The organism is Halobacteriovorax sp. CON-3, assembly GCF_043196995.1.
GTDB lineage: Bacteria > Bdellovibrionota > Bacteriovoracia > Bacteriovoracales > Bacteriovoracaceae > Halobacteriovorax_A.
Window position 1 is genome coordinate 1,200,886 of the sequence record NZ_JBEBNA010000001.1, and the last position, 57,671, is coordinate 1,258,556.

At 37.3% G+C, this 57,671-nt stretch carries 57 protein-coding genes and 1 tRNA gene (2 of these 58 only partly in view); 27 read left to right on the forward strand and 31 right to left on the reverse strand.

What is annotated here, in order from left to right:
• Positions 1-43: the start of an alpha/beta fold hydrolase gene (locus ABMA72_RS05610; RefSeq protein ID WP_393056434.1), read on the reverse strand. It extends 809 nt beyond the left edge of the window; only the first 43 of its 852 coding nucleotides appear in the window; it begins with the start codon at positions 41-43; the stop codon falls past the left edge of the window.
• Positions 44-106: 63 nt separating this feature from the next.
• On the opposite strand from ABMA72_RS05610, the gene ABMA72_RS05615 reads away from it, so the two are divergent.
• Positions 107-475: a hypothetical protein gene (locus tag ABMA72_RS05615; RefSeq protein ID WP_392856903.1), complete on the forward strand. Its 369-nt coding sequence runs from the start codon at positions 107-109 to the stop codon at positions 473-475.
• Here the strand turns inward: ABMA72_RS05615 and ABMA72_RS05620 are convergent.
• From ABMA72_RS05620 to nth, 3 genes are read right to left on the reverse strand one after another with little or no spacing between them, the layout of a single operon-like run.
• Positions 452-1,231: a DUF2797 domain-containing protein gene (locus ABMA72_RS05620; protein WP_393056436.1), complete on the reverse strand. Its 780-nt coding sequence runs from the start codon at positions 1,229-1,231 to the stop codon at positions 452-454. The two genes, ABMA72_RS05615 and ABMA72_RS05620, sit on opposite strands and share 24 nt — an antisense overlap.
• A gap of 28 nt (positions 1,232-1,259) precedes the next feature.
• Positions 1,260-1,937: an alpha/beta hydrolase gene (locus ABMA72_RS05625; protein WP_392856906.1), complete on the reverse strand. Its 678-nt coding sequence runs from the start codon at positions 1,935-1,937 to the stop codon at positions 1,260-1,262.
• Positions 1,934-2,584, reverse strand: a complete 651-nt coding sequence (nth, locus tag ABMA72_RS05630; RefSeq protein WP_392856909.1) for an endonuclease III — start codon at positions 2,582-2,584, stop codon at positions 1,934-1,936. The genes ABMA72_RS05625 and nth overlap by 4 nt, the downstream gene beginning before the upstream one ends.
• A gap of 132 nt (positions 2,585-2,716) precedes the next feature.
• On the opposite strand from nth, the gene yidD reads away from it, so the two are divergent.
• Positions 2,717-2,956, forward strand: coding sequence for a membrane protein insertion efficiency factor YidD (yidD, locus tag ABMA72_RS05635; protein ID WP_392856910.1), 240 nt, complete (start codon positions 2,717-2,719; stop codon positions 2,954-2,956).
• The gene (locus ABMA72_RS05640; protein WP_392856912.1) at positions 2,953-4,299 is read left to right on the forward strand and encodes a D-alanyl-D-alanine carboxypeptidase; all 1,347 of its coding nucleotides are present in this window, start codon (positions 2,953-2,955) and stop codon (positions 4,297-4,299) included. Before yidD ends, ABMA72_RS05640 begins: the two co-directional genes overlap by 4 nt.
• Here the strand turns inward: ABMA72_RS05640 and ABMA72_RS05645 are convergent.
• The 4 genes from ABMA72_RS05645 to priA all read right to left on the reverse strand — a co-directional run bounded on the left by ABMA72_RS05645 (position 4,296) and on the right by priA (position 9,214).
• Positions 4,296-5,027: a substrate-binding periplasmic protein gene (locus ABMA72_RS05645; RefSeq protein ID WP_392856914.1), complete on the reverse strand. Its 732-nt coding sequence runs from the start codon at positions 5,025-5,027 to the stop codon at positions 4,296-4,298. The genes ABMA72_RS05640 and ABMA72_RS05645 overlap by 4 nt on opposite strands.
• Positions 5,011-6,477, reverse strand: a complete 1,467-nt coding sequence (locus tag ABMA72_RS05650) for a sensor histidine kinase (protein ID WP_393056438.1) — start codon at positions 6,475-6,477, stop codon at positions 5,011-5,013. Before ABMA72_RS05650 ends, ABMA72_RS05645 begins: the two co-directional genes overlap by 17 nt.
• 103 nt (positions 6,478-6,580) lie before the next feature.
• Positions 6,581-7,174 carry a LysE family translocator gene (locus ABMA72_RS05655; RefSeq protein ID WP_392856917.1) on the reverse strand — a complete coding sequence of 198 codons (594 nt, stop codon included), beginning with the start codon at positions 7,172-7,174 and terminating at the stop codon, positions 6,581-6,583.
• A gap of 3 nt (positions 7,175-7,177) precedes the next feature.
• Complete coding sequence (gene priA / locus ABMA72_RS05660; RefSeq protein WP_393056440.1) at positions 7,178-9,214, reverse strand: primosomal protein N'; 2,037 nt, start codon at positions 9,212-9,214, stop codon at positions 7,178-7,180.
• Between the two features lie 57 nt (positions 9,215-9,271).
• On the opposite strand from priA, the gene lgt reads away from it, so the two are divergent.
• Positions 9,272-10,051 (forward strand): prolipoprotein diacylglyceryl transferase, encoded by a 780-nt coding sequence (gene lgt / locus ABMA72_RS05665; RefSeq protein WP_392856921.1) that lies wholly within the window; start codon positions 9,272-9,274, stop codon positions 10,049-10,051.
• Here lgt and ABMA72_RS05670 read toward each other — a convergent pair.
• From ABMA72_RS05670 to cysS, 3 genes are all read right to left on the reverse strand, one after another.
• The gene (locus tag ABMA72_RS05670) at positions 10,041-12,161 is read right to left on the reverse strand and encodes a patatin-like phospholipase family protein (RefSeq protein ID WP_393056442.1); all 2,121 of its coding nucleotides are present in this window, start codon (positions 12,159-12,161) and stop codon (positions 10,041-10,043) included. The two genes, lgt and ABMA72_RS05670, sit on opposite strands and share 11 nt — an antisense overlap.
• Before the next feature lie 48 nt (positions 12,162-12,209).
• Entirely contained in the window at positions 12,210-12,710 is a 501-nt protein-coding gene (locus tag ABMA72_RS05675; protein ID WP_392856925.1) for a hypothetical protein, read from the reverse strand.
• A gap of 99 nt (positions 12,711-12,809) precedes the next feature.
• The gene (gene cysS, locus ABMA72_RS05680) at positions 12,810-14,270 is read right to left on the reverse strand and encodes a cysteine--tRNA ligase (protein WP_392856927.1); all 1,461 of its coding nucleotides are present in this window, start codon (positions 14,268-14,270) and stop codon (positions 12,810-12,812) included.
• A gap of 56 nt (positions 14,271-14,326) precedes the next feature.
• Between cysS and ABMA72_RS05685 the strand changes: the two genes are divergently transcribed.
• The 6 genes from ABMA72_RS05685 to arsH all read left to right on the forward strand — a co-directional run bounded on the left by ABMA72_RS05685 (position 14,327) and on the right by arsH (position 19,119).
• Positions 14,327-15,652 carry a dihydroorotase gene (locus ABMA72_RS05685; protein ID WP_393056444.1) on the forward strand — a complete coding sequence of 442 codons (1,326 nt, stop codon included), beginning with the start codon at positions 14,327-14,329 and terminating at the stop codon, positions 15,650-15,652.
• Between the two features lies 1 nt (position 15,653).
• Positions 15,654-16,073: a PH domain-containing protein gene (locus ABMA72_RS05690; protein WP_393056446.1), complete on the forward strand. Its 420-nt coding sequence runs from the start codon at positions 15,654-15,656 to the stop codon at positions 16,071-16,073.
• A 557-nt stretch (positions 16,074-16,630) separates the two neighbouring features.
• Positions 16,631-17,047, forward strand: a complete 417-nt coding sequence (locus ABMA72_RS05695) for a MerR family DNA-binding protein (RefSeq protein ID WP_393056448.1) — start codon at positions 16,631-16,633, stop codon at positions 17,045-17,047.
• Positions 17,044-17,460, forward strand: a complete 417-nt coding sequence (locus tag ABMA72_RS05700) for an arsenate reductase ArsC (RefSeq protein WP_393056450.1) — start codon at positions 17,044-17,046, stop codon at positions 17,458-17,460. The genes ABMA72_RS05695 and ABMA72_RS05700 overlap by 4 nt, the downstream gene beginning before the upstream one ends.
• Position 17,461: 1 nt before the next feature.
• Positions 17,462-18,472, forward strand: coding sequence for an ACR3 family arsenite efflux transporter (gene arsB / locus ABMA72_RS05705; protein ID WP_393056452.1), 1,011 nt, complete (start codon positions 17,462-17,464; stop codon positions 18,470-18,472).
• On the forward strand, positions 18,472-19,119 hold the full coding sequence (arsH, locus tag ABMA72_RS05710; RefSeq protein ID WP_393056454.1) for an arsenical resistance protein ArsH: 648 nt from the start codon (positions 18,472-18,474) through the stop codon (positions 19,117-19,119). The genes arsB and arsH overlap by 1 nt, the downstream gene beginning before the upstream one ends.
• 340 nt (positions 19,120-19,459) lie before the next feature.
• Here the strand turns inward: arsH and ABMA72_RS05715 are convergent, their stop codons facing one another.
• From ABMA72_RS05715 to ABMA72_RS05725, 3 genes are read right to left on the reverse strand one after another with little or no spacing between them, the layout of a single operon-like run.
• Positions 19,460-20,020 carry an AAA family ATPase gene (locus tag ABMA72_RS05715; RefSeq protein ID WP_393056456.1) on the reverse strand — a complete coding sequence of 187 codons (561 nt, stop codon included), beginning with the start codon at positions 20,018-20,020 and terminating at the stop codon, positions 19,460-19,462.
• Position 20,021: 1 nt separating this feature from the next.
• A complete protein-coding gene (locus tag ABMA72_RS05720) occupies positions 20,022-20,858 on the reverse strand; it encodes a hypothetical protein (protein WP_393056458.1) in 837 nt (278 codons plus the stop codon).
• Positions 20,859-20,877: 19 nt separating this feature from the next.
• The gene (locus tag ABMA72_RS05725) at positions 20,878-21,087 is read right to left on the reverse strand and encodes a hypothetical protein (RefSeq protein WP_021266029.1); all 210 of its coding nucleotides are present in this window, start codon (positions 21,085-21,087) and stop codon (positions 20,878-20,880) included.
• Between the two features lie 240 nt (positions 21,088-21,327).
• Here ABMA72_RS05725 and folE2 point away from each other — a divergent pair, with 240 nt between their 5' ends.
• From folE2 to ABMA72_RS05770, 9 genes are all read left to right on the forward strand, one after another.
• Positions 21,328-22,266 (forward strand): GTP cyclohydrolase FolE2, encoded by a 939-nt coding sequence (gene folE2, locus ABMA72_RS05730; RefSeq protein WP_021265930.1) that lies wholly within the window; start codon positions 21,328-21,330, stop codon positions 22,264-22,266.
• A gap of 118 nt (positions 22,267-22,384) precedes the next feature.
• A tRNA-Val gene (locus tag ABMA72_RS05735) sits at positions 22,385-22,460 on the forward strand.
• 356 nt (positions 22,461-22,816) lie between these two features.
• On the forward strand, positions 22,817-23,311 hold the full coding sequence (locus tag ABMA72_RS05740; protein WP_393056460.1) for a hypothetical protein: 495 nt from the start codon (positions 22,817-22,819) through the stop codon (positions 23,309-23,311).
• A gap of 241 nt (positions 23,312-23,552) precedes the next feature.
• The gene (locus ABMA72_RS05745; protein ID WP_393056462.1) at positions 23,553-24,053 is read left to right on the forward strand and encodes a hypothetical protein; all 501 of its coding nucleotides are present in this window, start codon (positions 23,553-23,555) and stop codon (positions 24,051-24,053) included.
• 97 nt (positions 24,054-24,150) lie between these two features.
• Positions 24,151-24,936: a helix-turn-helix domain-containing protein gene (locus tag ABMA72_RS05750; RefSeq protein WP_392856953.1), complete on the forward strand. Its 786-nt coding sequence runs from the start codon at positions 24,151-24,153 to the stop codon at positions 24,934-24,936.
• Between the two features lies 1 nt (position 24,937).
• Positions 24,938-25,498 (forward strand): hypothetical protein, encoded by a 561-nt coding sequence (locus tag ABMA72_RS05755; RefSeq protein WP_392856955.1) that lies wholly within the window; start codon positions 24,938-24,940, stop codon positions 25,496-25,498.
• Positions 25,499-25,753: 255 nt separating this feature from the next.
• Positions 25,754-26,248 carry a hypothetical protein gene (locus tag ABMA72_RS05760; protein ID WP_392856956.1) on the forward strand — a complete coding sequence of 165 codons (495 nt, stop codon included), beginning with the start codon at positions 25,754-25,756 and terminating at the stop codon, positions 26,246-26,248.
• Between the two features lie 153 nt (positions 26,249-26,401).
• The gene (locus ABMA72_RS05765) at positions 26,402-27,205 is read left to right on the forward strand and encodes a hypothetical protein (protein ID WP_392856958.1); all 804 of its coding nucleotides are present in this window, start codon (positions 26,402-26,404) and stop codon (positions 27,203-27,205) included.
• A gap of 9 nt (positions 27,206-27,214) precedes the next feature.
• Positions 27,215-27,796, forward strand: a complete 582-nt coding sequence (locus ABMA72_RS05770) for a hypothetical protein (RefSeq protein WP_392856960.1) — start codon at positions 27,215-27,217, stop codon at positions 27,794-27,796.
• A gap of 12 nt (positions 27,797-27,808) precedes the next feature.
• On the opposite strand, the gene ABMA72_RS05775 is transcribed toward ABMA72_RS05770, so the two are convergent.
• Positions 27,809-31,330, reverse strand: coding sequence for a hypothetical protein (locus ABMA72_RS05775; RefSeq protein ID WP_393056464.1), 3,522 nt, complete (start codon positions 31,328-31,330; stop codon positions 27,809-27,811).
• Positions 31,331-31,463: 133 nt separating this feature from the next.
• On the opposite strand from ABMA72_RS05775, the gene ABMA72_RS05780 reads away from it, so the two are divergent.
• A complete protein-coding gene (locus tag ABMA72_RS05780; protein WP_392856964.1) occupies positions 31,464-32,258 on the forward strand; it encodes a sulfite exporter TauE/SafE family protein in 795 nt (264 codons plus the stop codon).
• Here the strand turns inward: ABMA72_RS05780 and ABMA72_RS05785 are convergent.
• Positions 32,255-32,716: an Lrp/AsnC ligand binding domain-containing protein gene (locus ABMA72_RS05785; protein ID WP_393056466.1), complete on the reverse strand. Its 462-nt coding sequence runs from the start codon at positions 32,714-32,716 to the stop codon at positions 32,255-32,257. The genes ABMA72_RS05780 and ABMA72_RS05785 overlap by 4 nt on opposite strands.
• A gap of 128 nt (positions 32,717-32,844) precedes the next feature.
• Here ABMA72_RS05785 and asnB point away from each other — a divergent pair, with 128 nt between their 5' ends.
• Positions 32,845-34,425 (forward strand): asparagine synthase B, encoded by a 1,581-nt coding sequence (gene asnB / locus ABMA72_RS05790; protein WP_393056468.1) that lies wholly within the window; start codon positions 32,845-32,847, stop codon positions 34,423-34,425.
• Between the two features lie 24 nt (positions 34,426-34,449).
• Here the strand turns inward: asnB and ABMA72_RS05795 are convergent, their stop codons facing one another.
• The 4 genes from ABMA72_RS05795 to ABMA72_RS05810 form a co-directional block, all read right to left on the reverse strand.
• Positions 34,450-34,674 carry a hypothetical protein gene (locus tag ABMA72_RS05795; RefSeq protein WP_393056470.1) on the reverse strand — a complete coding sequence of 75 codons (225 nt, stop codon included), beginning with the start codon at positions 34,672-34,674 and terminating at the stop codon, positions 34,450-34,452.
• A gap of 128 nt (positions 34,675-34,802) precedes the next feature.
• Positions 34,803-37,211 (reverse strand): endopeptidase La, encoded by a 2,409-nt coding sequence (lon, locus tag ABMA72_RS05800; RefSeq protein ID WP_392856972.1) that lies wholly within the window; start codon positions 37,209-37,211, stop codon positions 34,803-34,805.
• Between the two features lie 337 nt (positions 37,212-37,548).
• Positions 37,549-38,859, reverse strand: a complete 1,311-nt coding sequence (gene clpX / locus ABMA72_RS05805) for an ATP-dependent Clp protease ATP-binding subunit ClpX (RefSeq protein WP_392856974.1) — start codon at positions 38,857-38,859, stop codon at positions 37,549-37,551.
• Between the two features lie 40 nt (positions 38,860-38,899).
• The gene (locus tag ABMA72_RS05810; RefSeq protein WP_021266245.1) at positions 38,900-39,511 is read right to left on the reverse strand and encodes an ATP-dependent Clp protease proteolytic subunit; all 612 of its coding nucleotides are present in this window, start codon (positions 39,509-39,511) and stop codon (positions 38,900-38,902) included.
• A gap of 286 nt (positions 39,512-39,797) precedes the next feature.
• On the opposite strand from ABMA72_RS05810, the gene ABMA72_RS05815 reads away from it, so the two are divergent.
• Positions 39,798-40,400 (forward strand): peroxiredoxin, encoded by a 603-nt coding sequence (locus ABMA72_RS05815; RefSeq protein ID WP_021266305.1) that lies wholly within the window; start codon positions 39,798-39,800, stop codon positions 40,398-40,400.
• Between the two features lie 40 nt (positions 40,401-40,440).
• On the opposite strand, the gene ABMA72_RS05820 is transcribed toward ABMA72_RS05815, so the two are convergent.
• Positions 40,441-41,181: a hypothetical protein gene (locus ABMA72_RS05820; RefSeq protein WP_392856978.1), complete on the reverse strand. Its 741-nt coding sequence runs from the start codon at positions 41,179-41,181 to the stop codon at positions 40,441-40,443.
• A gap of 126 nt (positions 41,182-41,307) precedes the next feature.
• Here ABMA72_RS05820 and ABMA72_RS05825 point away from each other — a divergent pair, with 126 nt between their 5' ends.
• Both ABMA72_RS05825 and ABMA72_RS05830 read left to right on the forward strand, forming a co-directional pair.
• Complete coding sequence (locus ABMA72_RS05825; RefSeq protein WP_392856980.1) at positions 41,308-41,919, forward strand: DedA family protein; 612 nt, start codon at positions 41,308-41,310, stop codon at positions 41,917-41,919.
• Positions 41,920-42,054: 135 nt separating this feature from the next.
• The gene (locus ABMA72_RS05830) at positions 42,055-42,366 is read left to right on the forward strand and encodes a hypothetical protein (RefSeq protein ID WP_392856983.1); all 312 of its coding nucleotides are present in this window, start codon (positions 42,055-42,057) and stop codon (positions 42,364-42,366) included.
• 109 nt (positions 42,367-42,475) lie between these two features.
• Here the strand turns inward: ABMA72_RS05830 and ABMA72_RS05835 are convergent, their stop codons facing one another.
• The 9 genes from ABMA72_RS05835 to ABMA72_RS05875 form a co-directional block, all read right to left on the reverse strand.
• A complete protein-coding gene (locus ABMA72_RS05835) occupies positions 42,476-43,102 on the reverse strand; it encodes a transposase (protein WP_393056472.1) in 627 nt (208 codons plus the stop codon).
• Between the two features lie 133 nt (positions 43,103-43,235).
• Entirely contained in the window at positions 43,236-43,799 is a 564-nt protein-coding gene (locus ABMA72_RS05840; RefSeq protein WP_392856988.1) for a PilZ domain-containing protein, read from the reverse strand.
• Between the two features lie 14 nt (positions 43,800-43,813).
• The gene (locus ABMA72_RS05845) at positions 43,814-45,139 is read right to left on the reverse strand and encodes a PhoH family protein (protein ID WP_392856989.1); all 1,326 of its coding nucleotides are present in this window, start codon (positions 45,137-45,139) and stop codon (positions 43,814-43,816) included.
• Between the two features lie 115 nt (positions 45,140-45,254).
• Positions 45,255-46,388: a hypothetical protein gene (locus ABMA72_RS05850; protein ID WP_393056474.1), complete on the reverse strand. Its 1,134-nt coding sequence runs from the start codon at positions 46,386-46,388 to the stop codon at positions 45,255-45,257.
• A 3-nt stretch (positions 46,389-46,391) separates the two neighbouring features.
• Positions 46,392-47,393, reverse strand: a complete 1,002-nt coding sequence (locus ABMA72_RS05855) for a hypothetical protein (RefSeq protein ID WP_393056476.1) — start codon at positions 47,391-47,393, stop codon at positions 46,392-46,394.
• Between the two features lie 64 nt (positions 47,394-47,457).
• Positions 47,458-48,684: a pyridoxal phosphate-dependent aminotransferase gene (locus tag ABMA72_RS05860; RefSeq protein WP_392856994.1), complete on the reverse strand. Its 1,227-nt coding sequence runs from the start codon at positions 48,682-48,684 to the stop codon at positions 47,458-47,460.
• Positions 48,684-49,163 (reverse strand): pantetheine-phosphate adenylyltransferase, encoded by a 480-nt coding sequence (gene coaD / locus ABMA72_RS05865; protein WP_103216480.1) that lies wholly within the window; start codon positions 49,161-49,163, stop codon positions 48,684-48,686. The genes ABMA72_RS05860 and coaD overlap by 1 nt, the downstream gene beginning before the upstream one ends.
• A gap of 51 nt (positions 49,164-49,214) precedes the next feature.
• Complete coding sequence (locus ABMA72_RS05870; RefSeq protein WP_393056478.1) at positions 49,215-49,796, reverse strand: RsmD family RNA methyltransferase; 582 nt, start codon at positions 49,794-49,796, stop codon at positions 49,215-49,217.
• A gap of 28 nt (positions 49,797-49,824) precedes the next feature.
• Complete coding sequence (locus ABMA72_RS05875; protein ID WP_393056480.1) at positions 49,825-50,814, reverse strand: hypothetical protein; 990 nt, start codon at positions 50,812-50,814, stop codon at positions 49,825-49,827.
• Positions 50,815-51,035: 221 nt separating this feature from the next.
• Here ABMA72_RS05875 and ABMA72_RS05880 point away from each other — a divergent pair, with 221 nt between their 5' ends.
• Positions 51,036-53,864: a hypothetical protein gene (locus ABMA72_RS05880; RefSeq protein WP_392857002.1), complete on the forward strand. Its 2,829-nt coding sequence runs from the start codon at positions 51,036-51,038 to the stop codon at positions 53,862-53,864.
• A 15-nt stretch (positions 53,865-53,879) separates the two neighbouring features.
• Positions 53,880-55,508 carry a ChaN family lipoprotein gene (locus ABMA72_RS05885; RefSeq protein WP_392857003.1) on the forward strand — a complete coding sequence of 543 codons (1,629 nt, stop codon included), beginning with the start codon at positions 53,880-53,882 and terminating at the stop codon, positions 55,506-55,508.
• Here ABMA72_RS05885 and ABMA72_RS05890 read toward each other — a convergent pair whose 3' ends face one another.
• Positions 55,509-56,960 carry a hypothetical protein gene (locus ABMA72_RS05890; protein WP_393056482.1) on the reverse strand — a complete coding sequence of 484 codons (1,452 nt, stop codon included), beginning with the start codon at positions 56,958-56,960 and terminating at the stop codon, positions 55,509-55,511. It lies immediately after the preceding gene.
• A 179-nt stretch (positions 56,961-57,139) separates the two neighbouring features.
• Between ABMA72_RS05890 and ABMA72_RS05895 the strand changes: the two genes are divergently transcribed.
• Positions 57,140-57,671: the 5' portion of a hypothetical protein gene (locus ABMA72_RS05895; protein WP_392857007.1), read on the forward strand. The gene runs 266 nt beyond the window's last position; only the first 532 of its 798 coding nucleotides appear in the window; it begins with the start codon at positions 57,140-57,142; its stop codon lies off the right edge, out of view.

Genomic DNA, 57,671 nt, shown 5'->3' on the forward strand with positions numbered 1-57,671 from the left:
TTACACCATCGCGCATAGGAATCGCTCTCTTAATTGGCTCCATATTTTACCCTTTGATTAATTTTTATTTAGCTTTTATAATTATACTTAAATTTAAGGAAAAGTAATGTTTTGTCCAAAATGTTTAAGTAATAGTCTACATCTAAAAGAAAAAGGCGTCATTCATATATTAGTAAATGGACGCCAAAAAGATACAGGTCGCTTCCTATTCAATTTAGAAAGACGTCCTGAGATCACTCAAAATATTTCCAATAAGATTCTTGAACATTTTAAGTGGATCGCAAGTTTCCAAAATACGAAACCAGTTGAGCACGTGAATATCATCACTGCTGATGCAAAATGCGATAATGGTTGTGCACTTCCTTTAGCTCAAAAATTCTCACTACTCGACCATCTTGTTTCAACGAGAGAAGTGAAGAATATGGTTCAAATACATGCAAAAGAGTGTGGACTAGACGTCGAACTCGACATTTAAAAAGTAACCACCATGCTTTCTCATATTCACGCATCCCGTATCTAAAATTAAATACTGACCTTTAATCCCCATTAAAGTCCCCTCAATAACAGGGCTCTTATCAAAACCAATTGACTTAACTTTTGTTGGGTATTCGATCACCGGATATTCAATATGAGTAACTTCCTCTTCAATATCATCGAGGCCAAAGCTATCGATAATGTCCGCAAAGTCATCATAAATTTGATCACGAAGCATTTCGAGATCTTCATCTGCGACTTCATTCATGAGCATCTTGCGCCAATTAGTTTTATCAGAAAATGCCTTAGCAATCTCAACTTCAATCTCACCAGAAGTCTTACGATCGGGAACTTCTAAAATTGGTAGCGCATATGATGCGCCCTGATCGATCCAACGAGTAGGAATTTGAGTGTGTCTTGTAATTCCCACTTTCACATGACTAGAAACCGCAAGGTACACATAGTGAGGAATCATACAATTCTCTTCTCCCCACTTCGGTTCGCGACAAGTTCCTTTGTGATAGTGGCAAAGCTCTGGCTTAACAATACAAGTATCACATTGAGCAAGAGTGATCATTTCCTTATAAGAGTAGCCTTGAGAATAAGACTTCTTAATTAACTCTCCAGAATAAACTGAGTTAATCTGACCATCAAAGCTTAGCTTGATTTTCTTTCCTAAAAGATCATTCATATAAAGTAGCTCATCACCTAAAGGTAAGTGATAATGAGCTAAACCATCTTCAAGAGATGTTTTCATTTTGCGTATATTTCCGCTTAACATAATTCTATTTCTCCAAGAATGTTTTTAATTTTTGAATCACAGGCATTGGAATCTCATGCCCACCTTGAAATGGATGAAACTCATATTCATCAACTTTTTCAAGATAAGTCTTAAGCTTCTCACTCAAGAAAAACGGAAGAATTGGATCTGCACTTCCATGGGATTGAAAAATAGGAATATGCCTAAGATGCTTCGTGTTCTCCGCGATATGCCCTTCATCAAATAGAGTTGATGATAATAGGAATAAGCGCTTAATCAATTCTGGTTCTTTATAAGCAATCGCAAGACTCATCATAGACCCTTGAGAAAATCCTCCAAGATACACTTCATCACTATTCTTTTTAATTTCCTTAATGAGGTGAATAAGTCTATCACGCATATCTTCAATGCCATCAGGGACACTTTGTGAGAAGAAATCTTCAATTCGACCTTCCATCGATGCCTGCTGGAGCCCTACCATATCAATCGGAAACCATGCACTCCCCTTCATTCCCATACCAATATCAACTTTCATTGGGCCATCAACAAAGTACCAATTAAATTCATCCTTAGGATCTAAATACTGATATAGAGGAGCTAAATCTTGAAAGCTCGCTCCATAGCCATGAAGAACAATAATCGATTTCTTAGTGCTCCCCTCTTGAAATAAAATATCGAAGTCATTAATTCGTGTTACTCTCATTTCTTTGTCTCAACTTTTGATTTACGGTTTGGATAAACATGGCGACAAATTGGACACTCAAGCCCAAAACATGATCTCGCCTTACAATACTCGCGCCCATAGAAGATGATTTGCAAATGAAGTTTATTCCAAAGATCTCTTGGAAATAACTTCTTACAATCAGCTTCAGTCTGGTCAACATTCTTACCTTTAGTTAGGCCCCAACGCTGGGCAAGTCTGTGAATATGAGTATCGACTGGAAACGCTGGAACATCAAAGGCCTGGGCCATAACAACTGAAGCTGTTTTGTGACCAACCCCAGGAAGCTTCTCAAGCTCCTCAAAGCTTGCAGGAACTTCTCCCTCATGTTCATTAACGAGAATGCGAGAAAGGTCATAAATGGCCTTCGACTTTCTAGGAGAAAGCCCACAAGGCTTAATAATCTCCTTGATCTCTTCTTGTGTTAATTTCATCATGTCACGTGCATTGTCGGCCTTTGTAAAAAGGGCCGGAGTTACTTGGTTAACTCGTTCATCAGTACACTGTGCTGACAAAAGAACTGCAATTAGTAATGTGAACTCATTCGTATGATCTAGCGGCGTAGGAGTTTCTGGATAAAGCTCCTCAAGCGCCTCAACAATATAGTCTGCTCTTTCTTGTTTTAACATCTTCTTTCCTTTATGGGTTCCAGCAGACTTTTACGTAAGCGTTGCGTTGTAAAATAATGCTATGTTTACGTAAAAGTCTGCTGGAACCTAAAAAATAGCAAATTATCCATGAAAATGCTAAAATAACGCGTAATGAGATACGTTTTCATCAAATTAATCCGCTTTTACCAACTGGCAATCTCTCCCTTTCTTGGGTCTAATTGTCGCTATACGCCAACATGCTCGCAATATGGTATCGAGGCCTTTAGCAAATTGCCTTTTCATATCGCCTTTTGGAAAACGACAAAGCGCGTTCTAAGCTGTCACCCATGGGCCAAGGGCGGATATGATCCCGTAACTCCAGACTGTTGTCATAAGGATGGACATAAATGAAGTACTTGGTTTTATTTTTATTTTCACTAGCAACTCTTGCTACAACTTCAATTGATAAATTAAAGAAAGAATTTTTAGATAAAGGTGACGAATTAAGCTATTTTTTAGAATGGGATAGCGGCAAATCAAGATCACTTGATACAAAGAATACATTCATTCCCGCTTCTATTTTCAAGATTTTTTCGGCCTACTATATCCTCGATAAACTAGGAACGGACTACCGATTTAAAACGACCATTGCCTCACGTGGACATATTTCAAATGGCATTCTCAAAGGAGATCTAATCCTAAGTACTTCAGGTGATCCATACTTTCTTACGGCCCAAGCATTTGATCTTGTGGATGCCGTAAAAGCCGCCGGAATAAAAAAGATTGAAGGGAAACTCGTTATTATCAACAACTTTGTCAACTTAAGCCGCATTGGTAACGTGGGCCTTGATGACCAGCCTTATAATCAAAGTATCTCGGGCCTTAATATTAACTTTAACCGCTTCAAGTCTATTGGCCGCGAGAATAAAGAAATTTTTCCTATTCACGATGGTTTCAAAGTAAACAAAGCAACTAAGAAACTAGGGCCAGGAGAAGGCTTTCGTCATCAGAGTAATAGTAAAAAAGAAGAATGGATCTATTCAAAAACAGATAACTACTTCCTAGAGGTTCCTTTAAGAAACTCACTACTTTTTAATGCCCACTACTTTAACAACCACCTAAAAACGGCAGGAATTGAAACTAGCGGTATTGCTTTTGAAAAGAAATTTACCAAGTCAAAAATTTTAAATTCAATTTACTCTGTTTCATCACTAGACATGGTGAAGTTATCTCTTGAGTACTCAAATAACCTCTTTATCGAAACCTTAGTTTTAAAGGCAACAAAGAAAGATAACCTGAAAGATGCTGCCCAGAAAATGGTTAAGGATTTAAAACTACCTGTGAAAGGTAACGTCACAAATAGCTCTGGCCTAAGCGTTGACATCGAAATGCTAGCACAGGACATCGTAAATTTTATCAACAAAAATGCTTATAAGAAATTTGGCAATCACTACTTTGTAAACCTACTTTCAATCACTGGTCACAGTGGCTCTCTTCACCGTAAGTACTTAACGAAAGCAGGGTTTGAGAAGTATCGTTACAAAACGGGGAGTCTTGATTACGTCTACAATATTTGCGGAAGAAGCTTTGAAGCAGACCCTGTAACATTTTGTATTATGATCAATAACCCTAAAAAACGTCAATTGCTGATGAGAGAGAACTCCCTAAAGAATGAGAAACTTCGTCAAGATGCTAAAGCATGGAGACGCTCTAAGGAGCGCTTTAGTGAGTTGTTAATGTATGAGTTAAATTAAAACTTGAATACTTTACGACAACAAGGCATATCTTTTATTTTTATTAAAAGACTCATCATCATATCTTTTGAAATATGTGAGGTCTTCGTCATAATTACCCGGTGATCGTATTCTTGGTCATAATGTTCTGAAATAATAAGCTTATCTTTAAATTGGCTATTATTATCAAAGAAGAGATTTAAATAGGACTCAGTAACAATGGCAATATCACCCCTACCTTTAAGAATGCTGAGAATATTTCCCTCGTGCGAATTGGTATAAGTCAACTTTGCATTAAAGTCCTTTTTTATTTCATAATCGAGAAAGCCATAGTGATAGCCATCAAATAATAGTATCGTTTTCTTCTCTAGTTGCTTTAGGTAGCTTTGATTTCTATCTCTCTTTAATGCGATAAACTTTTCACCACCTAGTGAAAAAGGAGGTGTCATCACATAATTAATCTTACGCTCACTCCAACCCCACTTAGGACTTTCAAAGAAAATCATATCAAAACGATTTGATGTAAAGTCACGGTAGCGACGTCTTGCTGATGTTTCAACAATTTTAAAACGATACTTGTCTTGAACTTTATTAAGCTCTTGAATCATTTCCAGTAGAATACCACTTTTTGCACCATTCTTCTTCATGTAAAAGGGAGGAAAGTGATAGGCACCCACAAGGATATCCGTTGTCGCAAAGATTGAAATTGAAAATGTGAAGGCAATAAGAGTCTTAATGAAGATGTTCACTCATAGCTCCACTATATTTTGGTAGTGAAATAATGAATTTTGTATTCTCTGACTTAGGGTCATACTTTAAATAACCGTCATTATTTAACATCATTTCATACGATAAGCTTAATCCCAGACCAGTTCCCTTATTAACATCTTTTGTCGTATAAAAAGGTTCCATAATTCGACTTTCAATACGAGGATCGATTCCGTTTCCACTATCGATAACTTCAATAAAAAGATTTTCAAAATCTTGCTTGATAACAACATTTATATGACGTTCTTCAAGGTCTTCAATTGCGTCAATTGAATTATTAATTAAGTTAACAAGAACCTGACTGATCTGCGTCTTATTTGCATAAATAAGGTTTCCTTGAGGACTCTTATCATAATGAAAACTTAGGCCAATTTCTTTTTCGGCCAAGCGACCTTTACAAATCGCTAAGACAATTGACTCAAGCTCCTCACATCGAATTACTGTTTTCAAGTCTTTTTGCCCATCACGAGACATGGTCGACATACTTTTTACAATTTCAGTGATTCGATCTGCCGCGACTTCAACTTTCTCAAGAATATACTCGCACTTTTCGCCGCTTACACATTTCTTTAGACGATTAAGATTACCTAAGATTACAAATAGAGGATTATTAATTTCATGAGCAATTCCAGCTGCCATTTGCCCCAAGGCCGCAAGTCTTTCAGACTCATGACTTCTTTCTCTTTGCTCATATAACTCTTGTGTGCGTTTACTAACAGTAGCTTCAAGTTCCACATTGTATTGCTTTAACTTCTCATCTCTTAGAATAATTTCTTTTAGAGTTTTATTTAAAGTTTTTGCAAAGAAAGATAGTTCATTTAATGCAAATTTTTCACGGATTGGTCGGAAGTCTCCACTAGCAATAAGACTTGTTCGATTAACAAAGTGCTTAAGAGGACTAAAAAATAAGTAATAATAGGCAAACGAAATAACAATTAAAGATAAGATGAGACCGGAAGCAAACCACATTCCAATCATTTTCATGATATTGTGGACATAAACAGCATTTAAACGATTGGAAAATATAATCTCAACATTTCCAATATTCTTGCCCTCATATGAAACATCAAAGTTTTCGATAATAATTTCAGGATGAACATATTTAGGAGCTGGAGCTTCAACAAGAGAGATATGACTTAATAGATTACCATTCTCATCTTTTACAGTAATGGATGTTACAGTTTGATCACTAGAGTTTACAAATACATTTGAAATTTTTTGAATATACTCTCTGTTTAAGTTCCAAATAGGAAGCTTAAGAGAGTCTACGATTTGTCTCGAAATGATTTCTCGATCATTTTCAAAACGCACCTTTTCTTGATTACTATGAATGTGATAAGCAGCAATCCCTAAGACAAAAAAGCTTAAAGTAAGTACTACCCCCATAACAATCGGAATAATAAATGAAAAGCGAGCCGGTGTTTTGTCCATGCCCTATATCTACTTGCGTTATTTAGATTTAGCAAGCAGTTTGTAAATAGAAATAGTTTTTAAAGAATGAGTCTATACTAACACCTAAAGTAATATCAATAACTTAGAAAGAAGTCGAGATCATCCACAGTCCTACTGCAACGAGTAAAAAACTAAAGAAGTACTGGGCCTTCTTTCCACCAAGGACATGGGCCAAGCGATTACCCATAAAGAACCACAGTAAATGAGCGCTGGCTCCGCCAAAAAATATGACCGCACTAAAAAGTGTTAGAAAGAGTTTACCTTCATTTAAAAATGGTGAGTAAACACTGATTGTGAAAACTAAGAACTTCGGATTGAGGGCCTGAAAAATTGCTCCCTCCAAAAACGAAGGACCTTTCGAATTTTCTTCTTCGTTATTAACCTTTACTTCCTTCACATTCGTAAGACTTTTGTAGGCCATATAGAAAAGGTATAAAGCGCCAAAGATTGGTAAGTATGTCATGATCTTCTCATGCTTCATGATGAAATCAGTCGCACCATAGAGACAGATCAGAAGACCTGAGATTGTCGAAAGCCAAAGCCCAAGAATAAAAGGTAGTGTTTTCTTAAAACTATAAGTTCCACCAAGTCCGGCCAAGGTAACATTTGCAGGCCCAGGAGAATAACAAAGAGGTGCAACGATAAAGAAGAAACTAGTTAATATTTTTGTAATCATAAATTAAGTATCCATTGGGTCGACATCGATCTTTACGGAGAAAGAATAGTCGATCTTATTTTGGGCGCGAAAAATCTGCAAGACCTGATTGAGCTCTCCCCCATTCTTACACATCAAAGACATACTCCACGTGAACATATTCGCACGTCTTTCAATCATGGCAGGAGTTGGGCCCCAGACCTGGCCATCGATGCCAAGTTGATCCATAAGGCCACGTAGCTTGTGGATTTCGCTAGAGAGATTCGCAATGATCTTGTCACGATCTCTACCTGAAACATGAATATTGGCCATCTTCGTATAAGGAGGAAAAAGTCCAAACTCACGTGTTGTTAACTCAAAATCATAAAAGCCAGAAAAGCTATGTGATTTGATAAAGTCAAACATTGTATTATCAGGAAGCATCGTTTGAATCGCAACCTTAGCGTGATTTGAATAGCGTCCCGCTCGTCCTAGAATCTGGACAATCATCTGATAAGCTTTTTCCATGGCCCTAAAGTCAGGAAAATTTAACATTGAATCTGTTCCCAAGATCAGAACTAGGTTTACTTTCTTAAAGTTATGGCCCTTTGAAAGCATTTGAGTCCCTACAAAGACATCAATCTCACCTTTGTGAAAGCGGCCAAGCTTATCTTCTAGCTTCTCAAGATTTGTAATCTCATCGCGATCAAATCTTTCAATTTTCTTAGTCGGAAAAAAGTCTTGTAAGACTTCTTGTAATCTTTCTGTTCCAAAACCTTTTTGCAGAAGATTCATATTGCCACACTCAGGACAAATCTCAGGTCGTGGGATTTGATAATCAGAATGTGAACTTGAAAGAATATTTTTATTCTTAAAATATCTTAGAGGAACACCTGTATTTGGATCTTCAAATTTATAACCACAACCACGGCATTGGAGATAGTTAGAAAAACCAAGACGGTTTACAAAAACCAGTACTTGCTCTTTTCGATCTAAGGCTTCACTAATCATATCAATTGACTTCTTTTCAAAAGGCCAAATTGATAATGCATCTATATCTTTCTTAGCACCGTGTGAGCGTGAGTCTAATAACTCAATATCTGGAAAACCACCGGCAACCCTTTTTTCAAGCGAGAAGTAATTCTCTGGCTTAAGCTTTGAAAAAGTATAGTAGTTTTCAAGCGAAGGTGTTGCACTTCCAAGAACAACTGGAGCATTAAAAAGCTGTGCTTTCTTAATGGCAACATCACGCCCATTATAAGGACAGCGATCTGTTTGCTTAAATGAGCTATCGTGCTCTTCATCAACTATAACAAGACCTAGATTTTCAACAGGTAGGAAAACACTTGAACGCACTCCCATTAAAAGAACTGGTCGATCTGATTTTTTTAAGAACTTCCAAATAGCATTCTTGTGAGAAGGTGTTACTCCAGAGTGGTAAGGAAGAATTGGGCAGTCTAAATATTTTTTAAACGTCTCCATAAACTGAGGCGTTAAGTTAATTTCAGGAAGTAGGAAGAGAACACTCTTTCCTTTCTTTAAGACATTCTTAATCAAGTGAAGATAGATTAAAGTTTTACCGGAGCCAGTAACACCATGAACGAGAAAGCGATCAAAACCAAGATCTAGTTTTGCATTGATACTTTCATAAACCGGTTTTTGTAATGGCGATAGCTCGTGTTCAAAGTCTTGGTTATCACCAAACTGAGTTTCAACTTCTCGTGGGCGTTTTAAAATTTTCGGTAAACAATCCCAAGCAAGACGTCCTAAATTATAGTGGTAGTAGCGAGACATCCAATCGTAGAGCTTCATTTCACTCTCTGATAAAGCAAACTCAGGAGCTAGGACTTCATTGATTGGTTTTAACTTGTACTTAGTTATTGTCTCTTCTAATTCCTTTTGCGAGATCGTAAACGGCACAACAACACCCTTGGCCTTTCTTCGACCGAGAGGGACTTCCACGAGGGTACCAACAGGAATTTCCTCTCCTAAGGTCTTATATGTAAGAACACTTGGAAGTTTTGGATAATCAACCGCGACTTGGCAATAATGTTGAGCGTTTAGTGTATTAACGTCTTGCATAAGAATTTAAAATAAAAAGTAAGTGTAAAACCTACACTATCATCATACAATAAGTATATGATTACATGGAATGTTGATCCAGAAATTTTTAGAATCGGACCGATCGCTGTTCGTTATTATTCACTAATGTTTATCGTTGGTTTCTTTATTGGTGAGCGCTATTGTCGCCGCTATCTTATTAAAGAAAAAAACTTTACGACAGACGAAGTTAGCTCACTTTTAAATTATATGATCGTAGGCTGTGTTGTAGGCGCACGTTTAGGTCACTGTCTCTTTTATGAGCCAGGCTATTACTTAAGTAATCCACTTGAGATTCTCTATGTATGGAAAGGTGGACTAGCAAGCCACGGGGGCTTTCTTGGTGTAATTGTTTCTATTTATGCCTTCAAGAAAAGAGTTAAAGATGTTCCTCTGATGTGGCTTCTTGATCTCGTTGCGGCCCCGGCCCTTATGACTGGTGGATTTATTAGACTTGGAAATCTCATGAACTCTGAGATCTTTGGACACCCAACAAATCTTCCATGGGCGTTTAAATTTGTTCGCGCAGATAATATTGCTCGCCACCCTACTCAGCTCTATGAAGCACTCGGCTTCTTTGCCATTTCTGGACTTGTGTACTACCTCTATTCGAAGTTTCACAATAAATGGCAATCTGGACGCTTCCTAGGAATTATCTTTATTGGAGGATTCTCTTGGCGCTTCTTTGTGGAATTCTTTAAAGAAAACCAAGTGGCATTTGAACAAGGTATGGCCCTTAATATGGGACAAATCCTAAGTATCCCACTTATTATTGTTGGGATTATCTTAGTTCTTTATAAGCCTGTGACTAAAGGTTAAGTCCAAGCTCTAGACCTGTTCCAAATTCTTTATTCTCATTTGCGTGAATATAGTGCACGAATGGCTTAATTCGTACTTTTTCATATATTGTAAAAAGTGGATAGAATTGGCCATAGACTCCAGAGCAGGCCTTAAAATTTGCACGTGTTGTCTCACAATTAGTTGAGCCATACTTATCGGCACTTGAAAACATATAACCACCACGTAGCCCTAATGAAACCTGTAAAACTTCATCAGACCAGCTAAGCATCGTTTTCTCGATTCCAATATTTGGAATAAAGACATTGTCATCATCCTTAGATTCTTGGAAGTCCATAACAGAATTTAACATAAACCCTACACTCCAACGCCAACTCTTTATTTCACGAGAATAGTCATCAATTGCATGAGAATATGAAATTTCAGCAAGTGTCCCCAAGTCAATTGAGAAGTATGAATCATAAGGAATATAATAAATCGAATCGAGGTATGCTTTTGATCCAAGTTTCGCGACAAATTTCTCCGTAGCATTTAACTTGTCAGTATAGGACTCGATTGAAGTATGAAGTTTGTTTATCACTAAATAAGGAGCATCACTTCGATTAATCCTCTTTTCTGTCTTATGTAGTTCATTAAAAAGAAAACTTTCATCCTTTAGCTTTCTTAAAGTGTATTGAGTAACATTCTCATTTTCTTTGAATTTAAATTCTTCATAACGACTTTCAAATAAGCGACTCTTTTTTAACGACTCTTTTCTATGACATAGTTTTAGCTCTAGTCCTTGCTCACAATTTTCAATAACCTTTGCAACAGAGACCCTAAGAATTGTCTTTAAGTTCATATTCAATTTATCAAGACAAATATGATCAAAATCCTTTGATTCAACAACATCCACAATACAGGCTTCATCTTGATCAAATTGTATTCGAGTTGGCATCTTAAATTTTTGCCCAGAGTGATTCTTTGCTATATAGTCACTTGTAAACTTTTTGGAATCAGCATAACCGACTAAGAAATCATAACGTCTAAAATCTTCTTCAAAGAAACCAAAGAAAGCGTACATAGGAGAAGAGGCCAATGGCAGAGAGACCGTTGAACTCATGGAATTAGAGAAGCTTGGTGATTCATAAAATGCGATCGTTTCACGAGAACGGGCCGTACCAATGAAACTGTCAAAAATATCGAGAACGTATTTTGCAACTTCTTTACCATTACCTTGAAATTCTCGTGTTTCATAAAGTAAGTGTTCATCACTTGGATCAATAATAAGAAGTAAATTATCCTTAGCGACTCTGTGCCTAGATACTTTATTAACGATTGTTAATGGAATATTATTGAACATTCCACCATCAATAAAAGTCCTCTTCGTTATCGACTTCTTTGGACAAGACTTTTTTCTTTTAAAGTCTTCATACTTACAATACTCAATATCAACAGGTTTAAAGGCCAATGGGAAGGCCCCAGATGCTTCAATAACTTGTAGTAGTTTCGTTAAATTATCATTTTGATTCTTAGTAAACGGTAAGTAAATTTGTCTCGTGGAATTAGTGGCAATCGGATAATTTTCAATAATAGGAGGCTTCCCTTCACCACGTCCACGAATGCGAAAGATGGCCTCATTTAGCATTTGAGGAAACTTTCTACCACCCTTATAAACCTCAATAATCTCAGGTTTCTTTTGAGTTAGAGTGATCCCAAAAACAATGTCGATATCATCTCGTAATCCTTCATTCCAAATTTGACGTGCATCTTGGTACATTGCCTGAATTGGTTTTTTTGATAAGAAATTCGTCATCGACATTTGCTTATCATCAGCTAAGCGATCGATTCCCAAAGGGACCCACAGTCGCCAAAAGAGAGAATCTTTGACAATATGCTCTCCCCCGTGAACTCTCCCGGCCTCAAGAAAAGTAATCAGAGCATTCATACTACCGGCCGATGCTCCTGCATAAATTTGCGGAGTACGCTGAGCTTGGTAGTTTAATTTTTCAAATTCAGTTAGGTAACTTAAAAATCCGCCCTCATAAGAGCCAAGGGAGACACCACCACTTACGACAAGGGCAGTACTGACTTGTTTTGCGAAAGGTTGAAAACAAAAGAGGAAGCTCAATAGTAGGATAAAACGATTCATTCTAGTATTGTATTTGCTTCCTCTATTTGTGCCAAGTAAAGCTTAAGCTTACTTGCAATATGATAGGTCTAAATCATTCAAATTTTTGTAAATGCTTGGACTAAATGCTTTGTCCCAAAGATCTTGGCCGGCCATTTTATCAAGGGCCATATCAGTTAGCTTTAAATTCTTATTATAAGCAAATGAATTCGCAAGAGCACCAATTAGAGAACCACCCTGCCCTTCGACAGCGTCTCCATAACAGCTCATATCATCTTTGATATAGTCGTAAATATCGATCATACGCTCTTTACCCATACTATCTGCTGAGTAGTACTTAAGTTCTCCACCTTCAATTACTGTGAATTTTTCGATTAGGCGATCAACCATCTCTTGTGAAAGCTCTTTGCAAAGCCTCTTCTTCTTACTCTTAGATCCATTTACGTGAAGGTCAGCAATCACTTCATTTGTGGCCTTAACAAAGCAGTCCACAAATTGCTTAGAATTAATTTGGGCCATCGAGCTTGATGACAAAAGTACTAAAGCTGTTGAAATTACTAGATTTTTCATGAAAATCTCTCCTCGTGTTAATTGCGTATATAAATAAAATTACCACAAGGAGAGAATATAAAGGTCTTTTAAGAAACAATTACAATTGGTGTTCGGCCATTAGACACGAACTGACCACGTCACTTCGTCACCGCTTTCTTGGAAGTCAATTCCTAGAGCGTTTAATTCGTCACGTGCCGCATCCGCTGCATCCCAATCTTTAGAAGCACGTGCATCGGCACGCTTTGCTAGAAGTTCATTAACTTTTTCAAGAGCAATGCCCTTTCTTCTGACTTGAACTTCTTTGATCTCAGATAAGAATTGTTCTGGGTCCATGGCAAAAAGAGCACTCATCTTTCCATACTTAGCAATCCATTCAGTGAATGCAATTGCCGTTGGAGCTGAGTTTACATCTTTTGCTTTCTTCTCAAGATTTAATGTATTGAATGTTTTTACTGCTTCATAAATGGCAGACATCATCTCACTTGTATTGAAATCATCATTACATGCTTTCTCAATTTTAGCGTCAAGGCGCTTAAAATCTTCAGCAAGCTTCTTGTTAACTTTCGCACTCTCATTTGTTTCAAAAGTAGCTGCATGTTTTGCAACTTGAAGGGCGCGGTAAACACGAATCGCTCCACCAAAGGCCTGATCAATTTTTTCATCAGTCACATCAAGCATTGAACGGTAGTGAGTTGAAAGCATGATATATTTTAAAATCTCTGGGTGGTACTCATCCATGAAGGCACGAGCAGTGATGATATTCCCAAGGGACTTACTCATCTTCTCTCCACTCATATTGATGAAGTTATTATGCATCCAGTAGTTTACGTATTTACAAGAATTACATCCTACACCTTGAGCAATTTCGTTTTCATGGTGTGGGAAAATTAAATCAATTCCACCACCGTGAATATCAATTGATTTTCCAAGAATCGACTTAATCATAGCAGAACACTCAATGTGCCAGCCTGGACGACCTTTGCCCCATGGAGAATCCCAAGACGGCTCACCTGCTTTGGCAGGCTTCCAAAGAACAAAGTCCTTTGGATCTTTTTTGCGCTCGTCAACTTCGACTCGCTCTCCCGAATTAAGTTCGTCTAGATTTACTCCCGACAACTCTCCATATGAATCAAGCTTTGTCGTTTCATAGAAAACTTCACCATCAACAACATAGGCCATACCATTATCAATAATACCTTGAACGTATTCAATAATCTCAGGAATAAAGTCTGTTACTTTTGGATTATGCGTATGTGGACGAAGTCCTAAGCGGCCAAAGTCTTCTTGGAAATATTTAATATAGCGCTCAGAAATTTCAAGTGAATCAACACCCTCTTCATTGGCCTTATTAATGATCTTGTCATCAACATCAGTGTAATTATAAACGAAGTTTACATCGTAACCGATATGCTCCATCCAATTTCTTGCGAAGTTAAAAAAGATAGGTCCACGGAAATTTCCAATATGAAGCGGTCCATAAACTGTTGGGCCACAAAGATAAAGCTTAACTTTGCCTTCTTCTAATGGCGTAAAAGTTTCTTTCTTCTTTGTTAAAGTATTGTAAACTACTAGTGACACTATCAACTCCTCTATTTTTTTATGCAGATAGAATAACCGAAAAAGGGAAAACTGTCATGAATTTCGACCTAATCATCAAAAACGGCACTCTACACTCTTCACAAAAAAGCTGGCAAGAAGATATCGGAATAAAGGACGCTAAGATAGTAAAATTAGCTAAATTTAATGATGATGAGTTAAATAATGCTGGGAAAGTCATTGACGCACAGGGACTCGATATTTTGCCAGGGCTTATCGACTCACAGGTCCACTTTCGCGAACCTGGGTTAACTCACAAAGAAGACATTGCCCACGGCTCTAAAGCAGCAGTGCTTGGCGGAATCTGCACCTTCTTTGAAATGCCAAATACAAAGCCAGCAACAACAAGTGTTGAGGCAACCCAAGTTAAAGTTGATATTGCTAAGGAAACTTCATATGCAAATTTTGGCTTCTTTATTGGAGCAAGTGGAAAGAATTTAGATGAGCTTGTGAAGTCACAAGATATGGTTGGATGCTCGGGAGTTAAGATCTTTCTTGGAAGTTCTACTGGCGATCTACTCTTATACGATACTGACAAATTAGTTGAGATCTTCAAGACCTTAGACTGCCATATTTCAGTGCATAGCGAGAGTGAGGAAAGGCTTCATGCCAATGTTGCCATTAGAGATAATGCCAATGGAGATGTACACGCACATTATAAATGGCGTGATGCTCAGACGGCCCTTGAGTCGACAAAGATGATTATCGAGGTGGCAAAAAAAGCAGGGCGCAAGGTTCACATCCTTCACCTGACAACAAAAGATGAAATCGAATTTTTAAAGGATCAAAAAGAGCATTGTACAATCGAGGTCACTCCTCAGCACCTGACTCTCTTTGCTCCAGATATCTATGACAAGATCGGAACACTTGCGCAAATGAATCCACCAATCCGCACAAAGGATCACACAAATGGACTTTGGGAAGGTTTAAAAGCTGGTGTGATTGATGTCTTTGGAAGTGATCACGCCCCTCACACTCTTGAAGAAAAGGATCAACCATATCCAGCATCTCCTTCGGGAATGCCAGGAGTGCAAACGATGCTGCCAGTAATGCTAACTCACGTTGAAGCAGGTCGATTGACACTAGAAGATATTGTTAAATATCTAGCAGAAAACCCGGCCAAGCTTTTCAAGCTTAATAAAGGATTTATTCAAGAAGGAATTGATGCCGACTTAACAATCCTTGATATGAACAAGCGCTTTACTATTAAAAACGCAGACCAAGCATCCAAAGTTGGCTGGACTCCATTTGATGGAATGGAAGTTCAAGGAACACCGACTTATACAATTGTCAGCGGACAAGTTGCCATGGATCACGGTAAGGCCATTAAGGTTCAGGCCAAACCGATTGTGCGAGGAAAGTAGAATGCGCTATCGAAGTAAGCTCGATACTCTAACGTCACTTATTTTACTCTTACCAGTGATGAGTTCAATCTTTCGTCTTACTTCAGTATTCCTTGCTTCCTACACTATTAATTGGAGCGAGATTTACTTTCTCTTGTTTTATATGTGCATACTTATCTTTCTCTATGTCAGTATTTACTATGAAATAACGAAAGACACATTAATCGTTTCAAACCTCTTTCTAAAAACTCATCTACCAATTAGCACCATAAAGAAAGTTTCGAAAACGAGAACCTTTCTTTCTGCACCAGCACTATCTCTTGATCGAATAAAAATCGAATGCCATAAGAAATCGATAGTCATCTCTCCGGAGCGACGCGAACAATTTCTTTCAAAACTCAGTGAGATTAATCCTCAAATAAAAATCACTTTAAATAAGTGAAATATTCACTTTCTCGTACGCTTTAAGAATTTTAATTAGTATTTAAATCGACTAAAAAGATGAAGTCCTACTATATCTCTTTGTCTCCAAAGAAGGAGACCCTTACCTAAGGAGAGGTCATGGAGGACTTCATAAGGGTGATAACTTTGATCATACTTATATTAGAATTTGTTGTTCTAATTTTAAGTTGGTCAAAGTAATCTTTGGGGGCGAAGTGACAGCTTCGTCCCACCTTATGAATTTTAGCATAAATCCTATTAATAATTCACTTAATTTCTAATCGGTACGTCGATACTTTTGGCACTTTCAGTTACTTAGAAAATTAAATCTGTCTTTTTTTATATTTTTATTTGAATTCTTTTCCAATTCGATATTATTTTTAAGTTTCCAAGATGAATATAGACATTTCTTTGGAATTTGGGTGAATATTATTATTTTTATTGTCTAAGTTCTTGATAGTGCCAAAAGTATCGTCGTACCAGACTTTCAACCAAATCTTAACAATTTATCACTACCTCCTTGACTCCGTACCATGGTACAGAGTGTATATTATGAGCATGAATGAAAAACTAACGATTGGAAAATTGGCCGATACCTCTGGGGTTAATCTTGAAACGATTCGATTTTATGAACGAAAAGGGATTCTCGTCCAACCTAAAAAGCAAGGAGCCTTTAGGCACTACCCTAATGAGTACATCACTAGAATCAAGTTTATTAAAAGATCACAAGAGTTAGGATTCACACTTAGTGAAACAAAAGAACTCTTAGACCTTAAGATAAAAAATCACGCTAAGTGCAGTGACGTCCTATCAAGAACAGAAGCCAAAATTAATGAAATTAACGAAAAAATAAAAGACCTAAAAAAAATGAAGAAGTCTCTTGAGGGTCTCGCCACTTGCTGTGTTGATGAAAGTCAGCCTCTAAGTGATTGTCCCATTCTTGACTGCTTCCTTACAAAGAAGGAAAGAAAATGAAAAAGAATATCCTCTTTCTATGCACTGGTAATTCTTGTCGTTCCCAAATGGCCGAGGGCTGGGGCAAGGCCTTAAAAGGCGACAAGTATAACTTCTATTCGGCCGGGACAAAGAAGCATGGCCTCAATCCTTATGCCATCAAAGTGATGAAAGAAGCAGGCGTCGATATTTCAAATCATGAATCAAATACGACAGACGAAATTGATGCCCAAATAGATATTGTCATCACAGTTTGTTCTGATGCCAATGAGAATTGTCCCTACTTTCCAGGTGGCAAGATCATTCACATTGGTTTTGATGATCCTCCTCGCCTCACAAAAGACCTTAATGACGAAGAAGAAATTCTTCAAGTCTATCGCCGAGTACGTGATGAAATAAAGTTAATGGTAACTAACTTAGAAGAGAGATTATAAGATGGGATTTTTTGAGCGCTATTTAAGTCTTTGGGTCACAATCTGTATTGTAGCTGGAATCGTTTTAGGCAAGGTTCTTGGAACATCAATCACTGTTATAAGTGAGATGAATATAGCAACGGTCAATATCCCTGTTGCAATTCTTGTGTGGCTTATGATTTTTCCGATGATGGTACAAATCGACTTTAATTCCATCGCAGATGTTGGAAAGAACCCAAAAGGCCTAAGCCTTACTGTTATCATCAATTGGCTTATTAAGCCTTTTACCATGGCCTTCTTTGCTTGGTTATTCTTCTCAAAGATTTACGCTGCCTACTTAAGTCCAGAGCTCGCACAAGAATATATCGCAGGCGCCATTCTTTTGGGAGCGGCACCTTGTACGGCGATGGTCTTTGTTTGGTCATATCTTACAAAGGGTGATCCGGAGTACACACTTGTTCAAGTGGCCATCAATGACTTAATTCTCCTTGTGGCCTTCATCCCTATTGTTCAGTTCTTACTAGGCGTAACAAGTATTTCGATCCCATACGACACTCTTATAAGCTCCGTTGTCATCTTTGTGGTGATCCCACTTATTGCAGGCTATATCGCAAATAAAGTCTTAATTAAAAAATTTGGAATGAAATGGTTTAGTGAAGTCTTTATGGCAAGACTAAAGCCAATTTCAATCGTGGCCCTTCTTACAACTCTTGTTCTTCTCTTTGCCTTCCAAGGGGAGAAGATTTTAGCTAATCCACTACATATCCTACTAATAGCAATTCCTCTAACAATACAAACTTACTTCATCTTCTTTGTTAGCTGGGGAATTGGTCGCAAGATGTGCTTACCACATAATATTTTATCACCTGGTTCAATGATTGGCGCCAGTAACTTCTTTGAGCTTGCCGTGGCCGTTGCCATTGCTCTTTTTGGTCTTAACTCAGGTGCGGCCCTAACAACGGTGGTGGGTGTTCTTATTGAAGTTCCTGTCATGCTAAGTCTTGTTAAAATTGCAAATAGGTGGAGATACTAATGAAATATTTAGAAAGCGAAAAATTCAATTTAAAAACGCAACAGACAAAGCCATCAGAGCATAGGCCAAGAATTCTTATGCTCTACGGATCATTAAGAGAGCGCTCATACTCAAGACTTCTAGCTGAAGAAGCTGGCCGTATTCTTGAGCATATGGGAGCAGAAGTTAAGTTCTTCAATCCCGATGGCCTACCGACATATGACTACGATCGTTCTGTAAAGCATCCAAAAGTAAAGGAGCTAAGAGAGCTAAGCCTATGGTCAGAAGGGCAAGTTTGGACATCCCCTGAGCTTCACGGAAATATGTCTGGGCTACTTAAAACTCAAATTGATTGGATTCCTCTTTCAATCGGTGCTGTTCGCCCAACTCAAGGAAGAACGCTTGCAGTTATGCAAGTCAGCGGAGGCTCTCAAAGTTTTAATGCAGTTAATAGCATGCGAGTCCTTGGACGCTGGATGCGCATGATAACAATTCCAAATCAATCTTCAGTGGCCAAGGCCTATCAAGAATTTGAAGAAGACGGTTCAATGAAGGAATCAAGTTTTCGCGACCGTGTCGTCGATGTGATGGAAGAGCTTATGCGCTTTACCTACCTAACACGTGATCATGCAGACTTCTTGGTTGATCGCTATAGTGAACGTAAGTAATAGTCTTACGTTCATTTCATTCAAGAAATAAAACATCAATTTTTTCGTCATTTAATTACATAGAAAAATTACTTTAATTATAAAGATGAAGTCCACCTATTTCTCTGCTTCCAACGAAGGAAGCTCTCTTGTAGAAAAGGAGAAGTTATGGAGGACTTCATAAGGGTGATTACTTTAATCATACTCGTTTTAGAATTTGTGATTCTAATTTTGAGTTGGTCAAAGTGATCTTTGGGGGCGAAGCTGCAACTTCGTCCCACCTTATGAATATTATCATAAATCCTGTTCGTAATTCACTTATTTTCTGATGGCCACATCAACACTTCGCAATTTCAACAACTTAAGAAAGTACCCCTTTGATAATCACCTTCACTTCTTGTAGATCAAGGTTATCAAAATTTGTCGTATTCACGATAACGCTCTTACAATTTAGATCTAACTTTTCAATTTTGCCTTTTGAGAGTGAGACCTTAAACTCATCAAAATTCAAATGGTCCTGATGCCCTGGGTGTCTTTTCCCAGACAAGGCCCTTGTCCTAAAACGTTCAAATAAGACGTTGCCATCACACTCACAATAGATAGTAAGCACTTTTGCATTATATTTGGAAATAAAGTCTCTTAATATTGGAGAATCAAATTTATTCGAGAAGTTACTCTCCACGAGCAAGCTTTTAGAGGCCTTAAGTTGTGCTTCAATAAAAGAATATAGAATTGGATAACTTGCTTTTCCAAGCTCTCTTGACCATGCTCTATCCTTAACACCTAAGCTATCAAATAGGCTTTCTTTGATTGTATCTTTTCCTATCAATGGCAATGAGAACTCCTTTGCGAGTTCAATTGAAATAGTCGTCTTACCTGATGCAGGAAGGCCAGATATGATAATTAGAAGAGGACTACTCATTTTAATTCTCAAAAAGCTTAGCACTTCCTACAAGCTTTCCATCGTCATAGTAATTAGCATTCTTCATTCCATACTTTGTCACAAAGTGAAGAAAAGAATTGTCGACAATTTTCACAACGAATGACCCATCTTCACCTTGCAGGAAGTTTCGATTTCCACCAGTTCCACGTGAGTGAGAGTAATTCTTTCCGTTCTCGTCATATAAGAGAATTTCCGACTGCCCATCAGTCCCCTTCCCATCATCAGAGGCAAAGTAATCGACATTTAATACCAAGCGATGCTTTTGACCTTTATACTTACCGTCAAAGAAGTGGATGACACCTGAATATGATCCATTAAGTTTATTAAACTCTTTTGCATCATTAATGACTTTTGATTTTGCCAAGAAAACAGTAGGCTCCTTTATAGGAGGGAAACTTAAGAATCGCTTATTCTCATTAATCTTTCGCTTTTCTTCTCTATTCTGAGTTTGTCTCTCTTGTCGCTTCTTCCAACGAGATTCGGCATCCTCATCACTTTGTACTTTTTTCGCAAGTTTCTCTTTTATCAAATTACGAGCAATGAAGTCAGACGGATCTTTCATAATTTCATTTACTTCGTCTTTATCTACTTTTATTTTTTCAAGTCCTAGTGCCGCTAAGAATAAAGTAAAGGCCTGTGCCAAGGCTTCATCCCCGGCTTTATCCACAACAGGAACTTCCTTAATTACTTCAACTTTCTTTTCTTTGATAACTTCGACTTCTTTAATTTGAATTTCAGGATTTGGTGTTTGAGATTTTCCAACAAAAAAACCAACCGTAAGGCTGGCGATGACAGCAATAATTAATGTGTACTTCACTTAATCTTCCTTAATTAAATTAGTTCAGTATGTGGAGTGTTTCCTCTGTTCCATAGGTGCAGTTCTCACAAGTCACCTCTTCATGGATATAGAGGTTGTCGTGATCGGCCAAATGAGTCACAGTGAACTTGGCCCCGCATTTCGGGCAACACTCAATCTGTTTTTTGACGTCCTCAATCTCACCAAAATACCTGATGAAATTTTCGACTCTTAGGGATCTTTCCTTCATATCAAGCTCCTCGTCATATTCTATTTTACCTTATTTAGAAAAAATAAGCTTATTAAATGAGGTTATTTCCAAGAAATCAGTAACTTACGTTCATAAAGAACCTATACAAATACTGTATAGCCTTATAATTACTACGGAGTTCGTTTGCCAAAAGTCCTTGAACACGTTAAAACGTGCTATTATTAATGAAACCAAGGGTTGGACCACACCTACCTCTGTATAAGGAACAAAAGGACTCACATGAAAAATATTGAAGCACTTAGAAATAGCCGCGAAGATATCCTTAATTGCCAAATCAAAGATGAAACAGGTTTAAATGACTTTCAAAAGACAGCTAATGAAGTTCATATCGCCATTCCAAAAGTTGGTATTGAAAGATTTCGCATCCCTTTAAATTTTGAACACAGAGACGGAACTGTTAGATCAACAGATGCACAAGCTTCTATGTTCGTATTCTTAGAAGCACACAAGACAGGTGCAAATATGTCTCGCTTCTGTAATATCCTTCAGGCCGAAGGACTAGAAAAGAATGTTAACAATCAATTCTTTGCAACAGTACTAAGAAGATACCGTACGGATCTTCGTGATTACGATACTGAGCCACTAATTCCACAGGCCCACCTAACTCTAGACTTTAACTACCCTGTTAAACAACAGTCACTAAAGTCAGGAAACTGGGGATGGCAATACTATAAAGTATCAATGGAAGGTGTTGAAGGACGTGATGGTATTCCTCTAATCAACCTAACAATGGAATACGAATACTCATCAACTTGTCCATGTTCTCTTTCAATGTCGAAGCAGTACGAAGAGCAGTATAGAAATGGAGAGACAACTGAAGGAAGTGGTATTGCTTCTGCTCACTCTCAAAGATCTGTTGCAACAATCACTGCAACTTATAAGGCAGAGTCTAATTTCCATCTTGAAGATCTAGTTGATCTTATGAGAATTGCTCTTCCAACAGAAACTCAATCTCTAGTTAAGAGACTTGATGAGCAGGCATTCGCTATTCTTAATGGTGATAACCCAATGTTCGTTGAGCACTCAACAAGACGTATCTCAGAGGTTTTAAACTCTGCTGAAGAGATTCTAGACTGGCAAGCTAAGGTTGAGCACTTAGAAAGTCTTCACAGCCACAATGCTGTTGGATACATCAGAAAAGAAAATCCAAAAATTTAATCAAGTATAAAGGCCTCTTATTTAGAGGCCTTGTTGTTTAAAAAAAATTAAACTTTTTTTAAAAATAGTATTGACAAGTGAGAGTGAAATCCTTATTCTAACTCCACTTCAAATCGGAGGGCGATTAGCTCAGCTGGGAGAGCGCTACCCTTACAAGGTAGATGTCGGCAGTTCGATCCTGTCATCGCCCACCACTTTTTTTGTGGTACACATTCAAAAGAAAAAAAATCGGAACTCTAAAGAGTTCTTTTTTTTTGTCTAAAGTCTACCTTCTTTAAAATCAACTTCGTTAAAATTAATTCTTCAATATTACTCTGTATTAATAATACTTTTATTAATTAAGACTCTCAATACAATCCATTTGTCTCGTTTCAAACCAATTTGTCCTGAAGAACTTGTCACAATTGGACAATGTCGAACGAATTAGCACTCAAACAGAGAAAAAATTTACGGCCTATTTCAACTAGATTAATTTTTCCTCATCAAAACAACTAAAAAATATAGAAATTGATAAATCAATTTTTGATAACAAAACAAACCGGAGGAATTTATGAAAAAAATTATCGCACTTGCTGCTGTACTACTAAGCGTTTCATCTTTTGCACTATCTGCAAACGATTCATGGGATACAATCAGAGCTGAAGTTAAAGCTAATCACAAGCTTCAAATCACTTCTGGTTACTCTGTATTCGTTGGACGTATCGTTTCAGCATTTGATGTATGTGTTGAAGGTGAAAACTTTGTAACTCTTAGCCAATACCCAATCTACGAAAGAAAGTGGATCGGTGGAAGCCGTGATGGTGACAGATACGAAGATATCGTTGTTGGTTACGAAACACTAACTTTCCCAATCTCAAGAGAAGTAACAAGAAAAGTCTGTCACGGTAAAGAAGACAGAAACTGTAAAACTGTAACAGAAATGGAAACTCAACCAGTTGTTAGAGATATCACGGTTTCAGAAGTTACTCGTCGTGGTGGACGTGATCACGATGACAAAGTAGAAGTACTTTTCGCTAAGTCATTCGAAATCCCAGCTTGTAACTAATATCAAGTACATATAAAAGTTGAGGCCGAGTTTATGCTCGGCCTTTTCTTTTTCTACTGTCATCTTTACCTCGATGACAGCTAGAATCCTCCACTCTACTGCCGTTGTCACAGAAAAAATAAATATCCTTTGTGTTTTTTAGACATCTTCTTTCGTCAAAAATATAACCTCTACATCAAAACAACTTAATTAAATAAAGGCTTCAAACTAAAACTGAATGTCTAATAAACCGGAGGAATTTATGAAAAAAATTATCGCACTTGCTGCTGCACTACTAAGCGTTTCATCTTTTGCACTATCTGCAAACGACTCATGGGACACAATCAAAGCTGAAGTTGCTGCTGATTACGATCTATCACTTTCTGGAACAACTGTATTTGTTGGTCGTCCAGTAAGCTCATTTGACGTATGTCTAGATGGTGACCAATTTGTTACTACTAGAGAATTCCCAATCTACGAAATCGTAAAAGTAGGAAAGACTCACCCAGAAGCTGACGAAGATGGATATGCATCAGTAATCGTTGGTTACGAAATCCTTTCTTTCCCAACTACTTATACTTCATACAAGCAAGTATGTAACAGCCAAGACAAAAACTGTAAAAGAGTTGCTTATACAGTTAACCAAGACCTAGTTAAGAACGTATCTGTAAAAGAAGTTGTTAGAAGAAACGTTGGTAAGAACGATCGTACAATTGAAAAGACTCTTTTCAAGAAAGAATACGTAATCCCAGCTTGTAACTAATAAATTCAATAGCTTAAGTATTTCCCTAAGGTACTTAAGCTATACTTTTTATAGTATGAGTAGATAACGGCATCTACTCATGCTATTCAAGCCATCTATGGATAAAATGAACACTCCCCAACTATCTCAAACACCCCTCGGGCCGATTGAGCAAGTAAGCTTAGACCTAGCAAAAAAGCTAGATGAGTATAAGAGCGTAAAAATTGGGGTAAGACTTTTATCTGAGAAAACAGGAGTTAGTGAAAGAACACTTTATCGAATCCTGGCCAAAGAGAATAAGCCTACATATCAAACACTTTATAAAATCTATCGAGTCATTTTTAATACAAGTAACGAGTCTCTACTCCTAGAACTTGTCCCAGAAGTCATTCGAAATGAAATAAAGAAGTGCAATCCAAATAAGATCTCAGAAAAGATACAATATCATCAAGATATCGAAACTCAGATGAGCTACGATCGTACCTTTGCAGAGATTTACATCCTAGCGGCCTGTGCACCTATAACGAACGAATTAATCCAATATCGTTACGGAATGAGTGGCATGCTAACTGTGGAAAAGATGATTGAAATGAAGGCCCTTAGAGTCACGAAAAGTGGTCACTATACCCTTGGAGAGAACCAAGCTAATTTTAGTGCTAAGACCTTAAAACGTCTGGGCCTATCACTTGTTGAAAAATATAGTAAGGTACAAAATGCTGAGTCATATGGTGAAAATATCATCGCCTTTTTTGCTGAAGGTCTAAGTGAAGAAGCCTATGACCGCTGGCTACAAGTAGATGCAAAAGCATTTGAAGAAAAAATTGCAATAGCAAATGAAGACAAATCAAAAGGAACAAAGAGGGCCTTTACCTTTATGGTAACGGACACTTTGAATGAGAAATAAAATGAAGAATAAGATAAAGAAATTAATCGCTATAGTTTCGACTCTTTCAATTTATGCGGGAGTTGGAGGCGTTTCAGGTGGCCCTAAGCCAACTAAAGACGACTTCTCGAAGCTTGGGCCTCAAACCTCTTGGCAAAAAATTCTCGATGTAGCTAAGAGAAATAACGACGTTAAACTTGAGGGTCGTACAGTTTTTGTTTCAAGACCAGTAAGCGTTTTTGATACTTGTATTGATGGCGACACATTAAGAACAACAAGAAAGTTTCCTAAGTATAAACGAATGTACGTTGGAAAAACACACTTCGGAACTGATGAAGACGGATATAAAGATGTTTTAATCGGAAACGAATACTTAAGCTATCCGATTAACTACACAACTCGCGACAAGGTATGTAATAACCATGGGAAGCGCTGCCGTGAAGTTAAGAAAGATGTATCAACAGAGACAATTAAAAACGTAAAAGTTAAGAAAGTCGTTGTTTATAAGCCAAATAGCGATCGACCAAGAGAGGTCGAACAAGACTATTTCAGAAAGGAATATATCATTCCATACTGCCAATAAAATTCAGATTAAATAAATAAGAGGGCCGCATTAGCGGCCCTTCTTGTTTTATGAGAGATTGATAAACCTCAATGTATTTGTCCATTTGTCATGACAAATCCCATTAAAATGGACAATGTCGAACAAAAAAACCTATCTACTTGCAAAAATTTGTCACCTCATATCAATCAAATTAATTTCATTTCATCAAAACAACTTAAAAAATATTGAAATTGATAAATCAATTTTTTGATAACAAACAATTTGGAGGAAATTATGAAAAAAATTATCGCACTTGCTGCTGCACTACTAAGCGTTTCATCTTTTGCACTATCTGCAAACGATTCATGGGATACAATCAGAGCTGAAGTTAAAGCTAACCCAAGCCTAGAAATCTCTTCAGGATACTCAGTATTTGTTGGTCGTATCGTTACTGCATTTGACGTATGTGTTGATGGTGACAACTTCAATACTCTAGGTCAATACCCAATCTACGAAAGAAAGTGGATCGGTGGAAGCAAAGAAGGTGACAGATACGAAGATATCGTAGTTGGTTATGAGTACCTAACATTCCCTATCTCAAGAGAAGTAACAAGAAAAATCTGTTTTGGTAAAGAAGACAGAAACTGTAGAACAGTAACAAAAATGGAAACTCAACCAGTTGTTAGAGATATCACTGTTTCAAAGATCACTCGTGTTGCTGGTCGTGACAAAGATGACAAAAAAGTTGAACTTTTCGCAAAAACTTTCGAAATCCCAGCTTGTAACTAATTATAAGCTAGGGCCTAGGTAAGCGCCTTTCCCTAAGGGGCGCTTGCTTTAATAAACGAATGGCCGAGGCACTGCTTCGGCCTTTGTAATTTTTACTGCTTAAATGAATAAAATTATGAAAAGTGGTAAGATCGCCAAAACTACTGAGGCACAATGAGAGAAGAAAACTCCAATATAATCAATGAGTTGCAAGAGAAGGCCATTCCTTCACTAGGACTCAAGGAGCAAGTTGCTCTAGATTTAAGATCACATCTAAAGCAATTTAGAAGTGAATCTATTGGTCTTCGTAAGCTTTCAGAAAAGTCCGGTATTCACCAAAGAACGCTAAAGCGTCTATTAGCTCAAGAAAATAGGCCAGGTTATCAAACTCTTGTAAGACTATATACTTGCTTAATTGATAGCCCAAATGGTGGCCTCCTTTTAAAGAACCTTCCTGAAAAAGTAGCAAGTGAAATTCAAAAGAAATCTCCTGTTTCAACAGCTGGAAATCTTGAATATTGCGAAGAAGCTAATAAGGAAATGTTCTACGATAAGGTTTTTGCAGAGATTTACTGTCTTGCTTCAATGTCCCCTATTACGAATGAATATATTCAATATCGTTATGGAATGAGTGGAGCAGAAACTGCTGATCGCATGCTAGATCTTGGCGTACTTAAGCTAACTAAGACAAATATGTACACAACTGGTGACAAACAAATTGAGTTTTCTCCAAAACTTGTCAAAAGACTTGGACTTAACTTAGTTGAAAAATATGTAAAAACTCAAGATGTTGATCTGGCCGAAAAAAACCTAATTGCATTCTATGCAGAAGGACTAAGTCCAGAAGGCTATCGAGCATGGCTTAAAATTGACCAAGAAGCATTTTACAAAAAGATTGAAGTAACTAAAAAAGAAGGCATGTTAGGTGATATTAAAACATTCACATTCATGGCCACTGACACAATGAGAAAGGAATAAGGTTTTATAATGAAATCAATAATTGCAATTTTATTTCTTGGATTTGCATTAAACACGATCGCAGGAACAGGTGGGATTAGTGCATTAACGAGAAATAATGGTGGCGTTGATGCCGGTACTGGTGGAATTGTCGGTGGTGTCGATGATCTCACAGAATTAAAGCAGTACGACTGGAAGACGATTAGAAAGTATGTGAAGAAGAACTACGATCTTAATCTATATGGCGATATTGCCTTTGTTGGAAGAAATATTTCTGTATTTGATGTCTGTATTAATAATGACAAGATCCAATCAATTTCTGAATATCCAGTATATAAAAGAGTTTGGCTTGGGGGAAGTAAAGAGAGTGAACGCTACAAGGATATTATCGTTGGTTCAGAAATCCTTTCTTATCCTCTTGAAGTAGAAAAAGAAGAAAAGGTTTGCTACGGAAGAAAGGATAGAAATTGTCGAATGGTGAAAACAGTATATCGACAAAATCCAACTCCGGAGATCGCACTTAAAAAAGAAGTTAGCCGCAACGGAAGACGTGGTGGCAGAGAATACAAAGAGATATTCACAAAAAAATATGATATCCCTTATTGTCGATAGTGTGTGTTAAGCCTAGGCCCTTGCGCCTAGGCTTTTTTCTTTCGTTAAAATTTCGACCTTAATCTGGCCATTAGAAATTTTAAATCGAAGCCCTTTTTTAAACTTCCCTTTTACATTGTCTCTTAATAGTTCTTTCGTTAACTCAGTATCACAACGTAATTCACCACGAGCAGCAATAGCGATGGCCTCTTCAGATGTTAAATTGATATTAACCTCGTCTATCTTTGAAAAAACAAATGGTAGAGATTCGAGATAGTTCGAAACATTAAATAGGATATTCTCATCGCGAATAAGAATGAGAGCATCATCTTCAGCATGAAGATTTGCATCAAACTCAACACGAGATAGAGCAACTTCTAATTTATTTAAAAGAGTCCCCGCTTCGACCTGTCTTTCCACATAGGCCAATTCATCAACAGCAGGTTGAACATTATGCTTTAATGTATCTAATTGCTTTTGCTCATTAATTTGCTTCGTTTTTAGATCTCTTGCTTGATTTCTTAGTATATCAATAGAGCTAACGATTGACTTAGACTTCTCTAACTCTTCATTATAACTAATTTCAAGCTGGCTACACTCATTTTTTAAGCTAGAGATTTCAAGAGATAGGCCAGAAAGGATATTGCGACTTTCTCTATTTGCATCTTTCATACTAGAGATCTCTTGCGCTAATTCATCCTTTCTAAGAAGTAGCTCACCTTTTAATTTCGTCGAATTATTAATTCCTGTCTTAAGAAGTTCTTTTTCTGAAAGAACTCCATTTAATTCAGTTTCAACAGAGCTTAATAGATTCTTTGCTTCAGAAAGTTTATTCTGGCGAGTTAGATGCTCTTTAGAAACGAGCTCCTTTTCAGCAAGTTCAACTTGTAAGAGTTCAAGCTTCTCTTTATGAGTTTCTTCAACTGCCTTTAACTCACTAACACTTTGCTCGATTTCATTATTTAACTTAACAATATCGGCCTTAGCAATTCTAGTATCGCTTTCTAATTTCTTTGCTTCTTCATTGAGTTGAACTTTACGAAGAATATTGGCCTCTAAATTTGCTTCAATTTCATTGATTTCTTTTTCAAGGTCAGCAAGTGAGACTCTAAGAGAATAACAATCATTCTCAACCTTAGTAAGCTCTTCGTTACTGACGATTTGTTGATTATTTAGATCCTTATGTTGTTCTAGTAAGCTTAATCGAGAACTTTCTAATCTCTCAAGGACCTCTCCCTGATTAATAATTGAATCTTCTAACTGTAGAATCGTCTTTTCATCACTTTCTATCATCGCTTCAATAGAAGAAATTTCAGATTGAAGCTTCTTAGACTTTTCTTGTCTTTGTGATACCTCAAGATTTAAAGAAGTTAGCTCGTCGTCAAGTTCCCTCTTTCTAGAAAGAGTTTCTGTATAAAGTTTTGATTCAGATTCAATCCCCTCATTCAATTCACTCAACTCAACCTTCATGCTTTCAACAGAAGAAATCTTTTTATTAGCAAGTCTTTCAAATCTCTTACGAAGAGAAGTTATGCTCTTAAGCTCATCCGACTTACGTAGAACTTTATCCTTGAGATTAAGGGTTTTTGAGTCCATTTCCTTAATTTTAACGAGGGCCTCATCATAAGAAACCTGGTTGGTATTGATTTCAAAATCGAGTGCCTTAATTTGACTTTCAAATGTTGAAATCTTTGCATCTAAAGATTCGATCATACGAACAGTCTTATTCAATTTATCACATAGACTCTCTGAAATATTGTTAAGACGTTGATTCTCTTTAGCAAGTTCTTCAATCTCAAGACCTTTGACTTCAATACGATTGTCACCAATTTGGATGCGTCCCTTTAGACTTCCAATCTTCACAAGTAACTCATTATTAGTATCACTTAAAGCATTTTCATCGTCTGCTAATTGCTTGATTAAGTTATTTTGAGACTCACAATCAGAATTTAATAATTCATATGCAGCTTGCGACTTTTCAATTTTATTATTTAGTAATTCAATACTCTTTCTTAGGTTTTCAGCTTGATCTTGAAGGGCCTGCTTTTGGTACTCAACATTCTTTTGCTCTAATCCTAGATCAATTAGAGTTTGCCTTGCTTCGACATCACGGCCTTTTAAATCTTGTATTTCAAGTCGAATTTCACTAATGCGACTACTTCCCTCATCAATTTGATTTTGTAGAGAAGATATTTTTGTCTCACGATTTTCGTTATTTAAAATCGCCTTATGCTTCTTTGTTAGAAGTTCTTCAACACTTGAATCGAGTCTATCAACTTCACTTTGATAGTCTTGTACACTTTTTTCGAGTGTAAGAGATTGAGCTAAGACAATATCATGCTCTCTCTTAGTTTTCTTATATTCTCTATCGAGACGATCAATCTCAATAAGTGAAATACTCTCTGTTTCTTTAAGTTCACTGATTTGTTTTTCTAATTGCTCAGACTTAATAGTGTTTTCTTCAATCTTATCTTTAAAATTTTGAGACTCTACTTTCAGAAGTTGAATATCTTGTAATAGCTCCTGCTTTTTCTTCTCTCTTGAAGAGATTTCAGATTCAAGTCCAGATACAATTTCAAGCTCACTCATCTCTTGTGAACGTAGTGATTCTGACTCTCTTTCTAGCTTCTTAATTGATGTTTCAACTGCAATAATATCTTGATTTAGCTTGGCCTGTTTTGAAGCAACAACCTTTAAATCTAAAAGTTGTAACTCGAGGTCCTTTTCTAAATTCAGCTTTTCACTTCTTACATCTTGAACTTTTAACGTTAGCTTTTCTAACTTTTTATTTTCACTATGCTTTTTTTCGACAACTTCTTGTGTTTTTTCAATAAGCTTAGAAATTTCAGCATCTAACTTAAGTCTTTCATTTTCAAGTTCGACGATATTTGCATCACATTTTCTAATCGTATTATTATCTTCTTCAATTACTAATCTTAACTTAGAGATTCTCTTTTTAGTTTCTTCTATTTCTACTTTTAAGTGAGAGCGTGTATCTAAATCAAATGCCTTATCCCCATTTAAAACAGAAGCCTTATTCTTAAGTGAGAGTTCTTCACCTTTTAAATTACCTAGCTCAACTCTGATGCGACCTAATTCATCTAAGTTTGAACGATGTGAATTGTTAATCTCTTCAACTTGTTTTTTCAGCTGGACAATAGAGCTTATAACTAATTGCTTTTCTTCTAACAATTCCTTTAGGTGTCCCTCTTGTTCACTATTTAGCTGCTGAATCTTTTCGATTCTTTTTTCAAGAATTTCCTTATCTGCATGCTCATCAGTTAGAGTGCTTTGTAGTCTCTTCAACTCAACTTCTGTTTTTTGAAGCTTAATCTTTTGTAGCTCAACTTCTTTTCTTAGAGATTTATTTATCTCTTCGTACTCTCCAATTAGTTTTCTTTCATCACTAATTTTCAGATCTAGGTTGGCCTGAGTCGCTTCAATGTCGACGATAGAGTTTGTTTCAGATAGGTTCTTTTTTGTTTTACTTTTAAATAGATTCATAAGGTCCTCACTAACCTCTATTTTCTCATTAAAAGCCTTTAAAATAAGCATGTGGCAACTTTTGCGTTGACGCAGACCTAAGTAAAAATATCCCTCGAATAATCAATAATTTTGGAGCGATTTCTGACAATAATGAACAAGTATACTTCTTGTCTTAGCTCATTTATGGGTGCATATTGGTAGCATGATTTTCTTACTATACTTACTTGTTGGTGCATTCGTTGGGACACTCTCTGGCCTTTTTGGTATCGGAGGAGGAGTTGTCATTGTTCCAACTCTATTATTCTTATTTCAAAAACAAGGATTCTCACCAGATATTAGAATGTATATGGCCCTAGGGACTTCCCTTGCAACAATTGTTATTACCGCAAGCGCTTCAACTCTAAGGCATTACAACATGGGAAATCTTCTCTTTGACATAACAAAGAGATTCTTAATCCCAATGATTATTGGAATAAGTGCTGGTGCCTACCTCGTTAATATTGTTGAGGCACAAACTCTCGAGTTTATCTTTATTTGTTATCTCTATCTCGTTTCTTTAAAGATGATTTTTTACAAATCTAAGGTCGAAGAGCCAAAAGATACTTCTAGCCTATTATTTAATTTCACAGGTTTTATCATTGGCCTAAAGTCATCAATTCTTGGGATTGGTGGGGGAACTATTAGTGTTCCGTTTCTTACATGGCGTGGTTATCAGATGAAGAATGCTGTGGCCATTTCTGCTTCTCTCGGAATACCTATCGCACTTTTTAGTAGTTCATTCTATGTTTATAATGGCCTAGGTAAGGTCACGCCAGAGTATTCGCTTGGATATATCTACCTACCGGCCTTCTTTGGAATTTCTATCGCAAGCTTCTTTTTTACAAAACTTGGTGCAAGAATTTCAAGCGTTGCCAATCAAGCTATACTTAAGAAGCTTTTTGCTCTGCTATTAATTGGGATAGCAGTAAAGAAGACCCTTACATACTTAGGGCATTAAACGTTTAAACTCTTATTTATGACTTGTTTTAGGCTGATAAAAGATTCCGTCGACTGAATCTCTTTAATCATTTGAATTTTTCCAATTAGAAACTCGTGAAAATGATTAATATCCTTAACGATGATTTTCACAATTAGAGCGTAGTCACCAGTTGTATAGTAAGCTTCAACGATCTCATCCATCTTCTCGAGCTTATCGATAACTTTGTGAATATCACGAGCATTTACAAGGTGAAGTCCCAAGAGAACCACAACATTATGGCCAAGCTTTGTGTAGTCTACCTTAATAGTACTTCCAACAATAACTCCGGCCTCTCTTAGTTTTTCAACTCGCTGATGGATTGTTCCACCGGAAACCCCTATTTTTCTGGCCATCTCAAGAAATGGCATACGGGCATCCTTTTCCATAAGCTTGATGATCTTCTTATCAATACTATCAATTTCGTAGTTATCGGCCACAACACACCCCTTAAATTATTAATCTGTTACCATTTTAGGCTATTTATTAAATAACTCATAGTTTTACGTGTTCAATATTGAGAAATTATCAAAAAAAGCCGAATATTACTAAAAATATGGAGGTTTTCATGTGTGGATTTAGTGTTTTTACCGGAAAAGTTGAAGAAAAAGAGTTTGAAGAGAAGTTTGATCTTATCTCTCACCGCGGGCCAGATCAAAGGGCCATCCATCAATTAATGCAAGGAACGATGGGCTTTCACCGCCTGGCAATCATGGATCTAAGTGAAGCCGGCTCACAACCTTTTATCTCAAAGTCTCAAACTCACCTAGTCTGCAACGGCGAAATCTACAACCACCGTATATTAAAAACTGATTATATTGATCGCTATGAGTTTAAATCAGATTCAGATTGTGAAGTTATAATTCCTATCTTTGAAGAGTATGGTATCGAAAAACTTCTCATGTCTCTTGATGGGGAATTTGCTTTTGTTATTGAACACCAAGGCAAATACTACGCCGGACGAGATCCAATTGGTATTCGTCCCCTCTTCTATGGATATGGACTTGAAGATGGAAAGATTGCCTTTGCCAGTGAAGTAAAGGCCCTACAAGGTCTGTGTAAAGATATCGAACCATTTCCACCAGGGCACTACTATGCCGATGGCGAATTTACTCCATACTTCGATGTTCGAAAAATTAAGTCTCGTGTAAAAGAAGATTTAGATGCCGTTTACCAAGGTATCCACGATCACCTAGTTGAAGGTGTAAGAAAGCGTCTTGATGCTGATGCACCAGTAGGCTTTCTCCTTTCAGGTGGACTTGATTCATCACTTGTCTGTGCCATCGCGGCCAAGCTCAGTGATCGTCCTATCAAAACATTTGCCGTTGGAATTGACACAAATCCAATTGACTTAAAATATGCACGAATTGTTGCTGACTACCTCGGTAGTGAACACCATGAAGTCATCTTTACGAAAGAAGAAGCATTTGAGCACCTTGGAGAACTTGTTCACAAGCTTGAAACATGGGATATCACGACAATTCGAGCCTCAATGGGGATGTCTCTTGTGTGTAAGTACATTCGTGAAAAAACCGATGTAAAGGTTGTCCTTACAGGAGAAGTTAGTGATGAGCTCTTTGGCTATAAGTACACTGACTTTGCCCCTAGTCCTCTTGAGTTTCAAAAGGAAGCACAAAAACGTGTTCACGAATTATATCTCTATGATGTTCTAAGAGCGGATCGCTCAATAAGCTCCCACTCACTTGAAGCGCGTGTGCCTTTTAGTGATAAGGCCTTTATCGAGTATGTCATGGGAATTGCACCAGAGCTTAAAATGAATTGGTCAGGAGAAGGAAAATACCTTCTTAGAAAAGCTTTTGATCATAGTGGTTATCTTCCCGATGAAATTCTATGGCGTGAAAAAGCGGCCTTCTCAGACGCTGTTGGGCACGATATGGTTGATTGGCTTAAGGCACTTGCAGAAGAGAAATATAGCGAAGAAGAGCTATCTAAAGCGAGTGAAAAATATCCGTATGCGACTCCATTTACGAAAGAGTCTCTTATGTATCGTGATCTTTTTGAAGGACACTTTCCAGGGCTCAGCGGCCTTATTTCTGATTTTTGGATGCCTAATAAGGAATGGGAGAACTGTCAGGTGGATGACCCATCGGCGCGAGTACTACCTAACTACGGCGCATCTGGAGAATAAAAAAACACCTCGAAAGAGGTGTTTTTATTTATTAATTTTGTCTAAATTAACGCAAATGAGCCTCTTACCTTTTTTTGCCTCACGGCACTCACCACTTACAGACTCACCCTTTACTTGATAGGCGCAAGTAGAGTTTACGGCCTTGTCGATGCAGGCCTTTAGCCTTGAACGATACCCAAAATTCTTAGGTAAGCTGAATGCATTACTTGTCATTAGTATTAAAGGAATAATTAGAAACTTCTTGGACATATCAACTCCTATTTCCATCCATTATACGCCATAATTTGATAATTTTATAACCTCTTGAAATAAAAAAGGCCCCGCATATGCAGGGCCAGATTTAACAAGTATTAATTTTTTAATAGGAGGCAAGCAGCTTAGTTAGCTACTTCCATCCCTTTCCCAGAGTCAATAACCTTCAGCCCTACATGCTGCATGAATTTCTCTGGCTCTGTTAAATTTAGAGCTAGTTTCAGTACATCTTCAACATGTGAAACAGGGTGAATTGATAGTCCTTGCTTGATTTCCGGTGGGATCTCAAGAAGGTCTTTTCTATTCTTTTCAGGAATAACTACAGTTTTTACTCCCGCTTGCTTAGCAGCTAGCATTTTCTCTTTTAGGCCACCGATTGGAAGAACACGTCCTCTAATTGTCACCTCACCTGTCATCGCAACATCTTGCCTTACAGGGATTCCAGAGATTGCTGAAGTAATCGCTGTAACCATTGTGATCCCTGCTGATGGGCCATCTTTTGGAGTTGCCCCTTCAGGTGCATGAATATGGATATCATGCTTCTCAAACCACTCTTGATCAATTCCAAGACGGCCAGCGATTGAGCGAACATAGCTCATTGCTGCTTTAGCAGATTCAGTCATTACCTCACCTAGCTTACCAGTGATTTGAATACCACCCTTACCAGGAACTGCGATAACTTCGATATGTAGAAGACAACCACCAACTGAAGTATATGCTAGACCATTTACTAATCCTACTTCTGGTTGCTCCTCAATTACATTATCATCAAACTTCACTGGACCAAGATACTTCTGAACTTGTTTTGAAGAGATTGAGAACTTCTTACCTTTCTCAACATTCTTAGTCACAACATCAGTAGCAATCTTTCTAGCGATCGTATTAAACTGTCTTTCAAGTCCACGAACACCAGCTTCTTTCGTATAACCACGAACAACTTCCATGATTGTATTATCAGAGATTGAGTATTCGTAATCGTTTAGTCCATTGTCTTTCCATGCACGTGGTGCAAGGTACTTCTTAGCGATCTGAGTTTTTTCGATTGGAGTGTAACCTGCAAGGTTAATGATCTCCATTCTATCTCTAAGTGGCCCAGGAATTTGTCCTAGGTCGTTTGCAGTCATAACAAACATTACTTTTGATAGATCGTACTCAACTTCAATATAGTGATCACCGAAGTTTTTATTTTGAGCTGGGTCTAGTACCTCTAGCATTGCTGCTGCAGGATCCCCTCTCATATCAGATGTCATCTTATCGATTTCATCTAAAAGGATAACTGGATTTGATGTCCCTGCTTTCTTAAGTGCAGTGATGATCTTCCCTGGCATTGCACCTACGTATGTACGACGGTGACCACGGATTTCAGATTCATCTCTTACACCACCAAGAGAAACTCTTTCAAACTTTCTTCCTAGTGATTCAGCAAGTGACTGACAAATTGATGTTTTACCAACACCTGGAGGACCTGCTAGACAAAGGATCGTTCCCTTTCCTTCTGAACCAACAAGACTTCTTACTGCAAGATACTCAAGAATTCTTTCTTTAACATCTTTCATTCCAAAGTGATGATCATCAAGAACTGTTCTTGCATGAGTTACATCATTGTTGTCTTCTGTATACTCTCCCCATGGTAGAGAAAGCATCCAATCAATATAGTTTCTCACAACCGCAGACTCAGCTGACATTGGAGACATTGACTTAAGTTTCTTAATCTCTTTTTGTACTTTAGTAACAGCTTCTTCAGGCATTACTTTCTTAGCTAGACGCTCTTCCATTTCTTGTACTTCAGACTTCTCGTCTTTTTGTCCAAGCTCTTTTTGAATAGCGTTCATTTGCTCATTTAAGTAGTACTCTTTTTGAGATTTTTCCATTTGAGACTTAACGCGAGTTCTGATTCTTCTCTCAACGTTAATGATCTCGATCTCTCCTTGCATTTTTTCAAGAAGAAGTTGAAGACGTGCTTCAATATCTACCGCTTCAAGAATTTCCTGCTTCTCAGGAATCTTCATTGAAAGGTGTGCAACGATAATATCAGCTAATCTTGATGGATCAGTGATTGATGAAATGCTCATAAGTAATTCAGGTGGAATTCTCTTATTAAGCTTAACGTATTGTTCGAATACATTTTTAATCGATCTTACCGTAGCTTCAATTTTTACTTGTTCAGGAACAGCTGGAACACACTTAGTTACTTCTGCCCAGTAACCTTCTGTTCTTGCTTCAAATTCCTCGATTGTAGCTCTGTACTTCCCTTCGATAAGTACTTTTACTGTATTATCTGGAAGACGTAGCATTTGAATAATATTTACAACAGTTCCTACATTGTAAACATCTTCACGATCTGGGTTTAGGATACTCGCATCCTTTTGTGTAACTAGAAAAAGCTCGTTACCATTTTTTGATGCTTCCTCAAGGGCGTTGATTGACTTCTCTCTTCCTACAAATAGTGGAACAACCATGTGTGGAAAAATAATCATGTCTCTTAGCGGAAGTAACGGTAGGCTCTTCGACTCAGTTGACTTCTTGTCTGACATAGCACCTCCTGCACTATTAATACTTGTCAAAAAAATTCTGGGAAAAGGTAAAGATGGGAAGACTTCATGTCTAATCTCTAACCCTTTTATAAATTGTATCAAGAACCTATAAATATTTTGAAACTTTTTTTGGTCGGAATCTTATGCCCCTCAATAAATTCACAGTGCATAGGCCTATATTTACAAGCACTTAAGTTATCCGACTGGAGAAGACTGTTTAGCTAAAAAAATCTGACATTTGAGAAGTAGTGTAATTTCTACACCGCCTAAACGAACAAGGGCCAAGCAAAATGCCTGGCCCTGTTAACCTATTTATTAATTTTTAAATAATTAACTCTTAAGCTGATTCGATATCTTTCTTAGCTTCTAAAGTTGAGCTTGCTGAAGACTTAGTCTCTTTTCTTGGACCTTCTTCAACACGAGGTGATTCCTTACCTGCAATTGAAGCAGCAGTGATCACAACTTTGTTTGCCTTATCATTTGCTGGAACATCATACATTACTTCAAGCATTGTTTGCTCGATAATGGCACGAAGTCCACGTGCACCAGTCTTTCTAGTAAGAGCTGTTTGAGCAATTGCTTTAAGAGCTTCTTCTTCGAATTCTAGTTCGATACCATCAAATTCAAATAGTTTTTGATATTGTTTCGTAATCGCATTCTTTGGTTCCGTTAGAATTGAAACAAGTGCGTCCTCATCTAACTCTTCAAGTAGTGCGTTTACTGGAAGACGTCCGATAAATTCAGGAATTAATCCAAATTTTGTTAAGTCTTCTGCTTCAATACCACCAAGCTTTTGAATAACAGACTCTTCAGCATCAACAGTTTGTTTTGCAACAAGTCCCATTGGTCTCTTCGTCATACGTTTTTCAATAATTTTATCAAGCCCTACGAATGCACCAGCAACAACGAAAAGAATATTCTTTGTGTTAACTTGGATGAACTCTTGTTGAGGGTGCTTACGTCCACCTTTTGGAGGAACAGAAGCAACAGTACCTTCAACTAGTTTTAGAAGTGCTTGCTGTACACCTTCACCCGAAACGTCTCTCGTAATCGATGGGTTTTCTGACTTACGTGCAATCTTATCGATCTCATCAATATAAACGATACCTCGCTCAGCTCTTTCAACGTCGTAGTCACATGCTTGAAGAAGATTAAGAATAATATTCTCAACGTCTTCCCCTACGTAACCAGCTTCAGTAAGTGAAGTCGCATCAGCAATTGCAAATGGTACGTTTAGAAACTTCGCTAGTGATTGAGCGATAAGAGTCTTACCAGAACCAGTTGGCCCAGCTAGTAGAATATTTGACTTAGCAAGTTCTACTGAATCATCTTTTCTCTTCGTATCACCGTGAGCAATTCTCTTATAGTGATTATGAACGGCTACAGAGATAATCTTCTTTGCACGATCTTGTCCAATTACATATTGGTCAAGGTGTAGCTTAATCTCATGTGGCTTTGGAACATTATCAAGAGCGGCCTTAGAAACAGACTTAACCGTATCTTCATAAATGATTTCATTACACAATTCAATACACTCATCACAGATATAAACACCAGGTCCTGCAATTAGCTTTTTAACTTCTTTTTGAGACTTCCCACAGAAGTTACAAGAAAGTGAACTATTGTATGATCCATCTTTTTTAGTCATTCATTGTCCTTTAGTTTTAATTCTAAAATAGAATTATATCTTACTTCTTATTAGATTCAATAACACCATCAATAATACCTAGCTCAATTGCATCTTGTGGAGATAGGTAATTGTCACGGTCAGTTGCTGCAACAATTTTTTCCATCGTCATATCAACTGACGAGTGCTTAATATAGATACCATTTAGCTGGTCTTTTAATGTTTGAATTTCATTTGCCTGAATCTGAATATCAGAACACTGACCTTGAGCTCCACCAAGCGGTTGGTGAATCATGATTCTTGAGTGTGGAAGTGAGTAACGGTGCCCCTTCTCTCCAGCAGTCAGAAGTAGTGATCCCATTGATGCCGCAAGACCTACACAGTATGTATAAACTGGGCAAGATACGTGTTGCATAATATCGTAGATACCAAGTCCAGCATAAACGCTTCCACCTGGTGAATTGATATAGAAATGGATTGGATCTTCTGGATTACTCTGCTCTAGAAACATCATCTGAGCAATAAGTAGGTTGGCAACTGTATCATTAACTTGTGTACCTAAGAATACAATTCGATCAAGAAGTAGTCTTGAATAAATGTCGTATTGTCTCTCACCTCTTGCCGTTTGCTCAATAACAATTGGGTTAGGTATATGTGCCTTTGGATCCATCATTTTTTCTCCCTAGATATATATTTGGACTCTTTTCCAATTAATTTGTCTATTACATTCAGCATTTCGGTGGGTTGGGACTATATCTTTAGATAAATATTTGCGATTTTCTGATTAAATTCCAGCTTAAGCAACTGAAATTATTTACTCTACTTTTTCCCTATTTTACAAAAAGATGAACGAATTTTAACATTGCAGGTCTTGAATTTCCCCTACCCCTGCGGTTTAATTTAGCGCAAGAATTTATAAACTATTCAATAGTTATACGCGCAGAAAACAGGAGAATATTATGACTGAAACAGTTTACCCAACATCATTAGTTTCAAAAGCGGCACCAGAATTCAAAGGTAACGCAGTAGTAAATGGTGAAATCAAAGAAATTTCACTTTCAGACTTCAAAGGAAAGTGGAAAGTTCTTTTCTTTTACCCACTAGACTTTACATTTGTATGTCCAACAGAAATCACAGCATTTTCTGATAAAGTTCAACTTTTCAAAGACCTTAACTGTGAAGTTATCGCTTGTTCTGTTGATTCAGCTTTCTCTCACCTAGCGTGGACTAAGCAGTCAAGAAATGAAGGTGGACTTGGTGATATCAACTTCCCAATTCTAGAAGACCTTACAAAAGAAGTTTCTAAGTCATACGGTGCTCTTATGCCATCAGGTGACGTTGCATTTAGAGCAACTTATATCATCGATGACAACAACATCGTTCAACACGTTTCAATCAACAACCTATCAGTTGGTAGAAATGTTGAAGAAGTTGCAAGACTTGTAGATGGTTACCAATTTACAGCTAAGCACGGAGAAGTTTGTCCTGCTGGTTGGACAAAAGGTGCTGATACAATGAAGCCAGATCCAAAAGGATCACAAGAATATTTCAACAAGCTATAATTAGCGAGAAATATGAAGGCCCTCTAATGAGGGCCTTTTTTTAATAATAAAATCCTACTCCGATTCCCAAGCGAGTGATGCTTAGTTGTCGATAATCATTTTTTAATTCATGTCGCTTAGTAAAAATGTGATACCACATATTCTCGCTATATTTTTGACTATAGTTGATTTGATAGCGTTGGCCACTTAGCCCTCTTTGCGAATTTACAGACTGAGAAAAACTCAAATTAAAGACAAACGGTGTAATCAACTTTTGCGCAAAAGTTAAACCTACAGTTCCATAGTAAATACGCTTTGTTTCGACATCGAGAGTCCCTCCATTTAAAAGCTCTCCTGATTTATAGACATTGAATAACTCATAATCCACTCCACCGAAGAATCCTGTTGAATTGCGATGAGTATATGACTTATGTGCGTAAAGGCTTGCCCCAAGCTCTGGCTTTAGCTTTAAGTTATTTGAAAACGTGCTCCCACTATCACTTTCAACTTCTGAACCAACAAGGTAGGAAATGCTACCAAGGGCAACAATTGAAAGTTTTTCTATTGTCGTTGGAAAATAAGAAAGTCCAGCGGTTAATGTCATTGGCGAATTTTTTTGAGTTTTTAGAACTTGGCTAGACGTCTTCTCTTTAAACATTCCAAGGGAGGCAGAAGTTTGAATAAAGTAATTATGGTTATCCCCTTTAGACTTTAAAAAGAAGTCTAAGTCTTTTCCATATACTTGATTCGTATTTAAACCAATATAAAAAATAATGAGTGATCTCAAGATTCTCTTTTTCACGGGACTCATAATACCAGAGAATTAGTTGTATTTTGAGGGAGGAAAAATGCGCTGATAACTAATGCATATTGAATCAAATTAGGATATTCTTAATCTGATTTTTTTACAGTTACGCTAGGAGATAAAATGGAATTCATTGATCAGATCATGCTCTATATCAACACTCACGTCCACATGGCACCATTCATAATTTTTGGTTTGCTACTCTTAGCAGGTTTTAACATTCCTATTTCGGAAGACCTTATGTTATTTACTTCGGCCATTCTTGCGGCCAAGAATCCGGAATACCTCTACCCACTTTTTATCGGTGTATTTCTTGGGGCCTACCTTTCAGATTTAATCTGTTACGGATTTATTGGACGCTACTTAGGGCCAAAGATTTTTGGTATAAAATTCTTCGCTTCAATGGTTACACCAGAGCGTCTTGATACGGTGAACGCTTTCTTTAAGAAGTATGGTGTTTTCACTCTAATCTTCGGTCGCTTTGTTCCATTTGGCTTTAGAAATGCCCTCTTCTTATCAGCGGGCCTAGGACGTATGAATGCTTGGAAATTTGCTCTTTCAGACCTCTTGGCTGCTTCAATTTCATGTGTGGTCTACTTCACGGTTTATTATAAGTTTGGTGAGACGGCCATTGAGTATATCAAGAAGAGTAATTACGTCATTGGTGCAGTAGCACTTGCAGTAATTCTTGGTATCGTCGTCTCAAAATGGAAGAAAAAAGACGTAAACGCCTAAAATCATTATAGTCAGAAAAAATTACAAGGCCCATCAATTTGAGTTTACAGCGCGGGCCACTTCCTCCATAATCCCGCTTGTTCACAAAAGTTGTGAATAAAAATGAACAGTAATTGATTATTGGAGTACCGCTAAATGTTAAATTCAATCACGCAGAATAAAGTTATCAGTTTCAACGCATTTAAAAGCGAAAAAGCTAACCGTTGTGAAAGTACTGTTCAAAGAGATTATTTCTCTAAGCTAGACTTCTCTGCCCTAATCAATGAGACAAATTCTCTTGTTGCAGAAATCAACAATGATGACGTTATTAATAATGACCTACTTATTAAAGTTGACCAATTAACAGCTGAGTTTAAAAGCCGCATCCTTGATAATGAATCGCCTATCGATAAGTATCTTCTAGCGACGATCAAGGATCTTAAGTATTCGATAAAAGCAAAACTATAGTTTTGTTCTTTATATTCTTCTCTTTTTATTTTTGTTTTTTTTGTTTTAAGGCCCGTCAAGTGATGGGCCTTTTTATTAGGTTCCAGCAGACTTTTACGTAAGCATCGCATTAGCCTATTTTCAACTCTCGACCTGTATTTCGACACTTTCTCCATGAAAATTGTGATCGACTAAGTCCGTAGCGGATATTCTCGTTTTCTTTTTGATCAAAGAAGTCTTTAATCCATTTTACTTCTTCAACTAAAGATAGGCCTAAAGGGTTTTGGGCGAACTTTAAATGTTTAAGCTTCTTGTTTCTCACCTTATATTTTAAGGTACTAAATGGGTAATCAATAGGACACTTAACAATACTTGCGCGAACAGGATTTAGATAAACATATTTATAGGCATTAAAAAAATAACTTCTGTCTAATAAGATACAGCCTTTATAACGTCCACCGTATACTTTATTTATCCTTCCAGAACTTTTTTGAATTTTTAACGTAGTATGCTTCATAAATTCGTACATAATTTTGTCGATATCAACTTTGGGTGTTTTCAAGATTAAGTGAAAATGATTATTCATTAATACAAAATTTGCGATTTCGACCTTATAAGCGAGTTGTAGCTGATTTAGTTCATCACACATAATGTCCCAAACCTCTGCTATTGATAGATACCAAAAGTCTTTATTATTAGATCGACCAGTCAAATGATAAAAGTGCTCTGAAGAACGAATTATTGGTTTACGTGGCATAAAACTCTCCTAAAAAGAAAGTTTTTAATAAATATCAATAAAAGTTAAAACTAAACTTTTCAAAGACTAAGAACTATTTCAATATTGATTCAAATTTACAACACACTGCTTACGTAAAAGTCTGCTGGAACCTTTAGAGGGATTCTAGCGATTGGTAATCGTGAAGAACTTTCGCCCTAAGAAGTGGTAGCTTCATATCAGAGTCGTAGCCCAGTAATGATGCCGTTTTTCTGAGATGTACGATATTTCCATTCTTCTTTGATGAATTCTCAAACTGAGTTAGAAGATAAATCATATTCTTTGAAAAGGTTGTTACATATGAGCGAATCAAGGCCATATTTCCTGAAGTGACGTGAGAAAATTTAGCACCAATTGATGGTAATAAGATTTTTTCAACTTCAGATAATCCATCAAATGAACGAACGACATCGACTTCGCAGCGAATAACTTCAATATCAAATGCACTATGATCAATACTGATTAATTTTTGAGAGCTTAACTTTGAAAACTCTGGATATTGAATAAGGGATACCATGGTATGAAAGCGCGTACTTGATGGTACGCGCCCCATATCGGTAATTAACATTCCACCTTCGGAAATATTAGAACAGCGGCCTTTTAAAACATAGTCATCACAAAGATAGAGCATCTCTTGATTTACAGGTGCTCTTAAATGTTGACGATTAGCTCTCGACACTCGCTATTCCTCTATTAAAGTAATTTTGAAGCTGTCTCAGAAAGCGCTGAACGCTCACCAACAGTTAACTTCGTATGAGAGATGATCTCTTCTGTTTTTAATCTTTCAACAACATAACTTAGTCCGTTGTTGATTTCATCAAGGTAAGGACTATCGATCTGCTGAGGGTCACCTGTTAGGATGATTTTAGTTCCCTCACCGGCACGAGTTACAATTGTCTTAACTTCGTGTGGAGAAAGGTTTTGTGCCTCATCAACGATTAGGTACTGACCAGGAATTGAACGGCCACGAATATACGTTAGTGGTTCAATGTGAAGTAGTCCGTGATCCATTAGATCAACATATGAAGAACTTGTTCCCGCTCTTCTTTGATCAAATAGAAAGTCCATATTATCAAAGATTGGTTGCATCCAAGGACCTAGCTTATCGTTAACATCACCTGGAAGATAACCAAGATCTTTCCCCATTGGTTGAATCGGACGAGAAACAAGAAGTCTTGAATACTTTTCTTGATTAATTGTCATTTCAAGACCTGCAGCAATCGCAAGAAGAGTCTTACCTGTACCGGCCTTACCAACAAGAGACACTAACTTGATATCATCATTTAGAAGAGCATCTAGTGCAAATTGTTGTTCCATATTCTTTGGGTAAATCCCCCAAACCCCTTCTCTCATTGGGATTAGAGGAACGATTCCTAATTTACTTTTTGAAAAGCGTCCAAGAAGTCTTCTTCTGTCATTTCCTTCCTCGTGAACAACTAAGTATTCATTTGGAAAAATTTCAAGCTCTTCCCAATTTTCAAGTTGTAGGAAACGATTCTTTTCATATTCTTCAAGCTTATCTTTTGGCAGTGGAAGAAAACGATAACCTGAGTAGATTTCCTCAAGCTTAATATCTTTCATTCCGTAGTCTTCAGCATTAATGCCTAAGATATCAGATTTAATTCTTAAGTTAATGTCCTTAGTAATCAGAACAACATCTTCACCCTGCTCTTTTAAAAAGATTGCTGAAGCAAGAATTAAATTATCATTAATTGTTAAATCAATTGTATCGTGCTGATTTTCAATCGTCTTATCAACAGAGATAATTAAGGTTCCACCATTGTCTAGCTCAACACCATCCATTAGTGATCCCTTCTTGCGAAGATCGTCGATAATTCTTGAGAAGTAACGAGCGTTACGACCATTCTCATTCTGATCTTTCTTAAAACGGTCTACCTCTTCCACAACAACTAGTGGAATAAAGACGTCGTTAGGACCAAATTTGTTAATAGCATTAGGATCAAATAGTAATACGTTAGTATCGAGAACAAAGGTTTTACGTGTCAAAATGCCCTCCATGACATTAAGATTATGGGAGGAATCCTCTCTTAATTAAATTTTAAGTTATGGTAAAAAGGGATGTCAAAGAAAAAGGGCCGTTCACCTTTATGCGTCATGAAACTCAATCAAAAGCCTAAAAAATATCCATGGATGTATCAAATAAAGAAATAAAGATGAAAAGGCGATCACCTTTTGTCTCTTGATAGCTAGAACCAATTTCAACATTATTAAATCCAGCAGTGATTGTAACAGGCCATAGGCGAATCTCGGCACCATAATTGAGATAACCTTCTCCAAGGCCTGCAAAGAAGCCAAAGAATGGAATATTTAATTGGGCCCCAAAGTGAATCATACGGCCAAATTCAAGGCCTTGATTAATCGGTTTTATATCTAGTGCGAGAGAGTAGTCAAAAACCTTCCAGTCTTGCTTTACTGCTAGACCTGTATTTACGGCCATTGCGATACGAGGGACTTCTCCATCACCCTCAGTCTTTTTAAAATAAGTATCACCAATATCTAAGATGGCCATCGATGCAACAAACTCAGTATTTCCCCAACCATTGGCGTACTCAATTCCAATATCGTGTCCAGAGCCAGAGCCTTTAGAGAAACCAAATGTATCTTTGATTTCATCAATCGAGCCTAGGCCATTTTCAATCTTTGTGATGATATTCGTTGAGAAAATATCAAACTTATCACGTGTCCCTTCTCTCGTTAGGTACTTGAATGAGTACCCAACAGACAGACGCTGACCTGTCATAATCTTCTTTTTCTGCTTATTTCGAGCTCCACCAATTAGGTTAAAAGCGAAACCAGTAATGAAGCCTCGATCATACGAGTAGTCGACATTGAAGGCAGGATTAACGCGATTTTTTAAAACAATATTGGCGCGATTCTTTGTGAAATAAGAAAATGAAAAGTGATGGGCCTTAATTGTTGAAAAATTTGATGCCTCTAAGTAAAGAGGATAACCCATAAGTTGATTTGCAATTCCAGCTGCATCACTTGGCAGATCCGTGAAGCGATCCATGTCATCAATAGCATTAGGCCCTGCAAATGTGAAATTGACTGGCGATATGTCGATATCGTAATTGGCCCCAAGACTTGCTGGATTATAGAAAATGGTAAATGAATCCTGGTTGGCAAGTCCCATCCATGCATTTCCCATTAGTTTTGCACGAGGACTCTCCCCTAGAAAAAACTTTTCAAAGGCCATTGAATGAATGGCCAAAAGAGTAATGAATAGAAGCTTTAGCGAGTTCCTCATTACTTACCTTGAATGAAGTGTTTCAAATAATGCGGCCATATAGTAAGCAATTTGAAGTTCACTTCCTGTAAAATCAGTTACACATTGAGTTTGATTCTTTACTGTCACAAGACTATTAGAAAAACCTTTTGGTGTGATCACATTGTCGACAAAGTCTTGTCTTACAGCACTGATATCAGCTAAGAATGTCGAAAGATCAACATCAGTAATATCCCCTAAAGAGATATTTTCTAGCACATCTAATAGATTATTAAAGTCTGTTACCATTGCGCAGGCTCGCTCTAAATGAAGGCTAGAGTCTCCATTAGTTAAATCAACGCTTCCAGTATCAGCTCCATCATCACATGCACCAGTAACGCCACCAGCTTGAATATAAGCATCGAGATCAACGTCACCATAGAAAGAGTAAGCAAAGAGACATTCGTTAGTTCCAATCGTTCCCGCTCCCTTTGAACCTAGAGCATCTGAATTACCAAAGAAGGCCATGCTCATACCATTTCGAACAAAGAGCATATACATGAGAAACGAATTTATATCAGCTGCCCCATAACTTCCAAACGTCGCTTCACGAAGAGCGGCCGATGGATCCTTAGTTGCAGGCCCCATTCCTCCAGAGTACGTTAGAACTTCAATGGCCTCACCAAGGTAGTAGTAAGAAAGATCATCAATATCAGTCATGGCCTGGGCCATTGTAAAAGTTGTCATTGAACTTAGAAGGTCAGCACCTGTTGTGATTTTTGTAATTTCATTTAGGAAGAATTCTGTAACAGAAAAGCCTGCTTTACATGCGTAAGATGAAGCAAGAAGCTTATAATAAGTGGGATCTCCACTTTGCTCTTTCATCGAAAGCATCTTCGATAAGGCCTTATCACAATCCCCTGATGACAAATGATCTTCGACAGAAAGATAACTTCTTTCTAACTCGATTTCTTCGTCAGCACCACATGAAGTGAAGATCGTGAGAGATGTTAAGAGATAAATACTGAAAACAATTAGCTTATTCACAGCTTAATTATCTCTTAACTTAGTCTTTAATTAATAGTGGGAATGAGATACCAATCTTTGTGTTCTATTCCTGAGTTAAAAACTCAGCTACACTCACAATAGCGTCTCTAAAGTCCTCTTTTGGAAGAACAAGAGAGATTCTTGCACAATTTGGAAGGCCAAAGTCACCACTAGGAACCATTGCCACACCTTTTTGCTCAAGAACTTGTTCACAAATCTCAACTGAATAATCAGCTTGGTCAGTGTCAGACTTTTTGAACTTATTAATGATTGGTGCACTTGAGAAGTCGAAGAGAAAGTAGAACGCCGATGTTACCTGATACCAGCATTTTTCTAATTTATATTCTCTAAGAACCTCTCTTAAAATCAGAGCGTTTTCACGTAAGTGTTTTTTTACAGGAATCAAATACTCATCGACATGACTCATATTATAACGAAGAAGTGCGCGTTGAATTAATGAACATGACCCGGAAGCTGTATGCCCTTGAATCTTTTTAACCGCATCAATAACATCTTCATGAGCAATACAGTAACCAAGTCTTAAACCTGTTGCTGCTAAGCTTTTCGAAATTCCATCAACAATGATCGTACGTGATAAAAGCTCGCGATCATATTGATAGAAGTATGTTGGCTTTGGATCGTAATAATTTAATTCGTAGTAAATTTCATCTGAGATAATAAAAGTATTTTCAAAAGGCTTCACAATCTCAGCAAATTGTTTCATCCACTTTTCATTATAGAAAATTCCAGAAGGATTATTAGGGCTATTTAAAACAATGGCCTTAGTCTTATCACTAATTAATTCTTTTAACTCTTCAAGGTCAGGTTCAAAGGCATTAAAGACAGATGCCTTAACTTCCTTTAGAACTCCCCCATTAAGAGAAATCATTTGTGGATAAGAAATCCAATATGGTGCAAAGACAATTACTTCATCACCTGGATCAACGATACTTGCAAAGATATTAGCAAGTACGTGCTTTCCACCATTACCAACGACTGCTTTAAAGCTATGATCAAACTCATCAAAACTAATTCCACGAGAAGTTTCTACGTAATCAATGATCTTTTCTAGTAGCTCGCTATCACCTGCGACTGGGCTATACTGAAAGCTTTTAAGGAAGTCTAACTCTCCCCTAATTGACTCCACTAGCTCTCTTGGCGGACGATAAGGAAGCTGACCTGCTGTTAGGTTGTAAACTTTCTTCCCCTCTTGTGCCATCGCAACGGCCTTGGCATTAAGTTTCAAAGTAATACTTTCATTAATTTCTTGAGAACGTTTAGAAACATTCATTAGATCTTCCCTTTTTTAGCAATCCAGTTATAAATTGTGTCTGGAACGAATTCCTTGATAACTTTTCCGTGTTTGTGAATCTCTTTTACTAGTGAGCTTGAAACATAGTAATTGTCTCTTTCTGTAATAAAGAAAACAGTTTCGATTTCTGGGTATAGTCTCTTATTCATCGAGGCCATTTGAAACTCGGCCTCAAAGTCACCAGTTGGTCTCAAGCCTCTAATGATCGAGCCAATATCATTTGCCTTGGCATAATCGACAATTAGACCTTCCCACTTATCTGCTTTAATACGAGGCTCGTCTTTAAATGTTTCATTCAACATTTCAACACGTTCCTCAGCAGTGAAAAGAGGTTTCTTATTGCGATTGTGGGCAACAAGAATAATGACTTCATCAAAGACAGTTAATGACCTCATTAAGATATCTTTGTGACCATTTGTGAAAGGATCAAACGTTCCTGGATAAATTGCTCTTTTCATTGAGTACCTAATTCCTCTTATAAATTTAAATCAATTTTATACGACACCGGATTACAATGCAATTCTTGCAATATAACTCGTGCCTTGCTTGTAGACTTTTGAGAATGTAAGAGAATGTTTTTTTAAATCAGCTTCAAGAATTCCCTTTTGGCGATCAGACTCGATCCAAACCTCTCCAGAAAATGAAGATTCTTTAAGTAATTTGAGACATTCTAAGTAGACATCTTTTAATTCGTATGGCGGATCGATAAAAATATAACTTTCATCGAATTCAACTGAAGCTGACTCTAAATAAGACAAACTTGTTTTTAAGTATGCTTGTGCCTTTTGCTTAATTATCGACAACTCAACGGTATCTACTTTCTTTGAAATTTGTGCCTTATTCTTTTTTAAGACATTGAGAACTTTTGGATGGTCATCAACTAAGACGACTTTCTTTGCACCTCTTGATAAGGCCTCAAACCCCATTGCTCCACTACCCGCAAAAAGATCCACAAAGAGACAATTTGTTAAGTCTTGATGAGCATCAAAGAATTTACGACGAAGCATTACACTCGTTGGACGAGTAATCGATTCAGGGGGAACAAAAAGGGCATGCCCTCTAGCATGCCCACCAAGTATATTTATGGCCATTTAAAACCTTTTAATTTTTATAACAATGTTAAGCGACTTTCTTCGCTTCATCGGCCGACGGAAGTGGAATATTAAAATTCGCTCCACCTTCGATACAAGCCTTAAAGCCTTCTTCAGTGATTGAAACGTCTACACCATTCATTGTTAGTGTAAAGCGGCCATCAACCACACTTAATGTTGCTTGTGATCCAGCGATCGTCAAGTTTACATTAAAATTCATATTACCAGCTGCACTAAAAGCAACTTCCCCACTGTCAGCACTTGTTGGTGCAACATGAGTAAAAGTTGGCGCAGGAGTTTCTTTAGGCGCTTGATTTATCACAAGTACGTTTTCATTGTCTTCATCTTTTATCATTGTTGTTTCTGGAGTTTCCTCCATCTCAAGAGTCGTCTCAGGCGATGCTGCGTCAATTTCTTCAAGATCCTTCATAATGGCATCCATTTCCTCTTCATCAAAGCCTTCCGAGAAAGCTTCTTCAAGAGTTGGAGTTGAATCCCCAGCAACAACTTCTTCGATATCTTCTTGAGCAACGATTTGCGCTGGCCCTTCATCTTCAACAACAGGCCCTTCTTCGATCTCAGCAACAGGCTCAGCCTCTGCAACCATCTCATCTAAAGGATTAACCTCTGCAACCATCTCATCTAAAGGATTAACCTCTGCAACCATCTCGTCTAACGGATTTGCCTCGGCCACCATCTCATCTAAAGGATTTGCTTCAGCTACCATAGCATCAAGAGGGTTTACTTCTGCAGCAATTTCTTCAACTGGTGCAGCTTCTTCGACAGCTTCCATCACAGGTGTTTCTGCTACCGGTGCTTCTTCTTCAGTTTCAGCAACTGGCGCTTGGCCAAGCTCTCCCGATAATTCCTTATCGAGGCTTGCGAATTCTGCCATGATGTCATCTAATTCATTTTCAGAAAATCCAGTTTCTACACTTTTTGCTGCCGCATCTTGTGGTTTATTTCCAACCATATAAACTCCGTCTATTGATCCAATATCACTTGTGCTTTTCGACACAGATGACAGAAACTTTAAGAAATAAACAACTTATAAAAATCAAGCACTTAGACAGCCTAAGTCGAGAATTTCTATTTTTAAGCATGACAATATGAATGCCCATCGTTATATTTTACTACCAATTTAAAGACGCAACACACGACTTTCCTTACATAGTTTAGATTGTTAACCATCTTAAAGTTTTGAGGATTGTCTGATTATTATATGGAACAACAGGCGAAGTGAAAGATTCATCGTTTTCAGCTAAGAACTGGCTGATTAACAATATTCCTGAACCTAGTGCCGAGGCAGAAAGCCTTGAGGTACAAGCGCGTGCAGCATCTGCAGGCGGACCTACTCCTGTTCCATCAATCCAAAGCGGAGAATTCCTTGTTAGTGATCACATCATTCCTAAATGGCGTGGTGAAAGTTTATTAACTAAGGGAAGTATGAAGTTCAAAAAGATCGTATTTGAACTTTTTACTGAAGCAAAGACACAGGTTAAGTCTTTCAAGAACCGCAACCGCAGTCTTAAGCAATCACTTTTTCAAGAATTTATTGAATATACGACTCACAACGGGATTCACCCTGAGGGAGTTAGCGACTTTAATCAATTTTGGGCACAACTTGATGACAAGAACGGCCCAAGTTACGAGTGCATCCAGGACTTTTTAAAAGTTTACTGCCTTCGTTCTATCAGCGTCTATATCTTAAAGGTTCGCTTTCTAACTCAGTTGAGTTCTTTCTATTCAAAGACTCTTACTAAGAATGAGATTTTAAATCCAAACTCAACACTAAGTAAGATCTTTAAAGTATCAAGCTCTCGTGAATTATCGAGCCGTGCTCTTGGAACTAATGAATACAGCTGGTTTAGGCCAAATGAGAATTTTGGTGACAGTATTCTAGAGCTTAGCTCTATCCTAAAAGACCTTAACCCAATTGAGTTCTTTAAAGTTTTAAATCATGAAATTCCAAACGAGCTATCAGTTGTTCTATTTCACAATGAAACTGATAAGTACTCTCATGCTTTCAGTAATCGTAACTCTGGTTTAATGATTAATAATCTCTTAATTAATTTTCCAAAGTGGATTGAAAATCATGGTGGATACTTCAACTTTAATGCACAACCACAGTGTTTAAGTACTCTGTTTACAGGAAACTTCCTTAATTCTCTGACAATCTCTCACTGGATTGCTCAGGAGAATAACTCGACGGAAGCCTGGCAAGAAATTATCTGTCCAGAGTTTAGAGGCGATAACTATGTTAACGGGCAATACTTAAAGATATTCCAAGAAATTCAGTTCATGACTTTCTTAGTTTACCTTGCTCCAAGACAGAATAAAGATCCAATTTCTTTAATCGTTTCGCTTTTTAAACAGAAGTCGAATAAGTCGAGAATCACAGCAAGTGGACAATTTGCGCTACTAGATGCAACAGAGGTTCAACAAAGTATCTACGATAGAATACTTGTTAACTTAGTTAATATCCCTAAGAAGAACCCACACCACTACCTCATTACAAATATTATGCAAAATGGGGAGCATCTTTCTAATAGTGGTTATATGTACGTCTTCTCTAACCAGAAGCTCTTCGTTCCTTCTCATGCAGCAAAGAACGAAGCACTATTTAAGCAGTACAAGCTACTAATGCGTTTTAACCTAGAAGGTCTTAAAGGCAAGGGTGAAATCCCTCGCTACTTCTATATCTTCTCAAAGCGCGTTGTTGAAAATAAATTAGATATCTTTGGTAATCCGGATGTAAACTCGACTCTTCTTAAAGAGTCATGCCTATCTGTGAATATGAATGGTGACCTAACTCACTTCTCTAAATTTGATTTCTTCGTTGAAGAAATTGATAAATTATTTGCAAATAAGAAGGCCATTGACGCTCCACTTTTCTCAAATGAGACAAAGTGTGGACTATCATTTGAATTCCACCAGGATGCTATCCTAAACGGAAAGCTTCTAAGTAATAATAGCGAAAGTGATAAGATCACTCACCCACAATACTTTAAGAACCTAACAAAGAGCTGTATTCCTTTTGATCAGTTTTTCAGTGTAGAGTCCCTTTCAAATTATCGTGAAGATGAGAATTATGATCTCTTAGGTTTCAACTTAAACCCACAAGAGCGCTACCCATATCTTCTAATCGTAGATTTTACGAATGAGAATGATATTAAACTTGAGCTAACGACAATTGATTCACTGAAGGCGAAGATTGAGGAGTATGGTAATGCTTACTTCCAGTACTTTGGACTTCTTCCTAAGATCTCGAACCTAAATATCAATCTATTTAGAGAGTTCTTTAAGACAACAATTGGTAAACAAATTACTCAACTTACTTTTAATGGTGGACTGAAGAAAACTAAGGCAAAACTAAATGCCATGTTGATTCCAAAATTCCTAGAGAAGACGGAATTCTTACCAAATCACCATATTGAGTCACTTCAAGATATCACTCTTTCAAAAGAAGATATTCTAAAGACAGACTTCTCAGTATATACTCAGAGGCTTGCATCTAAGGTCGATACAATCAACCTACTTGCTAAGCGCTGGCCATGGCACACAAGCTGTATCCTTTCTCACCTGAAAATCCTTATTGGTAATTACCGTGACCAGGTAAATAGTGGAAAGGTTCAGATGAAGTACGATTACTCTTCGAGTGCCCTTATTGGAAAGATTGTCGCTCTACCTAAGACACCAATCTATCCAAATAACCAGGATATTTATCTTGAGACTCTAATTAGTGAAAGAAGTGATATTCACCTTCCACTAACAAGTGCAATTTTTGAAAAGTCTGAACACACAACAAAGCTTAGACTAATCTCTAATGATACTGAAGTTCTGAACCTACACGGTGAACTTCAACTTCTGCAATTTATCCAGTTTATTCTTTCAAGTGCTGTTGGAACTCCAATTTCAACAATTATTCAATCACTTGAAGTACCTGCTGCGATAGAATTAAACTCGCTTCTTGCTGAGCAAGATCAAGTTGCTCAAAACGTAAATGAGACTTTTGCTCTTATTAATAACACCCTAAACAATATCATTATTGGTCAAATAAATAATTAGTGATATCATAGACTTATGCAATTGAAAGTCGATGAGACTCACAGGAGTATCTACCGCTATTTTAAAAATAAGGCCAACTCTCTTGAAGGAGAGCCCACCCCTCTACTAAAGAAATACCGACAAGATCAACAGCGCTATGCTCGCCGCGAGTTTCAAAAATCAAGCGTGAGTCAATTATATGATTCAATTGATACCTCAGATATCATCTATCTTGGAGACTTTCACACTTTTGATCAAAGCACGAGAAACCTCGAGCGCATCATTCGCATCCTAGCAAAGAGTGATTATCAATTTGCCATTGGTGTGGAGTTCATTCATATCAATCATCAATTCTATATTGATTCTTACCTAAAAGGGGCCATCACCGAGCTTGAGTTCCTAGAGTCTATTAACTACAAAAACTCTTGGCGCTTTCCTTGGACCTTCTACAAGATTTTCTTTGACCTTGCTAAGGAACACAATATTTCAATTCTTGCTCTTAACACTAAAGGCAATCTTGAAACCAGAGATAAGAAGGCCGCAAAGAAAATTGCAACTTATCACAAGGAAAACCCTGAACATAAGCTGCTCATTCTCTTTGGAGAGCTTCACATCGTTCCCAATAAGCTGCCGCAAAAGGTTTTTGACCTGGCCAATAAAAATGTCGTTCAAACGATAATTCATCAAAACACAGATGAAGTTTATTGGAAGCTTGTTGAAACTAATAAGCTTAGATCAGACCAAATTGTTAAGTATAATATGCGAGAATTCGTTCTTGTAAACTCGCCTCCGTGGCTTAAGTATGAATCCCAAATTTATTGGTATGAGCACTTGGCCGATGATCCAGAATTTGATATTCACGAGTATATTATTGAAACTGGAACACTTAAGTTCTCAGATAATATCTTTGATAACTTTGCTTACTTTTGCCACGAGATCAATAACACCCTTAATCTTGATATTCCAATTGGCGAGATTGAAGACTTTAGAATCTTTGATCAACAAAGCATAAAGCGAGTTAAGAACACAATTGGTAAGCTTAAGTCAAAGAAGGCCATTGGTTTTTATAATAAGCTACTTGAACATGGTAAGACGTTTAAGCTTCCATGTAAGAAGGCCTACTACTGCTCAAGTTATTCCATAAATCGAATCTCTTACTTAGCAGGAATTCATATTCACCAATCAAAGCTAAAAATTCCAGAAAAGGAAATTGTGGGCTTCTTTAACAAAAGAGATCGAACAAATTTATTCGTCTACCTTGTCCATAATTATATTAGTGCGTATTTTTGCTCAAAACTCTTTAACCCGTATCGAAAGTGCAATATGTATAAAGACTTTCAATACATGGCCCGCCACAATAAACAAGTAAAGAAGACTGACAAGATGGTCTTTAAGGCATGTTTAAAACTTTGTAATAAAAGGGTCAATGTGAATGAAGAGCTTAAGGGACTTAACCTCTACCAGCTTCACAAGGCCTCCCGAAAAGTATCCCACATGCTGGCCGACATTATCTTCGACTATTATTTTGCGGCCAATAGAATTGAGTATAAAGATGTATACAGGCTTGTAGCATCAGATGATTACTCAAATGAAAACTATCAAAGCCTGTTAAATGAAATTGGAAATTTAGTAGAAATTAAAAAACTAAAAAAACGCGAATTCTAATTACATTAGTCTTTGCATAATCTCGCGCTTAGTACCCTTTTCAATACGAGTAACTTTCTTAGAAGTATCATCCTTGGCTTCTTCAGTCACCTTTTCAACACTTTCTACTTCAACTGCAGGAGCGGCAACAACAACATCTTTTGTCTTAAAGATTAACTTGTACTTACGCCCAACTGGTTGTAGATCGTCATTATAAAGATTTGCAAGCTCTAGACGTCCTGAAATATCTTTAAGAAGTTCTCTTACAATTTGTACCGAAGTTTCAAGCTCAGTTGAGTTTTTACTCTCTCCATATGATGAGATACTTAGATAGTAAATTGCTCCAAGAGTCTTACCTTGAACTTCAATTGTTCTCTTATCTTCATCAGCATTGATTGAGTTCTTAGCTGCATCTAAAAGAATATTATATTGAATCTGCTCAATTGTTTCTCTCTCACCAATGATTTCTTTTTCATTAGTATCAATTTTAAATTCGATTCCCTGCTCTTTGTACTGATCTTGTACTTTACAAGCGATGAAACGATTTACCGATGAGATTTCACAACTTTGCACCATTGGTACATTTGTCTCATTCTCACCACTTTCATTTGATTCACTCATTGACCAAATTTGATCTGCAACTTGCTTTGCATCTTGATCATCGTCAGAAAGAACCATCCCAAAAGTTTTATTTTCGTTAGAAGAGATCGTTGCCTTTCTCTTCTCTCTTTTGAAGTTTTGTTTTTGTGCAGAATAAAGCTTCGAGCAATGCTTCATCTCATTAAGTTCGAGTGCATTGATAATAACACTTTCAATCTCGTCAAAATTATCTTCTTGATTAAGCATAAGTAAACTTAAAGCTTCGTCTTCAAGTTCCTTTCTTCTTTGCATAACAATTTTCTTAAATATTAATTCCCATGCAAAAGTAAATAGGAAAACTCCTGCTACAAGAGCAAGTGAGATTTTAATATTTGAAAGTGAATTAGAAATTGTTTCAAAGTGATTCTCAATAAGAATTGAGCCCGCATCAGCTGCATCTTCAAATTGAGAGAATTTTTCATCAACATTACTAGAGAAGTTCTTATCAGTAACAGAGAACCCCTTCCCTGTACTTCTTAAGCTCTCATGAAACCAGTGTACGTTTGAGCTAACTGTATTAAATTTTTTAACGATAGCTGATGAGAATTTTCCATACTCAGTCATTAGGTCTGAAACTTGTGCGAAACACTCTCCAGTTTGCGCCGTAAAGTTGCTATCAAGATATGTTGAATTCATATCCCCTGCTACTGCGGCCGTGTAGGTCTGCTGAACTCTCGTGCTACAAATTTGAATTCCATTTTGAATTGTTGAAACCAGTTTATAACTATTTGATACACCACTTAGCATATAAGCAATGACTAAAATTGAGACAGAAGATAGACCTAATATTCCTAATCTCACCTTTGAAAATTTGTATTGAACTGGTTTACTCATCCATAAGTCCTTAAAATTACGTAATTCATTTACTATTGCGCCACCTAGCACACTTTAATTCTACCTATTCATTGCGCTAGAATAAAGAGTAGACAAATTTTACCAGTTTAAAGGAGATTCCTTTGTCCCTAACCAAGTAAAATGGTACAATTTTTATAGGATAATCCGGCCGGAGAAAAATGATCAACTATATAACAATCCTATTTTCCCTCGTTTTGCATGCTTTAGTACTAAGTCTAGTATTCGATGCTGGCGAGTCTAAAAAGCTGGCCCAAGAAGAAGCAATAAAACTAAAATTTAAACAAGTTGAAGTTAGAAAGATTGGGCTTGATAAGGCCCAGGATAATCAAAACCTATTTGGTCAACTGGCCTATGGTAAACCAACATATAGTGAAAAAGAAATTAAGCGCGTTGATCAAGAAGTTAAAAGTCGCTCTTCTGCCCTATCAAAGAAAGAAGAACAAAGAATTATCAAAGTGGCCAAGAAGGAGTCGGTACAAAAGAATCAGATTCTTCAAAAGAGAATTTCCAAGGAAAGCTTTAAGGACGCAAATTGGACTAACGAGTTATCTCATGTTCAAGAGGCCACTGTTAGCTTCCTTCCTCCTAAGGGGATTAGCCCCGATAAGCTAAATGAATTTGAAAAAGTATTCTATGCTTTCTATAAGCGAGTGGCCGTTCAATATATCAACTCCGTTCAAATCTCAGTGA

Excerpts from the sequence above, each read along its gene's own strand:
- ABMA72_RS05615 (WP_392856903.1), top strand. The coding sequence starts at position 107 with ATGTTTTGTCCAAAATGTTTAAGTAATAGTCTACATCTAAAAGAAAAA.
- ABMA72_RS05620 (WP_393056436.1), bottom strand. The coding sequence starts at position 1,231 with ATGAAAACATCTCTTGAAGATGGTTTAGCTCATTATCACTTACCTTTA.
- ABMA72_RS05625 (WP_392856906.1), bottom strand. The coding sequence starts at position 1,937 with ATGAGAGTAACACGAATTAATGACTTCGATATTTTATTTCAAGAGGGG.
- nth (WP_392856909.1), bottom strand. The coding sequence starts at position 2,584 with ATGTTAAAACAAGAAAGAGCAGACTATATTGTTGAGGCGCTTGAGGAG.
- yidD (WP_392856910.1), top strand. The coding sequence starts at position 2,717 with ATGAGATACGTTTTCATCAAATTAATCCGCTTTTACCAACTGGCAATC.
- ABMA72_RS05640 (WP_392856912.1), top strand. The coding sequence starts at position 2,953 with ATGAAGTACTTGGTTTTATTTTTATTTTCACTAGCAACTCTTGCTACA.
- ABMA72_RS05650 (WP_393056438.1), bottom strand. The coding sequence starts at position 6,477 with ATGGACAAAACACCGGCTCGCTTTTCATTTATTATTCCGATTGTTATG.
- ABMA72_RS05655 (WP_392856917.1), bottom strand. The coding sequence starts at position 7,174 with ATGATTACAAAAATATTAACTAGTTTCTTCTTTATCGTTGCACCTCTT.
- priA (WP_393056440.1), bottom strand. The coding sequence starts at position 9,214 with ATGCAAGACGTTAATACACTAAACGCTCAACATTATTGCCAAGTCGCG.
- lgt (WP_392856921.1), top strand. The coding sequence starts at position 9,272 with ATGATTACATGGAATGTTGATCCAGAAATTTTTAGAATCGGACCGATC.
- ABMA72_RS05670 (WP_393056442.1), bottom strand. The coding sequence starts at position 12,161 with ATGAATCGTTTTATCCTACTATTGAGCTTCCTCTTTTGTTTTCAACCT.
- ABMA72_RS05675 (WP_392856925.1), bottom strand. The coding sequence starts at position 12,710 with ATGAAAAATCTAGTAATTTCAACAGCTTTAGTACTTTTGTCATCAAGC.
- ABMA72_RS05685 (WP_393056444.1), top strand. The coding sequence starts at position 14,327 with ATGAATTTCGACCTAATCATCAAAAACGGCACTCTACACTCTTCACAA.
- ABMA72_RS05690 (WP_393056446.1), top strand. The coding sequence starts at position 15,654 with ATGCGCTATCGAAGTAAGCTCGATACTCTAACGTCACTTATTTTACTC.
- ABMA72_RS05695 (WP_393056448.1), top strand. The coding sequence starts at position 16,631 with ATGAATGAAAAACTAACGATTGGAAAATTGGCCGATACCTCTGGGGTT.
- ABMA72_RS05700 (WP_393056450.1), top strand. The coding sequence starts at position 17,044 with ATGAAAAAGAATATCCTCTTTCTATGCACTGGTAATTCTTGTCGTTCC.
- arsB (WP_393056452.1), top strand. The coding sequence starts at position 17,462 with ATGGGATTTTTTGAGCGCTATTTAAGTCTTTGGGTCACAATCTGTATT.
- arsH (WP_393056454.1), top strand. The coding sequence starts at position 18,472 with ATGAAATATTTAGAAAGCGAAAAATTCAATTTAAAAACGCAACAGACA.
- ABMA72_RS05715 (WP_393056456.1), bottom strand. The coding sequence starts at position 20,020 with ATGAGTAGTCCTCTTCTAATTATCATATCTGGCCTTCCTGCATCAGGT.
- ABMA72_RS05725 (WP_021266029.1), bottom strand. The coding sequence starts at position 21,087 with ATGAAGGAAAGATCCCTAAGAGTCGAAAATTTCATCAGGTATTTTGGT.
- folE2 (WP_021265930.1), top strand. The coding sequence starts at position 21,328 with ATGAAAAATATTGAAGCACTTAGAAATAGCCGCGAAGATATCCTTAAT.
- ABMA72_RS05740 (WP_393056460.1), top strand. The coding sequence starts at position 22,817 with ATGAAAAAAATTATCGCACTTGCTGCTGTACTACTAAGCGTTTCATCT.
- ABMA72_RS05745 (WP_393056462.1), top strand. The coding sequence starts at position 23,553 with ATGAAAAAAATTATCGCACTTGCTGCTGCACTACTAAGCGTTTCATCT.
- ABMA72_RS05750 (WP_392856953.1), top strand. The coding sequence starts at position 24,151 with ATGGATAAAATGAACACTCCCCAACTATCTCAAACACCCCTCGGGCCG.
- ABMA72_RS05755 (WP_392856955.1), top strand. The coding sequence starts at position 24,938 with ATGAAGAATAAGATAAAGAAATTAATCGCTATAGTTTCGACTCTTTCA.
- ABMA72_RS05760 (WP_392856956.1), top strand. The coding sequence starts at position 25,754 with ATGAAAAAAATTATCGCACTTGCTGCTGCACTACTAAGCGTTTCATCT.
- ABMA72_RS05765 (WP_392856958.1), top strand. The coding sequence starts at position 26,402 with ATGAGAGAAGAAAACTCCAATATAATCAATGAGTTGCAAGAGAAGGCC.
- ABMA72_RS05770 (WP_392856960.1), top strand. The coding sequence starts at position 27,215 with ATGAAATCAATAATTGCAATTTTATTTCTTGGATTTGCATTAAACACG.
- ABMA72_RS05775 (WP_393056464.1), bottom strand. The coding sequence starts at position 31,330 with ATGCTTATTTTAAAGGCTTTTAATGAGAAAATAGAGGTTAGTGAGGAC.
- ABMA72_RS05780 (WP_392856964.1), top strand. The coding sequence starts at position 31,464 with ATGATTTTCTTACTATACTTACTTGTTGGTGCATTCGTTGGGACACTC.
- asnB (WP_393056468.1), top strand. The coding sequence starts at position 32,845 with ATGTGTGGATTTAGTGTTTTTACCGGAAAAGTTGAAGAAAAAGAGTTT.
- ABMA72_RS05795 (WP_393056470.1), bottom strand. The coding sequence starts at position 34,674 with ATGTCCAAGAAGTTTCTAATTATTCCTTTAATACTAATGACAAGTAAT.
- lon (WP_392856972.1), bottom strand. The coding sequence starts at position 37,211 with ATGTCAGACAAGAAGTCAACTGAGTCGAAGAGCCTACCGTTACTTCCG.
- clpX (WP_392856974.1), bottom strand. The coding sequence starts at position 38,859 with ATGACTAAAAAAGATGGATCATACAATAGTTCACTTTCTTGTAACTTC.
- ABMA72_RS05810 (WP_021266245.1), bottom strand. The coding sequence starts at position 39,511 with ATGATGGATCCAAAGGCACATATACCTAACCCAATTGTTATTGAGCAA.
- ABMA72_RS05815 (WP_021266305.1), top strand. The coding sequence starts at position 39,798 with ATGACTGAAACAGTTTACCCAACATCATTAGTTTCAAAAGCGGCACCA.
- ABMA72_RS05825 (WP_392856980.1), top strand. The coding sequence starts at position 41,308 with ATGGAATTCATTGATCAGATCATGCTCTATATCAACACTCACGTCCAC.
- ABMA72_RS05830 (WP_392856983.1), top strand. The coding sequence starts at position 42,055 with ATGTTAAATTCAATCACGCAGAATAAAGTTATCAGTTTCAACGCATTT.
- ABMA72_RS05835 (WP_393056472.1), bottom strand. The coding sequence starts at position 43,102 with ATGCCACGTAAACCAATAATTCGTTCTTCAGAGCACTTTTATCATTTG.
- ABMA72_RS05845 (WP_392856989.1), bottom strand. The coding sequence starts at position 45,139 with ATGGAGGGCATTTTGACACGTAAAACCTTTGTTCTCGATACTAACGTA.
- ABMA72_RS05850 (WP_393056474.1), bottom strand. The coding sequence starts at position 46,388 with ATGAGGAACTCGCTAAAGCTTCTATTCATTACTCTTTTGGCCATTCAT.
- ABMA72_RS05860 (WP_392856994.1), bottom strand. The coding sequence starts at position 48,684 with ATGAATGTTTCTAAACGTTCTCAAGAAATTAATGAAAGTATTACTTTG.
- coaD (WP_103216480.1), bottom strand. The coding sequence starts at position 49,163 with ATGAAAAGAGCAATTTATCCAGGAACGTTTGATCCTTTCACAAATGGT.
- ABMA72_RS05870 (WP_393056478.1), bottom strand. The coding sequence starts at position 49,796 with ATGGCCATAAATATACTTGGTGGGCATGCTAGAGGGCATGCCCTTTTT.
- ABMA72_RS05885 (WP_392857003.1), top strand. The coding sequence starts at position 53,880 with ATGCAATTGAAAGTCGATGAGACTCACAGGAGTATCTACCGCTATTTT.
- ABMA72_RS05890 (WP_393056482.1), bottom strand. The coding sequence starts at position 56,960 with ATGAGTAAACCAGTTCAATACAAATTTTCAAAGGTGAGATTAGGAATA.